The following is a 41,053-nucleotide window of genomic DNA, read 5'->3' as shown; positions in this document are numbered from 1 at the left end:
CAGGTCAAGACGTGGCGGGTTTTGCATACAGGTTTCCGGCGGCCGCTGAGCGTGTATGGGCGGGTGTTTGCGGTGGTTCGGGGGTTGGTGTTTTATGCGGCTGGGAGGACTTTTGAATAAGCCTCAATATCTTGTGTAAATTATCATAGCGACCTAAACATGCAGCACGGGTATCGTTAATGCTTTTCCCACTAGTAGGAAAGATGTGGGCTAAGGTAATATTCGCGTGTTTTGCCTTGTTGCAGCAGTTAATATTTGGGGTGTAGACCTCAGGGGGATGAACAGGTGCTGAGAAGATAACGTCAAAACAGTATTCCGCTTCTTGTTCATTGACTGTGACGGAGCTATGGTTATCTACATAACAGTTTTTAACTGGCAATCCTAGGGTTGTTACTTAGGCGGTTGTTATCTCGCGCTGACGCGGGAGCAACTGTACTGGAGGCAAGACCTAAGCACTTCATGCATTGCATGTTGCGCTTGGGTCTTTTTTGTTTCTTTGGAGCTTTCACCCAGCACTGGTAGGAGCTATCGGCAACGAAAAAGACCCCGGCACCGGATTGATTTGAACCCGCACACGGACGCAACGTCAATGCATCCTGGCGGTAGTTCAGGTTAAGTTTCGGCCCCGGGCTTGCCGTGTATTCCAAGGAGAATGCTGTGGCCTCAACGAAGGTTGACTACGCCGCTCTAGGTACCAAGGTGCTGGAGCTTGTCGGCGGGGAGAAGAACATTAATTCCCTAGCGCACTGTGCAACGCGTCTACGTTTTAACCTGCGTGACCGCGATCTTGCTCAGACTGCTGAGATTGAGAAGTTGGATGGCGTCATTACGGTGATGAAGTCTGCTGGTCTCTACCAGGTAGTTATTGGCAATAACGTTGTCTCTGCGTATGACGCGATTATGGCTCGCACATCGTTGGGTGCAGGTGAGGGTAGTGTTGCCGCTGATGAAGAAGGCAATAAGGGTTCACCGCTTAACCGCTTTATCGCCATGATTTCTGGGGTATTTAGTCCGGTAGTTTGGACGCTCGCTGCAGTTGGTCTTATCAAGGCCTTTTTGGCGCTGTTCACTGTGGGCATTCCGCTACTTGACACTGAGTCGCAGACCTATTTAATTCTGGCTGCTCTCGGCGACGGCTTAATGTTCTTCTTGCCGATTGTGCTTTCAGTATCAGCTGCTAAGCACTTCAAGGTGAACTACGCGTCATCGATGGCTATTGCTGCTTTCTTGCAAACAACTACCATCTCGGGAATGTATGAGGCAGGAGACCCCGTCCATCTGTTCGGTATTCCCGTGGTTATGGCTCCTTATTCATACTCGGTGTTCCCCATTATTGTGGCGATTTGGGTTCAAAGCTTGATTGAGCCAAAACTGATGAAGGTTATTCCTTCGTGGATGCGTAACTTCACTGTGCCTTTCATCGTGATTATCGTGGTTGCTTTGCTCACCTTGTTGGCTATTGGTCCCATCATTACTTTGGCTACTAACCTCGTTGCTGGTGCTTTGACCTGGATTTGGGGTCCTGCGCCGTGGCTGGGCGGCTTCATCATGGGTATGTTCTGGCAGGTCTTCGTGATGTTCGGTCTGCACTGGGGTCTGTCACCGATCATGATTAACGAAATCGCTACCACCGGCCACTCACTGCTCTTTGCTGCATTGCCTTCAGCTGTTATCGCACAGTGTTCAGCGGCTCTTGCTGTTTCGCTTCGTACGAAGGATCAGAACTTGCGTCAGATGGCTTTGCCTACTTCAATCGCTGGTTACTTCTCAGGTGTTACTGACCCCATTGTTTACGGTGTGAACCTGCCTCTGAAGAAGCCCTTCTTCATCGGTATTACTGCCGGTGGTATCGGTGGTGCTATCGCAGCGTCCGGCGGATCTGGTGCTACCGCAAATGTCTTTGCATCTGTGCTGACCCTTCCCGCTTTCTTGGGCGTGGGTAACTTTGCCTTGCAGCTCATTGGTGTTGCTGCGGCAGGCATTTCGGCTTTTGTGGTGACCTTCCTCTTTGGGATGCCCAAGAAGGGTGAGGCTACTGCAGCGGCAGCTGCTGTGGCGCCTGATCTTGAGCCTGAGGCATCTATTATCGAAACTCGCCCTGCTGATACTAAGCTCGTCCCCGCTGACGCCCAGGTTGTCCCCGCGAACGCGACCGTTATTCTGCCTGCTGAGGATGCTCACACCACTGACTTGGTGGCGGCTGCCAGCGGTGAATCAATGGCGCTTTCGCAGGTCAATGATCCCGTGTTCTCTTCCGGTGCGATGGGGCAGGGCGTAGCAATCGAGCCTGTTGATGGCAATGTTTACGCACCCATCTCGGGCAAGGTTGTTACCGCGTTGGATTCCGGCCATGCCTACGGTATTAAGTCAGACACCGGTGTTGAAGTGCTGGTTCACGTGGGTATCGATACTGTTGCGATGAACGGTGAAGGCTTTACCATGCACGTTCATAAGGGCGACGCCGTTCAGGCTGGTCAGCCGCTGGTCACCTTTGACCGCAACGCGGTTGCTGCAGCAGGTTACCAAGATACCGTCATCACCATCATCACCCACTCCGGTAGCTTCACCACTATCGAACCAATGGTAGGTAAGCACCTGACCGCGGACGAGCTCGCTGTCATTGTTGAACGCTAAAGATAATTGATAAGGAAAAAGATTCATGTACCGTAAAGAACTCAAAGCTTTCCCCGAAGGATTCCTCTGGTCAGCGTCGACCTCTGCCTACCAGGTAGAAGGCGCGTGGAACGAGGACGGCCGCGGACCCATCGCCATTGACCTCAAGGAAGATTTGCCCGAGGGTACCAGCGACTTCAAGGACGGCGTCGACCACTACCATCGGTTCAAAGAAGACATCGCCCTCATGGCTGAGATGGGCTTCCGCGCCTACCGCTTCTCCATTGCTTGGTCACGCATCATTCCCGACGGCGACGGTGATATTAACCAGGCGGCGATTGATCACTACCACGAGGTCATCGATGAGTTGCGCAAGCACAACATCGAACCAATCGTGACTATGTTCCACTTCGACACTCCTGCCGCACTTGAAGCTAAGGGTGGCTGGGCACAGCGTGAAACCGCGGATGCGTTTGTGCGCTACTCCGAGATCCTTTTCAAGGAATACGGTGAGAAGGTCAAGTATTGGCTGACCATCAACGAGCAGAACATGATGATTCTGCACGGCCCGACCATTGGTGTCTTCCCCGCAGACACTACCGAGCAGCAACTGAACCAGTACAACCACAATATGTTCGTGGCTCAGGCTAAGACCATGGCGATGCTGCACGAAATGCACCCGCAGGCAAAGATTGGCCCCGCACCGAACATCGCTTACGTATACCCGGCATCCTCAAAGCCCGAGGATGTTATTGCGGCGGACAACTACAACGCTGTACGTAACTGGCTCTACCTCGATTTGGCGGTGCGCGGTGAATACAACTCACTGGCGTGGTCAATCATGGAAGAAAAGGGCACTACTCCCGAAATCGCTGACGGTGACATGGAGATTCTGAAGTCAGCGAAGCCCGACTTCATCGCCTTCAACTACTACAACACCGCAACCGTTGCGGACGCGCCTTTCGGTGGTGGCGCATCCGAACGTTCAGAAGCAGCTGACCAGCAGATTTCTGAAGGTGAAGAGGGCATCTACAAGGCAGTCTCAAACCCCAATTTGGGCATGACCGAGTTCGGTTGGGAAATCGACCCTGTGGGTATGCGCATGACCTACCGTGCTATCTGGGACCGCTACCACCTGCCGCTGATTGTCACCGAAAACGGACTGGGCGCTTTCGACAAGCTCACCGACGACGGACGCGTGCACGATGACTACCGCATCGACTACCTGCGTCAGCACCTTGAGCAGACCCAGGAAGCTATCAGCGATGGTGTAGACGTTCTGGGCTACTCACCGTGGAGCGCGATTGACCTGATTTCAACTCACCAGGGCATCGCTAAGCGCTACGGCTTTATCTATGTTGACCGCGATGAGTTCGACCTGAAGACTCTGGATCGTTACCGCAAGGATTCCTTCTTCTGGTATCAGGAACTTATCAAGACCAACAAGCTACCTGCTAAAGACTGGAAGCCTACCTACTCGCACAACTAACGCAGTGAGTTAGGTACCTCAACTCAAGGGGGTGTGGACTTTTGCAAAGTCCACACCCCCTTGTGATAACTATCGGTTGGCTATTTTATTCGGCGTTCTGCAAGGTGCTTGCACGCTGATGCTGCTTGTGCGAAACCGCGAAGCTTGAGGCGTCCGCGCGTTCCCACCAGCTCATCCAATCGTCGTGGGCGGTGCCGTCCAAGAACGACCCCGGTTCAAGCCAGTTGTAAATCTTTGCCAGCGACTGGCTATGGGTGACGCTGGTGCGGTGAATAACGTGCTCGGGGCTGAGCTCCTGGAACGAGTACAGGCCCATGGATGCGAGCAGGCGAGTTGCCGAGTTGATGACGCCCGCGTGGTAGTTGCGTACGCGCACGCCCTTGTCGTCAACATCCACACCGCGTGACAGCCAGGGGTTCTGGCTGGTCACACCGGTGGGGCAGGTGTTGAGGTTGCATTTTTGTGCCTGGATGCAGCCGGTTGCCATCATCATGCCGCGGGCGGAGTTGGTGAAGTCAGCACCGAGCGCAAGACGCTTGATGATGTCTGCGCCGCCAGCGATTTTGCCCGCTGCGCCGATGGAAATTTTGTCGCGCAGACCTGCTGCCACGAGGGCGTTTTGCACAATGTAGAGACCGTCGGTGAGGGTTGCACCTACGGTGTCTTCGAATTCGATGGGTGCTGCACCGGTGCCGCCTTCAGCGCCATCAACGGTGATCCAGTCGGGGGTGATGCCGGTTTCGAGCATTGCCTTGCAGAGAGAAAGAACTTCAATGGTTGAGCCCACGCAGAACTTGATGCCGATGGGCTTGCCGTTGGAGAGCTCGCGCAACTGCTTGATAAAGTGCATGAGCTCAATGGGGGTGCTGAACGCTGAGTGAGTAGCGGGGCTGATGCAGTCTTCTCCCTCGGGCACGCCGCGTGCCTCAGCAATTTCGGCGGTTACTTTGGAACCCGGCAGCACGCCGCCGAGACCCGGCTTTGCACCCTGCGACAGCTTAATCAAAATGCCTTTGACCTGCGGATAGTTTGCCTTCTTGGCAAAAATCTCGGGGTTGAACTTGCCGTTTTCAGTGCGGCATCCGAAGTAGCCAGAACCAAATTCCCAGATCAAATCTGCATTGTGCTCGAGGTGGTACTTGGTGAGGCCGCCCTCGCCGGTTTCTTGCGCGAACCCGCCCATAGCGGCGCCCTTGTTCATTGCCAAAACCGCGTTGGCTGAAAGCGCGCCAAAGCTCATGGACGAAATGTTAAACAGCGAAATATCGTAGGGCTGAGTGCAGTCGGGACCACCCAGGTGAATAGTGGGAGCAACCTTCATCTGCTCGACAGGCATCATTGCGTGACGAATAGACTCGTAGCCTTCGGTCTGTGGCTTACGTTCGGTGCCGAACGCTTTTTCGCCGCCCAAATCTTTAGCGTATTCATAGATCATTGAACGGGTGTCGCGGTCGAAGGGGCGGCCGTCGTAGTTGTTCTCGATGAAGTACTGGTGCAACTCGGGGCGGATTTTCTCCATGAAATAGCGCGCGTGACCAAGCACGGGATAGTTGCGGAGAACCGCATGCTTTTTCTGCAGAATATCGTGCGCTGCAACAGCGCCGATAGCTGAACCAGAAGCTAAGGCTACCTTGCCTAACGCTACGGAGAGTTTGCTGGACATAAGTAAAAACTTTCTGCTGTATGTTTTTGGTTCTCGGCGATGAGGTACATGTGTAGGTTACTCGTTCTTGCTGGGAATTCTTTTAATGACGGTGGATGCGCGACACTTTCAAAAATTGTTCGACTAAACGAACAATTTTGTTCTATGGTTAATCGCATCGGTTGAAAGACCGTGTTTACCCTCACCAAACGTCAGTAAAGAAAGCTCATGAAACACCGTTCACCTCGCCTTCTAGCCCTTACCAGTTTTCTTGCAGTCGGCGTCCTTGTTATGAGCGGATGCGGGCAAGCGGCGCCCTCTGAAGCCGAAAAACCGCGCGTGCTCACCACCTTCACCGTTTTAGAAGATATGGCGCAGAACGTTGCCGGTGACTACCTAGAGGTAGAGTCGCTGACTAAGCCCGGCGCCGAAATTCACGAATATGAGCCGACTCCCAGTGACATTCGCAAGGCGCACGATGCTGACTTGGTGCTCGATAACGGGCTGAATCTCGAGAGCTGGTTTGAGAAGTTCATTCAAGACTCCGATGCGCAGCACATCACGGTGAGCGACGGCGTTGAGCCCATCGCTATCGCTGAGGGGGACGCCGCATCTACCCCCAACCCGCACGCGTGGATGAGCCCCGTGAACGCGCAGATTTACGTAGATAACATGGCGAAAGCTTTTGCTGATCTTGATCCGGCACACGCCGACGAGTTCCGCGAAAATGCCCGAAGCTACAAGCAAGAGCTTGAAAACGTGCATCATGATCTGCTGAATGACCTCAAGCCACTGGAGAAGTCCCAACGCACACTGGTTACCTGTGAGGGTGCGTTTAGCTATCTCGCCAAGGACGCCGGACTCAACGAAGAGTACCTGTGGGCGGTGAACTCAGATGCGCAGGCAACACCGAGCCAGGTCAGCCACGTCATTGATGCGGTGAAGGCAGATAAAGTTCGCGCTGTCTTCTGCGAATCAACGGTTTCTGATCACGCCATGAAACAGGTAGTCGATGCGACTGATGCATCATTCGGGGGAGTGCTCTACGTGGACTCGCTGTCTGATCAGGGCGGCCCCGTTCCCACCTACGTTGACCTGCTCAAACACGATGCAGAAACTATCGCGCGCGGACTAACCGGCGGTGATGCGGCTGCTAAAACACCCGAAAAATAGAGCAGATGCCCCAGAACTTCCCGTGTGAGGTGCCGACAGATGCCGGATGCCATGAGGAGACTCTACCGGTACCTCACGCGGGGTCTTATCCCAAGGAGAACAGGTGAACCATCCCGCCCTTGATATACATGATGTGAGCGTGAGATATGGAAGCGTGCGAGCTCTCAACCACGCATCCCTACAACTCAACCCCGGCGTGGTCTGCGGCCTCGTAGGCATGAACGGCTCAGGGAAATCCAGCCTTTTCAAAGCCACCATGGGTGTTGTGCCCTGCGAAACGGGTGAAGTCCGCATCGCCGGGATGACGCCTGAAAAAGCGCGCTCAGCCGGTCTCGTCAGCTATGTGCCGCAAAGCGAAGAGATTGACTGGGGCTTTCCGATTTCCGTTCGCGAAGTTGTCGCAATGGGCTTGTACGGGCGGCTTGGGTTCACTCGAAAACTTACCCGACGATGCGGCCGCCATATCGATCACGCACTGGAACAGGTTGCGCTCACCGACTACGCCCATCGGCAAATCGGTGAGCTTTCCGGTGGCCAGCGCAAACGAGCGTTCGTCGCTCGCGCTATCGCCCAGCAGGCACGCGTCCTTCTGCTCGATGAACCCTTTGCAGGTGTGGATTATGCCAGCGAACAAATGCTCGGCCAGGTGCTGCGCGAACTAGCATCACACGGCGCCACCGTTTTGGTGTCATCACACGACCTTCCCTCACTCACCCAAATGATCGATGAAGCCGCGCTCATGCGCCGCACCATCCTCATGCACGGCACACCGGAGCACGTGCTCACCCCCGAAAACATCATGCGAGCATTTAGCGGACAGACGAAAGCGCAGGTCAACCGTGAATTTTCTGCTTGAACCGCTCACCTTCGAATTCATGCAACGAGCGCTAATCGCCACCGTCCTCATGGCTGTAACCTGCTCTTTACTCTCCTGCTGGCTAGTTCTCATGGGGTGGTCGCTCATGGGTGATGCGATTTCCCACGCCGTACTACCGGGAGTGGTAATTGCCTACATCGTGGGGGCACCCTTTGCCGTGGGGGCGCTAGTAGCAGCCCTCGTGGCAGTGATTCTCATGTGGGGCATCAGGCGAGGGACGCGGCGCATCGCCGAAGACACCGCCATCGGCATCGTCTTCACCACCCTCTTTGCGCTGGGGCTGGTGCTCATCTCCATTACGCCGTCGCACACCGACCTCAACCACATTCTCTTTGGCAACGTCCTAGGCATTTCAACGGCAGACGTTCTTCAGATTGCGGTTCTCGGGCTGGTGGTTTCAGCGGTTCTGCTGATCAAACGCAAAGACTTTGTTCTCGTTGCCTTCGACCCCAACTACGCGCAGGCTATCGGACTGCGCCCGCACATAATCAGCGGCGTCCTACTGGTGATGCTTGCACTTACTAACGTGCTCGCACTGCAAATTGTGGGCGTCGTCCTCGTGGTCGCCATGCTCATTATTCCCGGCGCAACCGCGCGTATGCTCACCAACAAGTTCTCACGAATGCTGATGATCGCGCCGGTAGTCTCTGCCATCGGATCGATTGTAGGGCTGTATCTGAGCTACTATATTGATGTTTCCCCTGGTGGCGCGGTGGTTTTGGTGCAGGGACTCATCTTCACCGCCGTTTATATAGCAAGTCCCCGCTACGGACTGGTGAGTGTCTGGATGCGCGGCAAGAAAGCTAGGATGCGAGTTGTAGAGAAGCCCGGAACCTAGCAGACGCGCAGTTGCCAGCTGTCCCTCTCGCAGTCTCGCGCGGGGCGTTCGCCTGCGGTTCACGCCAGCCCCGAGCCAGCAGACCGCCAACACCCTGCATTGGCGGTGTTGCGGTCGGAGAGTTTAGTCTTCGCATCCTGACACAAAGAGCGCTGCTGCGGCGTATCGGCCCAGTGTCATGAGCTGCCCGTCTGCTTCAACGGAGAGCGAATCTGAGAAGGGCTCTGGTTCTTTGACAGTGAGTACCGCGCCGGGCGCTACTTTGCGGTCGGCAAAGAAGCGCAACAGGCCAGCGTCATCGTCATCGATGCGTTCCACTTTCACCTTTGACCCCACGGGGCAGTGCAGGAGGGTGTGTGCGTCGGTGTCGCTAAATACGCCGGATGCGGTGGGGATAGGGTCGCCGTGAGGATCCTTGGTGGGGTTGCCCAATAGCTCATCAATGTGAGCAATGAATTTATCAGACACGGAGTGCTCTAGTACCTCCGCTTCGTCGTGCACCTGGTCCCAGCCGTACCCGAGAGTCTTTACAAGGAAGGTCTCAATCAAGCGGTGACGGCGCACCATTTCAACCGCGTAGGTGCGGCCCTCAGCCGTGAGCTCAATGGCGCTGTAGGGCTGGTGGATAACGAGCCCTGCCTTGCTCAGTCGCTTGAGCGCGTCCGAAACACTCGATAGGCGTAGGCCGGTTTTCTCGGCGATGCGCGAGGTGGTGACGGGCTCATCCGACCACTCGGTAAGACCCCAGATGGTCTTCAGGTAGTTCTGAGTGCTCTCGGAAAGATCTGATAAAGGCATGGGACTAACTTTAGCTTTTATAAAGACAGCCGAACGCACTTTCCGTGGATTTGCGCTGTAATTTGGACGTTTTTACAGCGCAAATCCACGGAAAGTTGCTTTTTGCGCGAGGTGCTCTGCGATTACGCCTGAGGAAAATTCACGTCGAATTTAGCCAGATTCCATCTGTAGACTAAAGAAAAAACTCACAATGAAACAGTGATACTTATGGAAAATCTGCGCGTACACCCGCCCGTTGAAGGCAACTGGCACAAAGAAGAAGACGCAACGTACCTGATCGCTCTCGACATCGACGGCACACTGGTTAAGCACGACGGAACCATGAACGACGCCGTCAAAGAAACCGTTCAACAGGTCATGAACGCTGGCCACCACGTTATTATCTCCACCGGACGCTCACGCCAGGCGGCGCATCCTATCGCCCAGATGCTAGGGCTAGATAAAGGCTTCATGGTCACCTCAAACGGCGCAGTCACCTATGTTTTGAGCCCTGCTTATGAAGACGGCTTGCGCGTCTTTGACTGCGTGCACTTCAACCCCACACGTGCCCTCAAACTGCTCTCCGAAAAAGTTCCCTACGCCCAAATGGCAGTAGAAGTTCCCAGCGGCGAAATCTACGCAACTGCAGATTTTGAAGACGGCAACTTCGGGTCCACCGCCATCCGCGTGAACAAAGAAGAACTGTTCACCATGAATGAGGCAACCCGCGTCGTCCTCTTTGCAGAGAATGTTGATCAGGACGAGTTTCAGCAGGCTATCTATCATGCCGGTCTGCACGGCGTGAACTACTCCGTAGGCTGGAGCGCTTGGCTGGACATCGCCGCGCACGGTGTTTCAAAGGCATCCGCGCTAGAACACCTGCGCCGCAAACTCGGAGTAGACCCCGCGCACACTATCGCCATTGGCGACGGTCACAATGACAAAGAGATGATTCACTGGGCGGCGCGCGGTGTTGCTATGGGCGAGGCGCCCGATGAAGTTATCAAGGTAGCTAAAGAAGTGACGCTCAGTGTTTATGAGGACGGGGTAGCGCACACCCTCCAATCTCTGCTGTAAACCTGCGACGCGCTGGAGCTGCTGGGCGGTATTCGCCCGTCAGGACGCCTGGTCTGTGAGAGCGGAGAGGCATCCTGTGCTCTCGCCCTGCCTAGAGTTCTTACGGTTGCAAAATACGCTCTCAGCATGGGCAAACGTCACATCATAAGAAACCTTGTTTTTGGCGTAGAATCAGTTTCATGACCCCACGTTTATATAACGGCATCGAAGAAGTTGCCGGCAACACCCCGCTCGTCCGCCTTCCCCGCTGGGAAGCTGCGCACGAGGTGAAGGGTGTAAAAATCTTCGCCAAGCTTGAGAGCTTTAACCCCGGCGGGAGCGCTAAAGATCGCACCGCAGCTGCACTGGTCAAGGACGCGAAAGCATCCGGACGCCTCAAGCCCGGCACCATGGTGATTGAGTCCAGTTCCGGCAACCTGGGCATAGCCCTAGCGCGTCAGGCAATTCTCGAAGATTTTGAATTTCACTGCGTGGTTGATCCGCGCACTAACCAGTCAACTCTCGGGCTGATCCAGGCGTACGGTGGCGTCCTCCACCCTGTCACCGAACCCGACCCTGAAACTAATGACTGGCTGACTGCGCGCAAGAATAAGGTGCGCGAGTTGCTGGAGGAGAACCCCGGTTCTATCAACCTGGACCAGTACTCGAACCAGGCTGCTTTCACAGCTCACAGCGAAGGTACGATGTCAGAAATTTTTGATGCTTTGGGGCATGCGCCGTCGCGCGTCTACGTGGCGGTCTCTACTACCGGTACCGTGGGCGGATGCATCGCTGAAGTCGCCAAACGCGGGGCAGATACCCAGGTCATTGCCGTGGACGCTGAAGGCTCAGTACTCTACGGCGGTGCCCGCGGTGAACGTCTGCTTCCCGGTTACGGCGCAGGCGTCGTCACCGAACTCTCCACTCGCCAAACCCCCACCGGTACGCGTCGTGTTGATGCTCTTGACGCGGTGAAAAGTGCCCGCGAGCTGGGGCAGACCGAAGCCATTGTGCCCGGTGCTTCCGGCGGTGCCGTCATGGCTGCCCTCGCTGCCGATGCGCCTTCCTTTGAGAAGGGCGAAGAAATCGTGGTGGTTTTGCACGACGGCGGTATGCCGTATGCCGGCACCATCTACAACGATGAGTGGGTTGAAGAAAACCTGCATTAAACGGGCGCTCTACTAAACTCAGTACAACTGCGATACATCTACACAGAGGAATCATTCGTGCCAATCTCAATCGCTATTATCGGTGCCGGTCCGCGCGGTCTGTGGGCTGTTGAAGAGCTGTCCCGTGTTGCCTACCTGCACCATCTGCCACTGAATATCACTGTTTTTGATGCGCGCGAGCCCGGAGTCGGCGGCGCGTATGGTGTTGACCAGCCTGAGCACGTGCGCGTGAACGTGTGGTCACCGGTGATTCGCACGGCGATGGGATCCCTGGACGATTACCGCAAAGATGTGCTTGGTGAGGCGCAGCCGCTAGAGGAATTTCCGCCGCGAGCTACGGTAGGACGCTTTCTGAAAGCGTCGTGGGAGCACGCAGTGGCGCATCTTCCCAGCACCTGCGCTATTAACTTTGTGCGTGAGGACGCCACCGAGCTCTCCCAGCTAGATAGCTTTGACCATGTACTGGTGGTGACCGGCCATGAGGTCGCGTCGCATCCGTCAGGCATGCTTGATCCTTTTACGCAGCTCAATCAGGTGGATGCTGGTAGCACCGTGCGCCTGCGCGGGGCAGCACTCACCGCGATTGACTCGATTCTGTCGCTGACACTCGGTCGCGGTGGACGCATCGAAAACGGCACCTACATTCCTTCGGGCAAAGAACCCGCACGCATTTACCCGACTTCCCGTAGCGGTCGTTTTATTCAGCTGAAAATCCTGCCTGCAACGGATGCCGAGAAGAAGCTTCTTAAGCCTTTTGTGCCGTGCATCGCTGCCCTGTCATCGGTGGACGAGCTTAAGAATCTGCTGGCTGAGGCGACCGAAGCAATAACAGGGGAGAAGTTCATCTGGGACGCATTGGAACCTGCACCGGATGCGCTCGCTGAGTTCCGCGAATCACTGGCTCACCTGCGTCGTCTCCAGCAAACCGTGGGGTTGGTGTGGCGTGAGCTTTACACGCCGATTATCGAGCGGTTCTCTTTTGATGAGCTTTCCTTAACCGATGATTTCGCTGAGCTTGCTCGCTTGCTGGAGACCTATGCTTACGGTGCGCCTGCCGAACAGGTGGAGCGTCTGATCGCGGTGGCAGAAGCTGGAATTTTAGATTTCTCATACCTTGCCGATGGCTCGGATTTCACCGCAGATTTCACGGTGGACGCGGTGTTGGCAGCCCCCGGCGCGCATCCTGAGACTTTCTGTGCCCGAGTGCTAGAGGCAGTCGCACCCGAGCAGGCACCCACTGATTCACCGGTGACTGTTTGTACCGAATCTAACGGCATGTTGCCGGGGCAGACTCGCTTTGCCTTTGCCGGTCGCATGACGGAGCCCTATGTGCTGGGGAATGACTCACTCTCCCGTAACTTGCACACCGTTATTCCACAGTGGGCGCAGACCATTGCCTCATTGCATGCGCCCTCAGATGCCTACGCTTTACCGCCGCTGACCGGCAGGCTGGAGCCGTGGATGCGCGAGGTTGCAGGTAGCGTGGACCTCTTGCAGCGCGCGGTGAAAGAGCACAATAGCCCGGTCAATCTGGTGCAGTCAGATGCTATGGAACGCAACTGCACAGAACTCACCGCGCAGGGCGAAAAACACGGTGTTGACGTGCGCGTCTTCTTTGCCCGTAAGGCTAACAAGGCACTCACTTTTGTGGAACGTGCTCGCGACGCCGGGCACGGCGTAGATGTTGCTAGCCACCGCGAGCTCAGCCAGACGCTGGCAGCGGGAATGCCGGGGGAGCGCATCATTCTCTCAGCAGCCATTAAGACCGATGAGCTCTTGCAGCTCGCTATTGATAACGGTGTGACAATTTCTGTTGATACCTGCGCGGAGTTCGACCGCATTACTGCTTTGGCAGGGGATAAGACGGTGCGCGTGGCACCGCGTATTGCTCCCGACCCGGAGCGTTTTATGCCCACTCGCTTTGGTGAGCTGACCGATGTGTGGGCGGGCTATTTGGCAGAACCGCATCAGCATGTGAAGGTTGCCGGTGTGCACCTGCATTTGCACGGCTACAGCGCGCAAGACCGCATTGATGCTCTGCTGGAGGCAACCGATCTGATTCAGCGTTTGAAAGCGGTAGGGCACCATCTAGAATTCATCGACATTGGTGGCGGCGTGCCCATGAGCTACCTTGATGATGCTGACCAGTGGACTAACTTCAAGCAGGCGCTGACCGCACAAAACAAGGGTGCTATTGCGCCCTTTACGTGGAAAGCAGACCCGCTGAAAAACTTCTATCCTTTCCACCAGGCACCCGTGCGCGGCGACTGGCTAGACCAGATTCTCACGTCGCCAGCAGGGGACGCCATTCGCGAACTCGGCGTGCGTCTACACCTTGAGCCGGGGCGCAGCATCCTTGATGGATGCGGCCTGATTGTCGCGCGGGTTGCTTTTATTAAAAAGCGTAGCGATGGTGTGCCGCTGGTTGGTCTTGCCATGAACCGTACCCAGTTGCGCACTACCTCCGACGACTACCTGGTGGATCCGCTGCACGTTCGCGCATCCGAACCCGCTGCTGATGCGCAACCCTACGAGGGCTATCTGGTGGGTGCCTACTGCATCGAGGATGAGGTGATCATGCGCCGCCCCATCCGTTTTCCGCAGGGCGTTCAGGTGGGCGATTTTATTGTCTTCCCCAATACCGCGGGCTACTTCATGCACATCTTGGAATCCGCGTCGCACCAGATTCCGCTGGCAAAAAACTTGGTCTATGCGGGTGGCAAGCTCGAGCTGGATGCGATAGACGGCTAAAGCTCAGAATGTCTACTGGGTGGGGAGCGTCCGGTTCAATTGGATAAGCTGTCTTGACCAGTGGTGTCTTTACCCGGGTCTTGTTCGGAAGAAGCCCGGGAAGCCAGTGCAACAGCGTGGCGCACTGGCTGGGGCTGGCATGAATTGCCTTGTAAGCGAAGCGCACCAGGCGAGAAGGTAAGTGCGCCACCGTTGCGCTGGTGAACGGGCGATACCTTGCGTAAGTTAACTCTTGTAGTGGAGCCAGACTGCCTCATCAACCTGGTGAGCCTGTGCACCATACTCAAACAGAAGTAACTCAGGAATACTCGCCCTACCTGCTGCGTTGTGTTCACTGAGTAAGAGGTAAGGAAGTTATGACGTATTCACTTGTTGTCGTGACCGGCGGGGCGACGCGTCATTCTGTCTCCGCCATGCTGGCAGAGAAGATGCGTCAGGCTGTCACTAATGAACTCAAGCAGCACGGGGAGGTGCGAGTTCACACCCTGCATATTGGCAAGTTCGCCTACGAAATTGCCGAGAAGCTCTCAGGGGATGATGAAGACCCTGAACTGCAGGAAACCTACGAGAAAATCTTTGCGGCGGACGGCATCATCACGGTCTCACCCGTTTTCAAAGCAAGCTACTCGGGGCTTTACAAACTGTTCTGGGATTTGACCGACGAAGACGACCTCACCGATACTCCCACCTTTATCGGTGCGACCGGCGGAACACAGCGCCATTCGCTGATGCTTGACCACACTATGCGCCCGCTCTTTGGGTTCATGGGCGCGCAGGTGGCACCGACCGCTATTTACGCTACCCCCGAAGAAGTGACGGGAACAGACCAAGCAACCCTAGAGCGTCGCATCGCCCGCGGTGCTCAGCAGTTTGCCGCCCTTGTTCGCAACTATAAGGACGCGCAATGAAACCTGCTTTCACAGGAGCTCTACTCTACGACCCAGACTGCGGGTTCTGTCAAAAATGTGCATCGTTCGCGCAGCGTCACTTCGACCTAATCGCAGAGATCGCCCCCGCCTACCCAGACGACCTCGTGGCATACCGCATTGATAGAGGACGCTTTGCCCGCGCTATCCCGTACGTGACCGAGGAGAGGCAACTCGCTTACGGGGCGCTCGCTGTCGGTCTAGCTCTGAAAACCAGTCGTCGCCGCCTGATTCGCGGACTGGGTGCGGTGCTGATTTCTACACCCGTGCGTCCAATCGCTGAGCGCGTCTACGACTGGATCAGCCGCAACAGGTACAGGATGCCCGGCGCATCGGATAGTTGCGCACTCTAAACTGCGGGGTATCTTTATGCCCTGATCTAATGGGGCATTGCCCACGCGCAGAACGCCTATAACTACGCTTCGCGTTACCAGCAGTCGATGATTCTAACGCGCGATATTATTCTGTTGACCACCTGCACATCGCTACCCGCGATGCTTGTAATTTCGTGGCTTTTGCGCATGTAAACCGGCTAGGTCAGGCCAAGAGACAACTTTCCGTGGATTCGCGCTGTAAAAACTCGAAAATTACAGCATAAATCCACGAAAAGTGCCGGCACGTGCCGGTGGCTACGCCTCTAACGCCTCAAAGAGAGCGAGCATAGCGGTGCGAGCAGCGTATTCTTCGTGCCAGTAGGAGCGGGTCAGCGTCTTACTTACTGCCTGCGATGTAATTCCCAGCGCGCGGCCGATAGCTCGCTGTTGACCGCGAACCCCCGGAATAATCAAATCAAGGACGCGGTTTTCTGTTTCTGTGCGTGCAGCGACCACGCGGTAGAGCAGGCGAAGAAGCCCGGTCAATGAATCAGCGCCGTAGTCGTTGGACGCGCGTACTACTACTGCGCGTGCGGGAGAACCTGACTGTGCTTTCTCGCTTGCCATGCGCGAATAATCAAGGGCGTCACCCTCGCATTCTGCCAAGCTAACCGCGCCTAAAGCCCCGGCAAGACGCGGGATTTTAAGCTCGCCCACTCCAACGCCAATCCAAAAACCGTTGTACCGGGCGGCTTTGCTGATAGCGTCTAGCACTGTGGAGGGTTGCGTGAAAGCGCCCTGGATTTCGTCTTTATAGGTTTTCTCAAATGGAACGGACGGGTTCATTTCGTTGAGGCTGGCCAGTAGCTCATCGAGCTGGGGAAGGGTGGCGGCGCGCTGAATAAGAGTTACAACAAACATAGTGGTGGGGAGTGAGCCTTTTCGTGCGTGTGGTTCGTGGTTCTGTGCAGGGGAATGCAACGATAAAAATATAGCTGACTTGGGGATTAAGTTCACTTCAAGGTTACTCCCAAAAGAGCGTTTCGGTATCAATTCCGGCGATATACAGTTCTTCTTCGAGCGGTTGCCTGCATTCTAGGGGCAGGGCAAGGGAGCTAAAGAGCAGATCATGGCCGAGGTAGGCGGTGGTTTGCTGAAAACCTGAGCGGATGCGCGCCATCTCTAGGCAGAGTTCGTGGACGCTGGCGAGGTCTTCGGGGGAGCCAAGAACCCAGAAGGATCGGGGGTCGGTGAGCTGGAAAAGTCCGACGGGGTATCCTGCGCCGGTGCGACCGCGGGTGCGCACCCATCCGCCGATATTTCCTGGTCCTTGTGCGGGTGCTACGGGGTCGAACTCCCAGGCGCGGGCGTTCTGCAACCATTCAGGAAGGCTCGGTAGGTAGAGCTCTTCGTCTTGTTTGGGCCATGACATTTGGGCAAAGATAGCGGCTTCGAACTTCTCCCACAGCTCGGGTTCGGTGAGAGGTGCACCTACGCTGTTGATCATGTCGCTGTTATCTTGGGCGCCGGCATCCAGGAGCGAGGGGCTGGTGAATTCACCGAATTGGTTTTCCATTTGCGCCAGGTACACCTGATCCCAGTAGGTGGTTTGGGTGGGCACATCTAAAGAACGTAGCAGGGTGTCAATGTACGCCAGAAAGTGCGCTTCGCCGAGAGCTACGCTTTGCTGGTCGAAGTGGAAGAGGTAGGGTGTGCGCGCCCGATGCGTGGGTGAAAGTTTCACAGCACGCCTCCTTTCAAAGTTTCGCCTAGCAAAGCGTGAAAAATGGTGTGGTTCATTATTCTATCTTTCTACTGGTGGTCAGGAATGTGGGGAAATTTTTGGGCGTTTCTGCTCAGCCGTACAAATCGTCCGAGCAGATTGAGTGACTGCGGACTGGTGGGTAGATAGTTGGTGAGCGTGGCGGAGCGCAGGATGATGGCGCACCACTGACCGCGCGAAATCGCCACGTTCAGGCGGTTGGGAGAGAGCAGGAACTCCGCACCGCGTGAGGAATCACCTGCGCTGGATGCCGCCATGGACACAATGACGACGGGCGCTTCTTGGCCTTGGAATTTGTCAACGGTGCCCACGCGTACTCCGCCGCCAATACCGTCGCTGAGGCCTGCCTGCACCAGATACTCGGTGATGAGATCAACCTGCGCGTTGTAGGCGGCGACCACCAAGATATCCTCTGGTTCGATGGGCCGGGCGGTGTCAGGTTTTCCGGTGTCAGGCGTCCATTCTTGCCCTATGAATTCGCGGGCGATGCGCACGGTTTCGCGCGCTTCTTCGGGCGAGTAAATGGTGTTTCCGGCGTGGCTGATTTCTTGAACGTAGACACCGGGGGCGCAATGCGAGAGTTCTCGATGCGCGGCGTGAGGCGCTGAGGTCAGCTTACCCTCGTATGAGAGCACTGAGACAGGTGCGCATAAGTCGGGGTGCATGCGCCAGGTAACGCCCAAAAAGTAACCGAGATTCTCTGGCAGGGTGGGGTGCTCAGCGCTGAGCCAGCCCAGTGCTGATTCATCAACGGGGTAGGGGTGCGAGCCCTGGGTTACCTGCGGTAGCTGCTGCGGGTCGCCCAAGAGCAACATGTTTTTGGATGCGCGTGCCACCGCCAGGGTATTGGCTAGTGAGTACTGTCCAGCCTCATCGATGACCAGTAGGTCGAGGGCCTGGCCGGGGATTTTCTTGCTGTTGGCAAAATCCCACGCTGTGCCGCCAAAGAGAGTGCCCGGCTGCGCCAGAAAGCCCGGAATGTCGGCGGTGTCAAGTTCTTGCCAGCCGTGGTCGTTAGGCTGAGTGCCCTTCTTTTTGGCTTTGGCAATGCGCGCCGGGTTGAGCTTGCCATTTTTGATGCAGCCGGCGAGCATATTCTCAACCACCGCGTGAGACTGCGCCACCACGCCGATGTTCCACCCATCGTCCAAAAGCTTGGCGATAACCTGCGACCCCACAAAGGTCTTGCCAGACCCGGGAGGGCCCTGCACTGCGATGTAAGAATGGTCCAGCTCTTTGACGGCGCGGTACATCGCCTCAACAGTGGCTAGCGAACCGTGGTCCTCAACGAACTCTTCGGGGCAGGGCAGCGAGAGACCACCCGTGAGGCGCGGTGCGCGCCTGCGCAAAATATCGAGCCCCGCCAGGTGAGGTAGAGTCGGCAGGGAATTACCCACCGTTAGTGCCAGCTCAGCCAAAGACTCCTCTTGGGCAGCCGTGCGAATGGGAGACGCCGGAGTCAGCGCAATAGGCAGATGCGAAAACGGCTCGACGGTCTTCGGCAAGGACTCTTCAATCACTACGCGCACACGAGTTTCTGCACTGGTTGCAGACGGCTTTTCAACCTCTACCAGCGTGGCTTTAAAATGCCCGGAACGGTCCTGAACGCGAGGCATCGCCCCGGTTCCGTTGGACGCTGCAAAACGCTGAGCATCAGCCATCAGCATCTCTTCAAAGTACTCGGGCAGCGGGTTCTCATACATCAAGAACAAACCGCTTTCGCCCTCTTTGAAGGACGACCCATCTGCCATACGCGCGGTACCCGAGAGCCTACGCACCTGGGAACGCTTACGCGGTGGCACGTGCCAATCGTCAACCACGTCAAGACGCTCAAAAATCAGCGTATTGCGGGTGTCTTCCCAGTCTTCAACAGAGGACGACAGACGGTCAAAATGATCCCACCAAAACTGCTTGCGTTCGCGCCGGTGGTAACCGGTTGCCGAGGCGACCATCGCAATGGCCTGATCATCTGCAGAGAGTTCTTCATCGGTATCCAGCGATTCAAGATATTCCTGAAGGGCGCGTTCAGCGGGCGTGGGTTCTTCTTCATCTTTGCCACTGGCCTCTAACAACTCTTGCACCGCCAGAACCTCGGGTTCGGTAGCAAGCTCACTGGCAACATCGCGGTGAACTAATGACAGCAACCAGTTTCGAAGTTCCAAAGTCGATACGCAGTCGTAGCGGTTGTAGTCGGCAATAGACTCAAGAATCTGAGCTGCCTCTTCAGCTCGACCAGCATCGTGCGCCTGGCAATAATTGGCGTAAGCTACTACGGACGCACCGGCGTCCTTGACCTCGCCACCGCGCAAATTTTCACCCATATACAGGGGCTCTAATTTCTTGATGCTGTACGAATTTTCGCTAATACGCAGTGAGTTACGCACCGTCTCATACAAATCAACCAGCACATTTTCGCGCAACAGCTGATCGACAGCGTCCTCGCCTACGCCATGCTTAGCCGCTAAATCGCGCAGCGCCCGCTTTTCGTAGTTGGCATAGTGGTAGATGCGCATGCTGGGGTACTGTGCACGACGCGCCTGAACATAATCCAGAAAATCAATCAGCGCCTGGCGCTCTTGTGCCCGGCTATGCGCCCAGAACGGACGAAAAACCGGCTCTTCGAACCCCAGCGGAGTTTCTACGACGCCAAAAAGATACTCGATACCCCATGAGCCATCGGTCCCTTGCCACAGCGGATCGCCCTCAAAATCAAAGAAGATATCGCCCTCATTTGCCAACGGCAGACGCTCAAGAGGAGCAGTATCGGTGACTTTATACGACACCTGGTGTGTAGAACCATCCTGGACGTATGAGCGCGTTCCATCAACCTCGCCAACACCGATCTGTACCGCCGCTTGCGCCTGCAACTTAGCTAAAGTTCCGGTGAGGTTGCCGCGCGAGCCGTTGTAGGTGGCTAGCTCGTTGATGGTTCGGATGCCGTAGCGTTCGGCAAGACGAGCGCGCTGACGAGTGCTCAACCCTGCAACTAGCAGTACATCCTGAAAACGTCGAGCCTGTTGCGTGCAGTAATCGCAGCGCCCGCACTGAGTAATGCTCGCTATCGCCTGAGAACCGTGCCACCAGTCAACAGGAGCTACACCGGGTGCACCGTGGGCCGCCACAAGAGTTTTAAAGCGTTCGCGACGCTCCCTGAAAACGTGGACAATATCGTCAATATCGAAGAGAACGTGTTCACCGGTTCCCAAGATGAGGCCTGCTTGAGGCGCAACGGGAATAGCGTTTACCTCTAACTGGTCTGCATAGGCGGCGAGCTGCAAAAGCGCGGTGACTTTAGCATGACGCGCCAGCTTGGTGTCGTAGACCGCGTAAGAACCATCTAGCTGTTTGAGAAGAAAGTCCGCGCGCCCATAAAACTCGCCATCAAAGAAGGACGCCTGAAAGACGACATCAGCCCCGCCCTTTAGCGCTGCAACGGTCTCGGCATTTTTCTCGCGAAGCTCTGCTGAGCTAAAACCGTGATCCATGGAGACTTCGTAAACACCGGTGCCGTTCTCAGCTTTATATTCACCGAATTGAGCGCGAAAGTCATCGAGCACAGCAAGCTCGTGGGCATCGCCGAGGCCGGCGGTGCGTTCGAGCATGGCATCATCCGTGATGGCTGTTTTGGGGGTTCTGCCGAGCTTTTCATCAAGAATCATCAGCGTGGCAAACTCGCAGGTGGATGCGTTGACGAGGTCACTCGCTGAGAACACCAGTGACTGGCCGGGTTTGCCGTCGAATGTTGCGGTGGTGAAACTGTCTGTAAAAAACACGGGGTACTCCTTTGCCGGTGAAATTAGCCTAGCAAGGGGGTCTGACAATATAAGGGCTGTTTCAGAAGTATTAAGCGAAAAGAGCGGGGGAGGGCGGCACGTAAATAAGAGATATGGCTGGTCAGAATTCTGGTCAATCTTCTGGTGAAAAATGCGCAGAGAGTCGGGCCCGATGGTTATTGAAGCGTTATAGAAATGGCAACCGTTAATCAATGGTTAATATTTGACCATGTCAGAGGGCTAAATGTAGCCAAAACTTAACCAAAAATCTATTGTTTAAAGTTTGAAATACTGATTAGTATAAATAGCGAAACTTCGGTTTCCGAAGCACGTAAAGGTGCGCGGGTTGGTTTCCTTGGAAAGGAGAAGACAGTGGATATTGCAGGCATCATCCAGGCCATTGGCGGTATTGGTGAGCTGATTCTTAAGATTCTTGGAATCTTTGGAATCGGAGCCTAAGTAGGTATCTAGGGTATTTGCCCTGTCTTGAATACGGTGACGCCCCGGTGAAAGCAAGGTAGTTTTCGCCGGGGAGTTGTTGTCTTCTTGCGTCCGCCGTGTGGGGTGGGATGCGTATTGCTCGCTGATGTGCTCGCGCTAACTTTTTTCGGTGCTAAGCGATATTAGGTTTTCGAATTTATATTCGATTAAATGCTGATTTTTAGTGAGTTAAGCTTACTAATAAACCCGATAAATTTTACGTTGGCTACTAATTAAGGGGACAAATTCAGTGAAATATATAACTCATTAATCGCTTCTGGTTTCGCCCAAAACTTTACTTGAAAAATAAAATTTCTCTCGATTTTGGCTCTAAATCATCAAAAAATGCTTGATATTTCAAGGTTTTTCATCGCCCGAGGGCTGGTGGAGGTAAGTGGTTCTGGGTGTGCGAAAAAAGTAATCGAACTTATTATATCGGTTTGATAACGAAAAATTGGTGCTCGCTTTAAAGATAACGATTCTATAAACTTCAGATGCAGAAAATATTAATGACCAGCTCACAATCTCCCCACACGTGGGTATGGCAGCAATATGGAGTATTACATGAATCTTTCACTCGCCGGCGGCACTTCAGCACATCTTAGCCGCCGCCAGGTTGGTATCTTCGCGCTTGCAGCAACCGCAACCGCAACGCTCGGCACAAGCGTTGCGAACGCATCAACCTCAGACTTGCGTTCGGTATCAAACGAACAGCGCGCAGCAGACACTCAGACCCTGCTCAACCTGATCAACCAGTTCCGCGCCGAAAACGGACTCGGCCCGCTTCGTCACTCAGCTACCCTAGCTGCTATCCAGGAACCCGAAGCTCGCCGCCAGTTCGCGCAGGGCTACGTTTCACACGGCACCGCCTTCCTTAACGATTCCCGCGCAGCCGGATACTCCTTCGCACGCGAAGTCATTGCGCTGTCATACAACGATGACCTCGGCCAGCTTCTTGCCTTCTGGAAGAGCTCACCTGCACACCGTGCAGCCGTCTTGGCTCCCGAGGCCAACGCGGCGGGCATCGGTCTTGCTTACGGCTACGGCAACGGCCTGCCCTGGCGCGTTCTCGGTAACGTAGGTATCTACCGTTACGAGAACGGACGCGGACCCGCCGACCTCACCTCACAGGTCTCAGCAGCATCCGCTCACGAGATTAAGGGTGCAATCGGTGAACTGTTCCGCGCAGAGGGCGGCACCGCTCGCTTTGGCGAGCCCATCACCGATGAAATTTCAGACGGTATCGGCGGCGTCCACCAGCGCTTTAGCAAAGACGGTACAGTAACCCGCTTTGTTTGGTCACAGTCAACCGGTGCGCACTACCTGCGCGAAAATAGCGGCATTGGTAGCTACTGGCTGGCTAACGGCGCCGAAAAAGAACTCGGCTACCCCACCATGAACGAATCAGGCGGACTCCTAGACGGTGGCGCATACCAGCTGTTCCGCAAGAACGACGGCGCCTCCAACAAAGTGCTGTGGTCACCGGCAACCGGCACTCACCACGTTCTCGAAACCGGTGGCATCGGCTGGCAGTGGAGCCACAACGGCTTTGAAAACGGCTACGGCTACCCCGTATCTGGCGAAGAATGGTCAGGTCAGGATGTTATTCAGCGCTTCTCTAAGGGCGTTACCGTTGTGTGGGATTCCACCGACGGTGATTTGAGCGTCGTTCGCTAAGAGACTTTATTCCACACTAAAAATCCCGCGTTGCATCACTGAGTAGGTGAGCACGCGGGATTTTTGGTGTGCTAGGGCATGCCCGTGTTATCAGCTAAAAGTAGTTATTCATAAGACGTAGGGAGGCTTTGCTACCAGAAATAGCATCAGCGAGCAGTCTCTCTCGCCGGTTCGCTGAAGCTATTTCTGGCTGCAACCAATCTCAGGTATAGATGCTGAGTGTTGTTCTTGAACATCTCAACTTTCAACGAGTCCACTAGCCTCAGCTAAGCGCGCCCGGCGATTGTGGTTGCTGATGAGTCCAGCAGGTTTTTAGCCGCATTGGTGTCTTTCACGTCGTTGGCGATAATCGAGAACACCAGTACCTCATCCTGCGGTGTGATTGCGTAGCCGGTGAGTGAAATGACGTTATTGAGCGTGCCTGTTTTGGCGTGAACGTACCCCTGTCCGCCTGCCTCGTTCGCGTCATCAAATCGTTGGGCGAGGGTGCCGGTGCCGCCAGCCACCGGAAGGCCGGGCAGTCCCTGGCTGAACGTGGGATCGCCGGTGACCATGGTTTTGATGATAGACGTGAGCGTCTGGTTAGTGACTTTGTTGTCGGGCGATAGACCGCATAGATCAACCATGGTGAGCTTGTCGGTGGAAATCCCGCCGTCTTGCAGGCTCTGCTTGACGTGGGCAATCGCGTCTTCGATAGTGCCCTGCTTGCCTGCTTTGATGGCGGCGTTGCGGGCAAGGGTTTCTGCTAGAAAGTTGTCGGAGCGCTGCATCATGGACGCGCTTTGCTCAGCGGCGGTGGCAGATTCGATAGATGCGAGTTTTTGGGCGTCGTCGGCTGCCTGATTTTCGTTGCCCATCTTAAAGGTGAGGGTGCCATCTGAGAGCTTGTTGAGGGAGTCAACGAAGGCCTGTTGGGTGGCGGCTGCGGCATTGTCGTATCGGTGTTCGGTGGGCTGGCCGTCTTGCGGAACGGAGTGCGAGTAGAGCGCCATGGGGTAGACGTCGCCCACGAATCCTGAGGCTTTATCTGCTGGATCCCATGCAGGGTTTGCTGAGGGGCCGGTGAAGATTGAGGTGTCGCGGTCAACGGTGATTGTGCCGTGCGCGTCCTGTTGTTTGAGGGAGTCCAAGGTTTGTTGCGCGAGCGTTTCAAGCCCTGCGTGCCCGACCACCGCGGTGGAGTCTGATTTTCCGGTGCTTAGCAGGGTATCGCCGCCAGCTACGAGCGTGAGGTTTGTGCCGTCGTAGACAGCGTCTGTGCTAAAGCGGTCTGAGCTATCGAATGTTCGCAATACCGTGTAATCGGTGAGAATCTTCAGGTTAGAGGCAGGCGTGCTCGCCCTGTCAGCATTGTGTTCGTAGAGGGTTTCACCGTTGGTGGGGTTGATGACGCTGGCAGAAACTGTGCCGCCGGTAAAGCCGTTCATGAGCTGATCAAGAGCTGTAGTGAGCTCTTGTGAATCTGTTGTTCCCTGCGGGCTCAAGGACGCGGGTGCTTGGGCGGCAGGAGCCGAGTAGGTGGAAGTCGCCCCGGCTGCCAGTTGGCGGGCGTCCACTGCGCGGGGGATAGCCCAGATGCCTGCACCAACGCACAGAACCGCCATGCCTGCGGCAATCAGGGGAGAAGTTTTAGAAGCCATGACCTAAACGCACCTGCCGTTACAAAGAACATTTACTGAAGTGGGATGTGCTTATAAACCTATCAAGTGCGCGTGCTTGGTGCGATGCGGTGCTGTAAATACGCTCTGGGCGCATCGGTAGAGCGTGCGATAGTGCCTCATCTTGTGCTTGCATAGAGACTATGACTTCTCATCGTTCACCCATCAAATGGAAGACCGCCGCTAAAATCGCTGGGGCGCTGGCAGGTGCTGGCCCCAAGATGAAAGGCAACGAAGCTGCTGAGGCTGTGGCGTCGATGCGCTCCGCCGCTGAGGCATCGGTGGAGCACGTTTACAACATCACTCGTTTAGAGGCCGCTAAGGATTTGCGTGACTCCGAGGTGCTGATTGTTGACCGCGCCGGGTGGGGTAAGGCGAATGCCCAATCGTTCGATACTATTTTGAAGCCCGTTGCCGGTTCTGTGATGGGGCAGAAGCTTGAGGCGATGAATACTCGTGATTTCGCTATTGCGCAGTACACGGGTTCTGCCGAGATGGGCGTGATTCTCGCTTTTCTGTCGTCTAAGGTGTTGGGCCAGTACGATCCTTACGCGGCACTGCATGACGGTGGCCCCGCGGGCGGTCGCCTGATGATTGTTGCGCCTAACCTCGTGGCGATGGAGCGTGAACTCAACCTGGATCCCGAGGATTTCCGCCTCTGGGTCTGCCTGCATGAGCAGACGCACCGCGTCCAGTTCGCGGCGGCTCCCTGGCTTAAGGATTACATGCTTGATCAGGTGCGTGCCTTGACCAACGAGATGGGTGAAGTGTCAGATAACCTGCTCAACCGTCTGGTGGTCTCATCTAAGGAGACCCGTGCTGAGGAGGCCGCGGTTACTCGTGCCAAGAAAAAGACTTTGGCGCCGCATCCTGCCACTCCTAACCGCGCAATGGACCGTATGCTCTCTGCCGACGGACGCAAGCGCCTGAGCCAGGTGACCGCCGTGATGAGCCTGCTTGAAGGTCACGCAAACGTTGTGATGGATAACGTGGATCGCACGATTGTTCCCACCGTTAAAACCATTCGTCAGCGCTTTGAGCGCCGTAGTTCAGTGCAGAAGATTCTGACCAAAATTATTTACAAGGCGCTGGGTATGGACGCGAAAAAGCGCCAGTACCGTGACGGCCAGAAGTTCGTGCAGTTTATTGTGGATGCTCGCGGCATGGACGCCTTCAACCGTATTTGGACCAGCCCTAACACGTTGCCCACCGAGACCGAGATTCACAATCCGCAACTGTGGATTGACCGCGTGCTTGGCGCCGAGCCGCAGCAGGGTTCCGGCAAAGCTGCTGAGAAGTCGGGGGAGTAAGTGGTTCAGCTTGCTCGTAAGGGACGCTTGCACCCGGCTGTTGGTGCGGCGCGAGTTTCTGTAGCTCGTGCTCTCAACGATGTGCTGGGGCAGGGCACGGTGCTTGCTTCGGGAAGGAAAGGTTCAGCGTCTTCGCCTCAAAAAATCGAAGACACTGGGAACACTGAGCAGAAACCGCTGGTGCTGGTGGGTTTGAGCGGCGGGTCGGATTCCCTCGCTCTGGCATCTGTAGCAGCTCATTTTGTCCGCCGCGGTGAAATTCAGGTGGGTGCTGTGGTGGTGGATCACCAGCTTCAAGAAGGTTCTGCTGAGGTGGCGCAGAAAGCTGCCGATCAGGCACGCGAGCTAGGCCTATCACCTGTGCTTGTTGAAACGGTCACCGTGGATGCGAGTAGTGGAGGCCCCGAAATGGCGGCGAGAATAGCCCGCTACGGTGCTTTTGAGCGGGCAGTTTCTGCCACCGACGCGCGAGCAGTCTTGCTGGCTCACACACTCGATGACCAAGCCGAGACGGTACTTCTGGGTCTCGCCCGCGGATCTGGCACGCGGTCGCTGGCGGGAATTCCCCGCATCCGCACCGAAGACGGCGTCACCTACCTGCGCCCCCTACTGGATCACACTCGCGCAGAGATTCAAGACATCTGCGCCGCTGAAGACCTAGAACCGTGGAACGACCCCACTAACACCGATGAGTCGCTCATGCGCGCCCGCGTGCGCCATCGCATCATGCCCTACCTCGAAGAAAACCTCGGGGGAGCCGTGGCAACCTCGCTGGCACGCACCGCCGCAATTATCGGGCCCGACAGTGAATTTCTAGAAGCCAGCGCGCGTAAAGCCTTGGCGCAGGTTTGTTTAGAAAAAACAACTCTGACCAGCGCAAACGGCCGCAACATTACGTCTGTTGAAGAACTGCTTCAGATACCCGAGAACGCTCGTGAAACCCACGAAATAGCCGTCATACTAGACCGTCAAGCGCTCGCTGAACTTCACCCCGCCATGCGACGCCGCGTCCTCGCGCTCGCCGTCACAGAAGCCGGGGGAGAAACGCCCGGCTTCGAACGCCTCAGTGCCCTCGACGATTTCGCCCTCACTTGCGCAAAGGGTGGTCCGGTGCAAATGGCAGGGCATGTGGTTGCTTACAAGACTCGCCCGCCCGTACAATCCGCGGGGTCCACCGGACGCGAAAAAGGCAAGGGCTTTTCTGCCACCGGCATCCTTGTGCTCATGTCGCGCACCGAACCAACAACTCACGGTGCGTCATAGGCGCCGCATGCCCTCATTTTGGCGTCAAAGTCACCCGTAAAATCCCGCGCGAAACCCCCCACGAGATTGCCAATAAACGTTAGACTTTAAACCTAATCCGTTCCCGACCTCGCACCAAGGAAGATAACTGTGGACGCAAACGACGTACAGGGCGACATCAAGCACGTACTCTTCTCCAAAGAAGAAATCGACGCGAAAATCAAAGAACTCGCAGCTCAGATCGACGCTGACTACGAAGGCAAGGACGTCCTCCTGGTAGGCGTTCTCAAGGGCGCAATCATGGTCATGGCAGACCTCTCACGCGCGCTCAAGGGTCACTACACCCAGGATTGGATGGCGGTTTCATCCTATGGTTCTGGCACCAAGTCATCCGGTGTTGTACGTATTCTCAAGGACCTCGACACCGACCTGTCAGGTCGCGACGTTCTGATTGTTGAAGACATCATTGACTCAGGCCTGACCTTGCAGTGGTTGCAGGGCAACCTCAAGTCACGCGGCGCTAACTCCGTTGAGATCTGTACCTTGCTGCGCAAGCCCAAGTCAGTCAAGACCGATGTTCAGGTTAAGTACGTGGGCTGGGACATCGAACCCGAGTTCGTCGTGGGTTACGGCCTGGACTTTGCAGAGCGTTACCGCAACCTCGATTGCATCGTAACCCTGGCACCGCACGTATACTCATAAACTTTCCGCACTCACAGTGCATAGAAGTTTTTGATGCGCCCGCGTCCCTTCGTTGATGAAAGGACGCGGGTGCTTTTATATAGCCCCCAATATTCTTTTTGCTTTGAGGTGAAGTCCTGAAACCAATGAGCAAATTGCCAGTTTTATTGGGTACATTGGATAGTTGCAGCTTTATATCTACGTGTAGCTCTTGCTATGGCAGGGTACGCGTTTTTACGAGATGGCGGGACGCCGCCACAAACGGAGGGTAAGAATTGGCTCAGAATTCTGAGAAGAACCCGGGTGGTAAGCCCAAAAAGGGCTTTTTCGCTAGGCTTTTTAGCGGTCCCTGGTTCTTCGTCATTGTTGCACTGGTGATTTTGGGTGGCATGTTTGCCGGCCCGCTGTTCTCTTCAACTAACCGCGTTGACACCAACGTGGGTATGAACCTGTTGAAGGATCACAAGGTTGTCAGCGCAAAAATTCACGATGGTGATCAGCGCGTAGACCTCGAATTGAAGGATGACTACACCAACCCCGAGGGCGATAATCTCGGTAAGTCACTGACCTTCTACTATGTTGAGCCGCGCGCCAACGAGGTCGTTGACACCATGAATAATGCTGACCTTGAGAGCTACACCGATCAGCCGGTGCAGAACAACTGGTTTACTTCGTTGCTCTCATTTATTGCGCCGATTCTTATTCTGATGCTGGTGTTCTGGTTCTTGATGTCCCGCATGGGTGGTGGCAGCTCCCAGATTATGAACTTTTCTAAGTCGAAGGCTAAGAAGTTCAATAAGGACAACCCCACCGTTCGCTTTGCTGATGTTGCGGGCGTCGATGAGGCTCTTGCCGAACTTGAAGAAGTTCGCGAGTTCTTGGCTGAGCCCGAGAAGTTCACCCGCCTGGGCGCAAAGATTCCTAAGGGCGTTTTGCTCTACGGCCCTCCGGGTACCGGTAAGACCCTGCTCGCTAAGGCAGTTGCAGGCGAGGCAGGCGTCCCCTTCTACTCAATTTCAGGTTCTGACTTTGTTGAAATGTTCGTTGGCGTGGGTGCATCTCGCGTCCGCGACTTGTTCAAAGAAGCTAAGCAGAACCCCGCAGCAATTATCTTTGTTGACGAGATTGACGCCGTCGGACGCCAGCGCGGCGTCGGCATGGGTGGCGGCAACGACGAGCGCGAACAGACCCTCAACCAGTTGCTCGTTGAAATGGATGGCTTCGACGGGACCTCCAACATCATCGTTATTGCTGCAACTAACCGTCCCGACGTTCTTGACCCGGCACTATTGCGTCCTGGCCGTTTTGACCGTCAGGTGGGTGTTGACGCGCCCGATCTTAAGGGTCGTCAGCGCATCCTTGAAGTTCACGCCACCGGCAAGCCGATTGACCGCCGCGTTGATCTGGCATCCGTTGCAAAGCGTACTCCCGGCTTTACCGGTGCGGACCTTGCAAACGTCATGAACGAATCAGCTCTGTTGACCGCTCGCGACGGCGGTAACGTCATTGATGAGCGCGCTATTGATGAGGCTATTGACCGTGTGATGGCTGGCCCGCAGCGTTCATCACGCATCATGAGTGAGCACGAGCGCAAGATTACCGCTTATCACGAAGGCGGTCACGCGCTGGTGGCTGCGGCGCTGCGCAACTCAGCACCCGTCACCAAGATTACGATTCTGCCTCGAGGTCGCGCCCTGGGCTACACCATGGTGATGCCTGAGGACGACAAGTACTCAACGACCCGCCACGAATTGCTCGACCAGATGGCGTATGCAATGGGCGGACGCGCGGCTGAAGAAATCGTCTTCCACGATCCTTCAACCGGCGCATCCAACGACATTCAGAAGGCGACCGATACCGCGCGCAAGATGGTAACCGAATACGGCATGAGCAGCCGTATTGGCTCGGTTCGCTTGACCGCGCAGGAATCTGATCCGTTCTTGGGCGGCGGTGCTGGCAACAGCAACAACTACTCCGACGAGCTGGCGTACATCGTTGACCAAGAAGTCTACGAGTTGCTCGCCGGTGCTCACGATGAGGCTCACGAGATTCTGACCGAAAACCGCGACGTTCTCGACCGCCTGGCTTTCGCGCTTCTTGAAAAAGAAACCCTGCTCGAAAAGGAACTGGCTGACATCTTCGCCGATGTGCGCAAGCGTCCTGAGCGCGTTCAGTGGCTGTCTAAAGACAACCGCACCGTCTCTGACTTGCCCCCGGTGAAGGCTCCCTCAGAGCTGGCAGCCGGTTCACGCAAGGCTGGCGACGGTGAAGAGTCTGACGACGTTATTGTTCAGCAGCCCGTGGTAGATCCGGACGCAACACCTAATGGCCCTGACACCACCATCGATCCCACTCCGGGGCACGGTGGCGCGCACCCGCATCCTGGTGCTGAGGGACCCCACGGTAACCCCGATATTAACAACCCCTTTGGCGGTGGACGCTAGTGGCTGAGCGCGACGACGTAACCGCTGTGGATCAGCCGCGTATCGAAGCTGCTGTTCGTGAGATTCTGCTGGCTATTGGTGAGAATCCGGACCGCGACGGTTTGCAAGAGACTCCGGCGCGTGTTGCACGCGCGTATGCCGAGTTTTTCTCGGGTTTGCACGAGGATGCTGCGGATATCCTGAGCACTACCTTCGACATCGGCCACTCCGAGCTCGTGCTGGTGAAGGATATTCCCTTCTACTCAACGTGCGAGCATCATCTGGTGCCTTTTCACGGTGTAGCGCACGTTGGCTACATTCCCGGTGATGAAGGTAAGGTCACCGGGTTGAGCAAGCTGGCTCGTACCGTTGATTTGTTTGCGCGTCGTCCGCAGGTGCAGGAGCGTCTAACCACTCAGGTAGCTGAGGCTCTGGTGGATCACCTGAACCCCTTGGGCGTGATTGTGGTGGTTGAAGCTGAGCACATGTGCATGAGTATGCGCGGCGTGAAGAAGCCCGGCGCAAAGACTGTCACCAGTGCGGTGCGCGGTGCCTTGCGTGACGGGGCAACTCGTGCCGAGGCAATGAGCCTGATCATGAGCAAGCACTAAATATTATGATGTCCGCGAGAGGGGAGTTATGTTGCAGGTTTTGGCCTATCAACGCAACATAACTCCCCTCTCGCGCTAAGCGAGGTTGTTATGTCTGATGTACGCGGCTGGGGTTCTGTCGAGAACCTGCCGACCGATCGCACCCTTGTCATGGGTATTTTGAATGTCACCCCTGACTCCTTTAGCGATGGCGGTCAACATTTTGAGGTGCAGGATGCGGTGGAGCACGCCCGCGCCATGCTCTTAGCCGGTGCTGACATTATTGACGTGGGCGGTGAATCAACCCGGCCCGGTGCTACCCGTGTGAGCATCGAGGAGGAACAACGCCGCGTCCTGCCCGTTATCCGTGAGCTGGCAAAAATTGGCGCGGTGATGAGCATTGATACCCTCAACTGGCAGACTGCTCGCGTGGCTATTGAGGCCGGCGCGCACATCATTAACGATGTTTCGGGTATGAGCTTGACGGACGGAATGGTTCAGGCTGCTGCTGAATTGCAGGTGCCTTATATTCTGACTCATGCGCGGGGGACCTCACAGACCATGGATGAGCATGCGACCTACAGCGACACTGTTCAAGAGGTGAAAGCTGAGCTTCTGATGCTACGTGAGCGTTTGTATAGTGCTGGCGTAAAGCCTGAGAACCTTATTCTTGATCCGGGGCTGGGGTTTGCAAAGGGCGGCGTTCAAGACTGGGAGCTTATCGCGGCAACGCACGAGCTGACTCTGCTGGGGAATAAGGTCTTGGTGGCGGGGTCTCGCAAGCGCTTTATCGGCACAATGTTGGCCGAAGCCGCGAGCCAGCGTCCGGGGGCTAACGGCGAATACGGAGCCCCGGCGGCAGAAGGACGCGACGGCGCAACGGCGGCTATCACCGCACTGGCAGCGGCTGAGGGGGCGTGGGCTGTGCGAGTGCACGATGTTGCATCTAGCGCCGACGCGGTGCAGGTTGCCAAAGCTTTTCTGCGCCATCGCCAAAGATAACTCAGGCCGATAATTAGGTAACCTAATCTGTTCTTGGGAAATATTGCACTTTATAACGCAAAAATAATGTGACCTTAACCTCTTGCCTGTGTTATCTTCCTCAGTCGGTTTTTGCGCTTATACTCGCCAAGCCTGTAAACACGCCGAACTTCCGCTGAAGTCCCCATTAATGTGCGTGCCACTACAAAATGACAATCATTTTAAAAAGCCATAATGACAGGTAAGCAGTTACTAGAGAACATCCACTAAGGGAAGGAACGCTGAATGCCCGAAATTTCAGTTTCTAATGAATCTTCGAGCACCGCTTCGCGCTATTCCTTCGCTGACCGCATCACCCTCACCGGCGTTGGATGCGTGGGCTGCCACGGCGTTCTTGATTCCGAGAAGAAAACCGGGCAGCCCTTCTTTGTGGACGTCACCATGTTCACCAGCTTTTGCGCGTCCTCAGCAAGCGATGACATCGCACAAACCGCTAACTACGCCGAAGTCGCTGAAACGATCCGCGAGGTCATTACCGGACAGTCAGTTGACCTTATTGAAACCCTCGCTGAAAAACTCGCATCCACTATTTTGAGCCGGTTTGCAATTGACGCTCTAGAACTGACTGTCCATAAACCAAACGCTCCAATCGAAGTAACGTTCTCCGATGTTTCGGTGACGATTTTTAGGGAGAAGCAGGCATGAGTGTAGAGGTTCTTTTAGCACTGGGATCTAACTTGGGTGAGAAGAAAGAAACCCTAATGCGCGCCATCGGTGATTTGTGCACGCATCCAAAAATTGAGGTTAAGAACGTTTCACCCGTCGCGGTAACTGCCCCTGTGGGCGGTCCCGCTGGTCAGCCTGACTTCGTCAACCTAGTGTTGCGCATCGAAACAACGCTCAGTCCTTTTGACCTGTTGCGTTTCACCCAGACCATTGAAGATAAGCACCATCGTACGCGCGAGGTTCATTGGGGTCCTCGTACGCTGGATATCGATATTATCCAGTACGCTTCCTTAGAAATGGATGAGCCCGACCTGACGTTGCCGCATCCGCGTGCAGCCGAGCGTGCTTTCGTGCTGGAACCTTGGGCTCGTATGGAACCTGAAGCTGAACTTGCTGGTAGCTCCGTGCGCAACCTCGCCGAGATAGCGGATGATGCAGACGGTATACGCGAATTCTTTCCCGCCCCGGTGGTGTGCGGATGAGCCAGCTCAGAGCGCGTGCCCTGATTCTGTGCCTCTCCCTGGCTTTGCTAGCGGGAGCAATTTTCAACGGTATTTCTGTCTCTGCTGGTGGCCCCGAGCTGGGTCTGCCGCCTGCCACGCTACTGATCGCTGTTATTGCGGGCGCTTTAGCTCTGTACTTCGGATCGCAGGTGGCTAAATTTCAAGACCGCGACCGCCGTTCTCAGGTGCCTAATATGACCCCGATTTTTGCTGCGCGCGTGGCAATTTTCGCTCAGGCGTGCGCTCTTTCCGGTGCCCTGATCGCGGGATGGCACGTTGCTATCACCGGTTTTCAGCTCACTCTTTTAAGTGCCCGAGGATCATGGGAACCCGTCCTTTTTGCCGTATTGGGTATCGTAACCGGCATTATTTTGCTGGTGTGCGGGTTGATCGCCGAGAACATGTGCAAGATCCCGCCACAGGACGGGGACGACGCGTCCGACCCAGGCACGCCTGCGCCGCGAACCGACACGGGGTACGCACGAAATGACTCATCTCGTCCGTAATGGCGATGAAAACAGCATCTATCTTTGAGAATATGGGGTAAAGCTATACCCGTTTCAAGGAAGATACGATGACTGAACCGCAATTGTCACCCATCGCAGAACCGGCGCACTCTGAACCCAGAATCGCTGGAAACGCACCGTGGGATTCTCACCGCGAGACGTCCCCTCAACCCATGCCGCGTACTTTTGCACCGACTTTACCACCGCTTGACCTCGACGGCCTGAAAACAGCCAGAATCGATCCTTCGGGCGTTGACTGGAAGCGCGTACAACCGCGCTACGCAAAAGCACGCCTTATCACGGGGCTAATCTGGGCACTAATTATTGTGGCACTTGCGGCTCTCCCTCTGATCTTCACGCAGTTTCTGCACTGGTGGAACTGGGCGCCCTGGGTCTGTTGGGGAATCCTTGGAATCGTCGCTGCCCTTCAAACCTGGTATCTGGCGATCATCCAACGGCAGGTAAGAGCACTTGGCTACAGCGAGCGTCAGGACCACCTGCTCACCTGTAGCGGCATTATGTTTCACGAAGTGCGGGCCATTCCCTACGGACGCATCCAGTACGTCGATGTGAAATCCGGGCCTATCGAATCCAAGCTGAACCTCGCATCCGTAGAAGTAAAAACAGCATCTTCGGCAAGCACGACCATTCCCGGTCTTGAAAAGGCTGATGCGCAGCGACTGCGCGAAACTCTGACAGAACTCAGCGATGCTAAAATGGTGGGGCTGTAAATGAGTGAAGAAAAGATCGATACTTTCAACGCAGCGTCAAGAGATAAAACGCGGCAAGAACTGCGCTGGCGCAGGGCGCACATTCTCTCGCCCTTTGTGAATGCCTGGCTGATTATCTTCGTTTTTATTTTTACTGTCGGACGCGAGTTCTTTGAAATCGGCACTCAAAATGACCGCGAAATTCCCGACTTTTCGCAGGCTCCGGAGTTGCCTGGCGTCCTTTCGATTTTTGAAAACTTTGGGATGCTGTGGCTACCGGCGCTACTACTGGTAGGTTTTGCGGTTCTGCTGATTCCCTACTTTGTCAGCTGGTACTCCTACTTTTTCGCAGTGGATGCCCACAACGTTTACGTGCGCAGCGGCATCCTGTCGAAAACCGAGCGTAAAGCCCGGTTAGACCGTGTGCAATCTATCGATATTAACCGGTCGCTGATGGCTCGTTTGCTAGGGCTGGCTGAGCTTAAGTTCGATGTTGCTGACGGCTCACATTCGGCGCTGGCGGTGAAGTTTCTCAAATATAAGGACGCTCGTGCGTTGCGCGCTCAACTGCTGAGCCAGGTGCGTGCGCTCAAAGAGGCGGACGCGGGAGAGAACTTGGCCCCGGTAACGGACGCGGTTTCCTCACTGGGTGATGGGAAGCCCGAGCACACGGAACCCACTAGGCGGGAGCGTCTTCGCGAACACGTTGCCACCAACCTCGGGCCGGGACTCAAAGATGCCGATGAAACACCGGTGCTCAAGATTCCGGTTGCGCGTCTTATCGCGTCCGTTCTGTTGAGTTTTACTACCTGCGTAACAGTGCTGGGAGTGGCGTTCTTTGTGGGGCTTTCCCTCTTTACCGGGGCGTCGCTGGTGAGTATTCTCTTTGCGAATTTTGCGCTGATTGCAGGTATGGGCTCGACACTGTGGAAGAAGTTCAACACCGGTTATAACTTCAGGCTTTCCACCAGCCCCGACGGGCTGAAAACCCGTTACGGGTTCACCGACACCACCACACAGACCGTGCCTGCGGGGCGCGTCCAATCTATTACTGTCAGCCAGCCGTTACTGTGGCGCTTCAAAGGCTGGTATCAGGTGAGGGTGGCACTTGCCGGTAAAGGCGGTACCGAGAACACTTTTACGGGGTACTTACTGCCCGTGGGCACTGCTGACGATTTAGCGCGCGTCCTGCCGCTGGTGGTTCCCGGCGCTGGTTCTGGTGGCGCGGACGCTGAGGCTTTGCGAGCTGGCTTGGTGGGCAGTGGATCTGCCGGTGGGTTTACGGTGTCGCCGCGGCGTGCCCGCGTCTTCAATTGGCTGACCTATAAACGCAATGGGTTTGCGATTCTGCCCGCACTGTTGATGGTTCGCGGTGGCTGGGCGGTGCGCCGTCTAGTTCTGGTACCGCACAGCAAGGTTCAGGGTATTCGTGTGAGTCAGGGACCATTTGCTCGACGCCGGTCGGTGGCGCACTTGAGCGTGGATGTTGCCGGGCATTCTGCCAGCTACCCTGCCACGGTGCAGAACGCGGACGCAACCGTGGCGCGTGCACTGTTTGTGCGGCAGGCGCAGCTGGGCGTGCGTCCGGCGTCCCCCTAACCCTTTACCCCGTGCGAAATCACCGTTTTGGGTGCGATATCCCACCCAAAACGGCGATTTCATCCCAAGCGGCGTCATAACTACGCCGGAAACCTTCGAAATGAGACCTTTTTGACCCCTGGGTTGAGAGTTTCGGGCGTAGTTATGCAACTCTGTTCCCCGTAAGACGTTCAGCCCACCCGTGTAAACTGGTGCCCCATGAGCAATTACCTCAAACCTGCCCGCCTCGGCATCGGAATTATTAGCGCTGGCAAAGTTGGCGCGGTGCTCGGTGCGGCTCTGCGAAGCGCCGGTCACGCCATCGTCGGCGTGTACGCAAAATCTGAGGCATCGCAGGAGCGCGCGCAGTCCCTTCTCGACGGTGTTCCGCTCATGGAGATTACGGAAATCGTCGAAAAATCAGAAGTAATTTTGCTCGCAGTTCCCGACGATTCTTTGCCGCCTTTGGTGTCGTGGATCGCTGAACACGCGCAGCTACAGTCGGGGCAGATTCTCATTCACACGTCAGGACGCTACGGTGTGGGCGTGCTTGAACCCGCGACAAATCGCGGCGCAATTGGGCTTGCTATTCACCCGGCGATGACCTTCACCGGGCTCTCACTTGACCTCGCCCGACTGCAAAACACGAGTTTTGGCGTGACGGGACCCGCCCCATTTTTGCCCATAGCGCAGGCACTGTCTGTGGAAATGGGCGGTGAACCCGTTATTATTGCTGAAGGTGATAGACCGCTTTACCATGCGGCTTTAGCCCACGCATCGAACCATCTCGTGACCATTACGGGACAGTCGATGCAAATTCTGGCATCGCTGGGAATCGAAGACCCAGCGCGCTACCTTGAGCCGCTGGTGCGTGCATCGTTAGATAACGCACTGGCGTCCGGTGAATCAGCACTCACTGGGCCGGTGGTGCGCGGTGATTCCCGCACGGTTGAGTCTCACACCGAGGTTTTGACCGGCTTTGCTATGGAAGAAAACGCGAAGGATATCTTGGACTCCTACCGTGCTTTAGCACGCGCAACTGCGCAACGCGCACACGCGAAGGGAGCTCTTAACGATGAGCAGTACTCGCGCATTGTTGAGGCCTTAGATAGCTAACGCACACTCATCTTTGAAAGGACCGTTCACATCGTGACGAGCCAACCCGTGATTACCCGGACCACGGAAGAATTTCAGACCGCTGTAACCCGCGCTTTGTCTGCGGCGCAGGACGCTTTTGATGCGTCTGCAACCGAGGAGGAGCCCGCGCAGGCTGCCCGTCTTGGTTTTATCCCCACTATGGGTGCGTTGCATGATGGGCACGCGACCTTGATGCGTCGCGCTCGCGAGCAGAACGCTGTGGTTGCGGTATCGATTTTTGTGAATCCGCTTCAGTTTGGTCCTAACGAAGATTTTGAGACCTACCCTCGTACGCTTGAGGCCGACGCAAAGGTGGCGGCTGAGGCTGGCGTTGATATCATTTTTGCGCCTTCTGTTGATGAGATGTACCCCGGTGGTTCTCCTCTGATTACTGTGTCGAGTGGCGAGTTGGGCAACCTGTTTGAAGGTAAGACCCGCCCCGGACATTTTGACGGCGCTCTGACCGTTGTGAATAAGTTCTTCAATATTCTTGAAGGATGCGTGGGCACCCACGAGATCCTTGCGTACTTTGGTCAGAAGGACGCTCAGCAGCTGTCTTTGATGCAGCGTATGGTGACTGATTTCAACCATCCTGTGACTATCAAGCCTGTGGCTATTGTTCGTGAGGATAACGGTCTTGCGCTGTCATCTCGCAATCAGTACCTTTCAGATGAAGACCGCGAAGCGGCGCTGGTGCTTTCACGCACGCTGGCATTGCTGCGTGAGCAGAGCATCTCTCGCGGCTTTGACCGTCTCGACCTCAAATCGGCGCGTGACTACATCAACGGTCAAGACAACGTGCGATTGGATTACCTTGAGGTCGTAGATCCCGAAAACTTTGCAGCCCCCACCGAGGACTCCAAGCGAGCTCTGGCACTGGTGGCAGCGTACGTCGGTGAAACCCGCCTCATCGACAACATGGAACTAAGCTAAAGATTCGTTACCCTACCGTTAGGTTCATAGGTGAGTACACAAGAAGAAATCACTGCAGCACCGCAGAATACTAAGACTTTCTCAGAAGTTTCAGAGCAGATGCAGATTCGCATGGAAAAGCGTGCGAAGCTCATTGAATCTGGCCGCGAGGCGTACCCCGTTGGTGTGCCTGTAACTCACAGCATCGATGAGATTCGTGCCAAGTATGAAGATAAGCTTGAGGCTGGCGATGAAACCGGTGAGATCGTTGGTATATCCGGTCGTATTGTGTTCGTTCGTAACACCGGTAAGCTCTGCTTTGCTACCGTGCAGGCTGGTAATGGTACTCGCATTCAGGCCATGATTTCTTTGGCTGCTGTTGGTGAGGACGCTTTGGCCGACTGGAAGGCACTCGTTGACTTGGGTGACTTCGTGTTTGTTCACGGTGAGGTTATTTCGTCACGACGCGGTGAGCTGTCGATTATGGCTGATAGCTGGCAGATGGCGTCTAAGTCTCTGCGTCCTTTGCCTACTTTGCATAAGGATTTGAACGAAGAGACCCGTGTACGCCAGCGTTACCTTGATTTGATGGTGCGCGATGAGGCTCGTGAGACTGTGCTACGTCGTGCGAAGATTACCCGCACCGTGCGTAAGGTTCTTGAGAATCGCGGTTACATTGAGGTTGAGACCCCGATTTTGCAGCTGATTCACGGTGGTGCGGCGGCGCGTCCGTTCGAGACTCACTTGAACGCTTTTGATCAGGACATGACGCTGCGTATTGCAACTGAGCTTTACCTCAAGCGTGCTGTTGTGGGCGGTATTGACCGCGTGTACGAGATTGGACGCGTGTTCCGCAACGAGGGCGTCGATTCAACTCACAGCCCCGAGTTCACCACTTTGGAAGCTTACGAGGCGTACGCTGATCAGTTCGTGATGGCAGAGCGCATCAAGGAAATTATCCTTGCCTGCGCTGATGAGCTGGGCATACACCAGATTGAAACTGACAAGGGCACTATCGACCTGTCAGGCGAATGGAAGTGGGTTGGCGTCTACCCCGGACTGTCTGAGGCTGTTGGTCAGGAGATCACTCCTGCTACTTCGCTGTCTGATTTGCAGGCTATTGCGAACAATCACGAGGTTGATTTTGATCCCAAGTGGGATGCGGAGAAGCTGGTTGTTGAGCTCTTTGGCGAAATCGTTGAACCGACCCTGATTAATCCCACCTTCGTGTACGATTACCCGCCGTCAGCGCAGCCGCTGGCCCGCCCGCATCGTGATGATGATTCAATCATCGAGGCGTGGGATCTCATCATTGGCGGTATGGAGCGCGGTACTGCGTTCTCCGAACTGATTGACCCCGTGATTCAGCGTGAGCGTCTCACCGAGCAGTCTAAGCTGGCTGCAGGTGGCGATGACGAAGCGATGCAGCTTGATGATGACTTCTTGCGCGCTCTTGAGCACGGTGCACCTCCCATGGGTGGTCTGGGCTTGGGCATCGACCGTTTGATTATGCTCTTTACCAACCTGGGTATTCGCGAGACTATTTTGTTCCCGCTGATGAAGCCCGAGGCTGAGTAAGGCTTTAGAGGAACGCCGCTATCCACTGTGTGGGTGGCGGCGTTTTTGTTTGCACTGGACGCGGGGCTATCGTAGATAAGAGCTATCTGATGTGAAGGAAGAATTTTCGTGGAGTACCTGATTGCACTGATTCCCTCGGTTTTTGCGGGCGTTATTCTTTATCTGATTCTGCGCTGGATTAGTAGCGCTGATCGTGCCGAGCGTAAGGCTCAGAAGGACGCACAGGACGATGCGGCGGCTTGGTATGAGTCGGTGAAGAATTCAAAAGGCACCCGCCGTCCTTTTGAAGAGTGGAAATCTAAATAAAATAATTTAATTCTTTCCTGCGTAATAGAATTGTAAATTGTGGATTTTCTAATTCTATTGTTACTATGGAATTACATTTTAAATGCGGTCTGTAGACTTTGAGCTAATTTGTTGTGACGTTGCTTGAAGAATCAGCACCTTGAAGCTTGTGTTGCCCTGTGCCAAACGATATGGATTTTATTACCAGGAGGAAGCTGTAATGGCTCAAAAGGTTAAGATCATTCTTGAAGATGATCTCGACGGCGGTCCCGCAGACGAAACTGTACGTTTTGGTCTTGACGGTGGTCAGTACGAAATCGATTTGTCGAGCGCGAACGCTGCTCGCTTGCGCGATGCTGTGCGTCCTTTCGCTGCAAAGGCACGTCGTGTGCAGGGTAACCGTGCACCCGGCCGTCCCGCAGGCTCACGCACCACTAACACCAGCGCTGCTAAGCGTAACCCTGATACTGCGGCTATCCGCACTTGGGCTAAGGAAAATGGCTACGATGTTTCTGATCGCGGTCGTATCCACCAGGATATTCAGGATGCGTACTACGCAGCTATGAAGGGTGAAAACTAAACTAGGTTAGTTTTTTAAAATCGGGGATGCTCGCTGAGTAGCCCCGATTTTTTATTTAATGTTTTGTTGCGCGGTAATCTAATTAATAACTACCAAATGGTGTACAAAACCTAACATATATGGGTACAGGAGAAAAAACTGGTTGGGTTCGTCGAGCTGATGCCTGACATGGGTTTTTAATGCTCATATTGAAGTGCCCCGAGTTTTGTTCCTAGGCATTTGCCTTGATTTCTATTATCACTTGCGGCGGGTTCTGCTTCCAAAAATCGGTTTCCACCTCGACCGGGGTTCGGTACCCCAGGCTTTGGTGGAGCC

At 55.4% G+C, this 41,053-nt stretch carries 33 protein-coding genes; 27 read left to right on the top strand and 6 right to left on the bottom strand.

All coding sequences use genetic code 11. The features are described from left to right. Window positions 1-657: 657 nt before the first annotated feature. Both HF984_RS10035 and HF984_RS10030 read left to right on the top strand, forming a co-directional pair. A complete protein-coding gene (locus HF984_RS10035; protein WP_168615535.1) occupies window positions 658-2,634 on the top strand; it encodes a beta-glucoside-specific PTS transporter subunit IIABC in 1,977 nt (658 codons plus the stop codon). Window positions 2,635-2,659: 25 nt separating this feature from the next. Next, window positions 2,660-4,102 carry a glycoside hydrolase family 1 protein gene (locus tag HF984_RS10030; protein WP_168615534.1) on the top strand — a complete coding sequence of 481 codons (1,443 nt, stop codon included), beginning with the start codon at window positions 2,660-2,662 and terminating at the stop codon, window positions 4,100-4,102. Window positions 4,103-4,187: 85 nt separating this feature from the next. Here HF984_RS10030 and HF984_RS10025 read toward each other — a convergent pair whose 3' ends face one another. After that, window positions 4,188-5,765 carry an FMN-binding glutamate synthase family protein gene (locus tag HF984_RS10025; protein WP_168615533.1) on the bottom strand — a complete coding sequence of 526 codons (1,578 nt, stop codon included), beginning with the start codon at window positions 5,763-5,765 and terminating at the stop codon, window positions 4,188-4,190. A 207-nt stretch (window positions 5,766-5,972) separates the two neighbouring features. Between HF984_RS10025 and HF984_RS10020 the strand changes: the two genes are divergently transcribed. The 3 genes from HF984_RS10020 (at window position 5,973) to HF984_RS10010 (ending at window position 8,632) form a co-directional block, all read left to right on the top strand. Then, window positions 5,973-6,917, top strand: coding sequence for a metal ABC transporter substrate-binding protein (locus HF984_RS10020; protein WP_168615532.1), 945 nt, complete (start codon window positions 5,973-5,975; stop codon window positions 6,915-6,917). A gap of 154 nt (window positions 6,918-7,071) precedes the next feature. Further along, a complete protein-coding gene (locus tag HF984_RS10015; RefSeq protein ID WP_343947636.1) occupies window positions 7,072-7,773 on the top strand; it encodes a metal ABC transporter ATP-binding protein in 702 nt (233 codons plus the stop codon). A gap of 19 nt (window positions 7,774-7,792) precedes the next feature. Next, window positions 7,793-8,632, top strand: coding sequence for a metal ABC transporter permease (locus HF984_RS10010; RefSeq protein WP_247596601.1), 840 nt, complete (start codon window positions 7,793-7,795; stop codon window positions 8,630-8,632). Between the two features lie 123 nt (window positions 8,633-8,755). Here HF984_RS10010 and HF984_RS10005 read toward each other — a convergent pair whose 3' ends face one another. After that, window positions 8,756-9,430, bottom strand: coding sequence for a metal-dependent transcriptional regulator (locus HF984_RS10005; RefSeq protein ID WP_168615530.1), 675 nt, complete (start codon window positions 9,428-9,430; stop codon window positions 8,756-8,758). Between the two features lie 207 nt (window positions 9,431-9,637). Here HF984_RS10005 and HF984_RS10000 point away from each other — a divergent pair, with 207 nt between their 5' ends. From HF984_RS10000 to HF984_RS09980, 5 genes are all read left to right on the top strand, one after another. Next, window positions 9,638-10,486 carry a Cof-type HAD-IIB family hydrolase gene (locus HF984_RS10000; RefSeq protein WP_247596598.1) on the top strand — a complete coding sequence of 283 codons (849 nt, stop codon included), beginning with the start codon at window positions 9,638-9,640 and terminating at the stop codon, window positions 10,484-10,486. Between the two features lie 179 nt (window positions 10,487-10,665). Further along, window positions 10,666-11,634: a pyridoxal-phosphate dependent enzyme gene (locus HF984_RS09995; RefSeq protein WP_168615529.1), complete on the top strand. Its 969-nt coding sequence runs from the start codon at window positions 10,666-10,668 to the stop codon at window positions 11,632-11,634. 57 nt (window positions 11,635-11,691) lie between these two features. Continuing rightward, a complete protein-coding gene (locus HF984_RS09990; protein WP_168615528.1) occupies window positions 11,692-14,385 on the top strand; it encodes an FAD/NAD(P)-binding protein in 2,694 nt (897 codons plus the stop codon). Between the two features lie 356 nt (window positions 14,386-14,741). Beyond that, window positions 14,742-15,293, top strand: coding sequence for a CE1759 family FMN reductase (locus HF984_RS09985; protein ID WP_168615527.1), 552 nt, complete (start codon window positions 14,742-14,744; stop codon window positions 15,291-15,293). Next, the gene (locus HF984_RS09980; protein ID WP_168615526.1) at window positions 15,290-15,664 is read left to right on the top strand and encodes a thiol-disulfide oxidoreductase DCC family protein; all 375 of its coding nucleotides are present in this window, start codon (window positions 15,290-15,292) and stop codon (window positions 15,662-15,664) included. The genes HF984_RS09985 and HF984_RS09980 overlap by 4 nt, the downstream gene beginning before the upstream one ends. Before the next feature lie 276 nt (window positions 15,665-15,940). Here the strand turns inward: HF984_RS09980 and HF984_RS09975 are convergent, their stop codons facing one another. The 3 genes from HF984_RS09975 to HF984_RS09965 all read right to left on the bottom strand — a co-directional run bounded on the left by HF984_RS09975 (window position 15,941) and on the right by HF984_RS09965 (window position 21,181). After that, on the bottom strand, window positions 15,941-16,546 hold the full coding sequence (locus HF984_RS09975) for a recombinase RecJ (RefSeq protein WP_168615525.1): 606 nt from the start codon (window positions 16,544-16,546) through the stop codon (window positions 15,941-15,943). Between the two features lie 103 nt (window positions 16,547-16,649). After that, a complete protein-coding gene (locus HF984_RS09970; RefSeq protein WP_168615524.1) occupies window positions 16,650-17,369 on the bottom strand; it encodes a hypothetical protein in 720 nt (239 codons plus the stop codon). Between the two features lie 68 nt (window positions 17,370-17,437). Continuing rightward, a complete protein-coding gene (locus tag HF984_RS09965) occupies window positions 17,438-21,181 on the bottom strand; it encodes a TM0106 family RecB-like putative nuclease (RefSeq protein ID WP_311241915.1) in 3,744 nt (1,247 codons plus the stop codon). 1,044 nt (window positions 21,182-22,225) lie between these two features. On the opposite strand from HF984_RS09965, the gene HF984_RS09960 reads away from it, so the two are divergent. Beyond that, window positions 22,226-23,338, top strand: a complete 1,113-nt coding sequence (locus HF984_RS09960) for a CAP domain-containing protein (RefSeq protein WP_168615523.1) — start codon at window positions 22,226-22,228, stop codon at window positions 23,336-23,338. Window positions 23,339-23,604: 266 nt separating this feature from the next. On the opposite strand, the gene dacB is transcribed toward HF984_RS09960, so the two are convergent. Further along, on the bottom strand, window positions 23,605-24,978 hold the full coding sequence (gene dacB, locus HF984_RS09955) for a D-alanyl-D-alanine carboxypeptidase/D-alanyl-D-alanine endopeptidase (protein ID WP_168615522.1): 1,374 nt from the start codon (window positions 24,976-24,978) through the stop codon (window positions 23,605-23,607). 161 nt (window positions 24,979-25,139) lie between these two features. Here dacB and HF984_RS09950 point away from each other — a divergent pair, with 161 nt between their 5' ends. The 16 genes from HF984_RS09950 (at window position 25,140) to HF984_RS09875 (ending at window position 40,738) form a co-directional block, all read left to right on the top strand. Continuing rightward, complete coding sequence (locus HF984_RS09950) at window positions 25,140-26,306, top strand: zinc-dependent metalloprotease (protein ID WP_168615521.1); 1,167 nt, start codon at window positions 25,140-25,142, stop codon at window positions 26,304-26,306. Then, a complete protein-coding gene (gene tilS, locus HF984_RS09945) occupies window positions 26,307-27,569 on the top strand; it encodes a tRNA lysidine(34) synthetase TilS (RefSeq protein ID WP_168615520.1) in 1,263 nt (420 codons plus the stop codon). 129 nt (window positions 27,570-27,698) lie between these two features. Next, window positions 27,699-28,250 (top strand): hypoxanthine phosphoribosyltransferase, encoded by a 552-nt coding sequence (gene hpt / locus HF984_RS09940; RefSeq protein ID WP_168615519.1) that lies wholly within the window; start codon window positions 27,699-27,701, stop codon window positions 28,248-28,250. A 254-nt stretch (window positions 28,251-28,504) separates the two neighbouring features. Continuing rightward, entirely contained in the window at window positions 28,505-30,673 is a 2,169-nt protein-coding gene (gene ftsH / locus HF984_RS09935) for an ATP-dependent zinc metalloprotease FtsH (RefSeq protein ID WP_210729698.1), read from the top strand. Beyond that, window positions 30,673-31,263 (top strand): GTP cyclohydrolase I FolE, encoded by a 591-nt coding sequence (folE, locus tag HF984_RS09930; protein WP_168615518.1) that lies wholly within the window; start codon window positions 30,673-30,675, stop codon window positions 31,261-31,263. The genes ftsH and folE overlap by 1 nt, the downstream gene beginning before the upstream one ends. A 90-nt stretch (window positions 31,264-31,353) precedes the next feature. After that, window positions 31,354-32,244, top strand: a complete 891-nt coding sequence (gene folP / locus HF984_RS09925; RefSeq protein WP_168615517.1) for a dihydropteroate synthase — start codon at window positions 31,354-31,356, stop codon at window positions 32,242-32,244. A 264-nt stretch (window positions 32,245-32,508) separates the two neighbouring features. After that, a complete protein-coding gene (gene folB / locus HF984_RS09920; RefSeq protein WP_168615516.1) occupies window positions 32,509-32,928 on the top strand; it encodes a dihydroneopterin aldolase in 420 nt (139 codons plus the stop codon). Next, window positions 32,925-33,431, top strand: coding sequence for a 2-amino-4-hydroxy-6-hydroxymethyldihydropteridine diphosphokinase (folK, locus tag HF984_RS09915; RefSeq protein WP_168615515.1), 507 nt, complete (start codon window positions 32,925-32,927; stop codon window positions 33,429-33,431). The genes folB and folK overlap by 4 nt, the downstream gene beginning before the upstream one ends. After that, complete coding sequence (locus tag HF984_RS09910) at window positions 33,428-33,958, top strand: DUF3180 domain-containing protein (protein WP_168615514.1); 531 nt, start codon at window positions 33,428-33,430, stop codon at window positions 33,956-33,958. Before folK ends, HF984_RS09910 begins: the two co-directional genes overlap by 4 nt. Before the next feature lie 68 nt (window positions 33,959-34,026). Next, window positions 34,027-34,689, top strand: a complete 663-nt coding sequence (locus HF984_RS09905; protein WP_168615513.1) for a PH domain-containing protein — start codon at window positions 34,027-34,029, stop codon at window positions 34,687-34,689. Beyond that, window positions 34,690-36,267, top strand: coding sequence for a PH domain-containing protein (locus HF984_RS09900; RefSeq protein WP_168615512.1), 1,578 nt, complete (start codon window positions 34,690-34,692; stop codon window positions 36,265-36,267). A 198-nt stretch (window positions 36,268-36,465) separates the two neighbouring features. Then, the gene (locus tag HF984_RS09895) at window positions 36,466-37,362 is read left to right on the top strand and encodes a Rossmann-like and DUF2520 domain-containing protein (RefSeq protein WP_168615511.1); all 897 of its coding nucleotides are present in this window, start codon (window positions 36,466-36,468) and stop codon (window positions 37,360-37,362) included. A gap of 33 nt (window positions 37,363-37,395) precedes the next feature. Then, on the top strand, window positions 37,396-38,316 hold the full coding sequence (gene panC, locus HF984_RS09890; protein ID WP_343947622.1) for a pantoate--beta-alanine ligase: 921 nt from the start codon (window positions 37,396-37,398) through the stop codon (window positions 38,314-38,316). A gap of 99 nt (window positions 38,317-38,415) precedes the next feature. Continuing rightward, the gene (lysS, locus tag HF984_RS09885; protein WP_168615536.1) at window positions 38,416-39,873 is read left to right on the top strand and encodes a lysine--tRNA ligase; all 1,458 of its coding nucleotides are present in this window, start codon (window positions 38,416-38,418) and stop codon (window positions 39,871-39,873) included. A gap of 108 nt (window positions 39,874-39,981) precedes the next feature. Beyond that, window positions 39,982-40,179 carry a hypothetical protein gene (locus HF984_RS09880; protein ID WP_168615510.1) on the top strand — a complete coding sequence of 66 codons (198 nt, stop codon included), beginning with the start codon at window positions 39,982-39,984 and terminating at the stop codon, window positions 40,177-40,179. A 199-nt stretch (window positions 40,180-40,378) separates the two neighbouring features. After that, window positions 40,379-40,738: a histone-like nucleoid-structuring protein Lsr2 gene (locus tag HF984_RS09875; protein ID WP_168615509.1), complete on the top strand. Its 360-nt coding sequence runs from the start codon at window positions 40,379-40,381 to the stop codon at window positions 40,736-40,738. Window positions 40,739-41,053 lie beyond the last annotated feature (315 nt).

The organism is Rothia terrae (genome assembly GCF_012396615.1).
In the GTDB taxonomy this organism is placed as follows: Bacteria; Actinomycetota; Actinomycetes; order Actinomycetales; family Micrococcaceae; genus Rothia; species Rothia terrae.
This window is presented reverse-complemented; position numbering and strand designations above follow the sequence as displayed.

Excerpts from the sequence above, each read along its gene's own strand:
- HF984_RS10030 (WP_168615534.1), top strand. The coding sequence starts at position 2,660 with ATGTACCGTAAAGAACTCAAAGCTTTCCCCGAAGGATTCCTCTGGTCA.
- HF984_RS10025 (WP_168615533.1), bottom strand. The coding sequence starts at position 5,765 with ATGTCCAGCAAACTCTCCGTAGCGTTAGGCAAGGTAGCCTTAGCTTCT.
- HF984_RS10020 (WP_168615532.1), top strand. The coding sequence starts at position 5,973 with ATGAAACACCGTTCACCTCGCCTTCTAGCCCTTACCAGTTTTCTTGCA.
- HF984_RS10010 (WP_247596601.1), top strand. The coding sequence starts at position 7,793 with ATGCAACGAGCGCTAATCGCCACCGTCCTCATGGCTGTAACCTGCTCT.
- HF984_RS10005 (WP_168615530.1), bottom strand. The coding sequence starts at position 9,430 with ATGCCTTTATCAGATCTTTCCGAGAGCACTCAGAACTACCTGAAGACC.
- HF984_RS10000 (WP_247596598.1), top strand. The coding sequence starts at position 9,638 with ATGGAAAATCTGCGCGTACACCCGCCCGTTGAAGGCAACTGGCACAAA.
- HF984_RS09995 (WP_168615529.1), top strand. The coding sequence starts at position 10,666 with ATGACCCCACGTTTATATAACGGCATCGAAGAAGTTGCCGGCAACACC.
- HF984_RS09985 (WP_168615527.1), top strand. The coding sequence starts at position 14,742 with ATGACGTATTCACTTGTTGTCGTGACCGGCGGGGCGACGCGTCATTCT.
- HF984_RS09980 (WP_168615526.1), top strand. The coding sequence starts at position 15,290 with ATGAAACCTGCTTTCACAGGAGCTCTACTCTACGACCCAGACTGCGGG.
- HF984_RS09975 (WP_168615525.1), bottom strand. The coding sequence starts at position 16,546 with ATGTTTGTTGTAACTCTTATTCAGCGCGCCGCCACCCTTCCCCAGCTC.
- HF984_RS09960 (WP_168615523.1), top strand. The coding sequence starts at position 22,226 with ATGAATCTTTCACTCGCCGGCGGCACTTCAGCACATCTTAGCCGCCGC.
- dacB (WP_168615522.1), bottom strand. The coding sequence starts at position 24,978 with ATGGCTTCTAAAACTTCTCCCCTGATTGCCGCAGGCATGGCGGTTCTG.
- HF984_RS09950 (WP_168615521.1), top strand. The coding sequence starts at position 25,140 with ATGACTTCTCATCGTTCACCCATCAAATGGAAGACCGCCGCTAAAATC.
- folP (WP_168615517.1), top strand. The coding sequence starts at position 31,354 with ATGTCTGATGTACGCGGCTGGGGTTCTGTCGAGAACCTGCCGACCGAT.
- folB (WP_168615516.1), top strand. The coding sequence starts at position 32,509 with ATGCCCGAAATTTCAGTTTCTAATGAATCTTCGAGCACCGCTTCGCGC.
- folK (WP_168615515.1), top strand. The coding sequence starts at position 32,925 with ATGAGTGTAGAGGTTCTTTTAGCACTGGGATCTAACTTGGGTGAGAAG.
- HF984_RS09910 (WP_168615514.1), top strand. The coding sequence starts at position 33,428 with ATGAGCCAGCTCAGAGCGCGTGCCCTGATTCTGTGCCTCTCCCTGGCT.
- HF984_RS09905 (WP_168615513.1), top strand. The coding sequence starts at position 34,027 with ATGACTGAACCGCAATTGTCACCCATCGCAGAACCGGCGCACTCTGAA.
- HF984_RS09900 (WP_168615512.1), top strand. The coding sequence starts at position 34,690 with ATGAGTGAAGAAAAGATCGATACTTTCAACGCAGCGTCAAGAGATAAA.
- HF984_RS09895 (WP_168615511.1), top strand. The coding sequence starts at position 36,466 with ATGAGCAATTACCTCAAACCTGCCCGCCTCGGCATCGGAATTATTAGC.
- lysS (WP_168615536.1), top strand. The coding sequence starts at position 38,416 with ATGCAGATTCGCATGGAAAAGCGTGCGAAGCTCATTGAATCTGGCCGC.
- HF984_RS09875 (WP_168615509.1), top strand. The coding sequence starts at position 40,379 with ATGGCTCAAAAGGTTAAGATCATTCTTGAAGATGATCTCGACGGCGGT.